Here is a 57,671-nt window from a genome sequence, read left to right on the forward strand (position 1 = left end):
CGGCAATTACCCGTCAACATGTCTGGAATTACCGGCACTCTATGGTCTGGAGCCGCCGAAAGCGTCACGCTGACGGTGTCACGAAAACCGCTGGCGCTACCAGCCATCCGCTGGCAGATTGAACCCGCCTCGCTCCTGAAGGGTGAGGTTCAGGTTTCGGTGGAGCTGGGCAATGCAGCATCCCCTGTTGAAGGCCAGGGAACGGTGGTGATTAACCGACAGACGCTGACACTGAATAATGTCGAACTGGATACCACCGCGCCGTGGTTACTCGCATCTTTACAAGACACGACAGGCGGCAACATTCCCGGTGAAGTACAAGGTAATGTCCTGCTGGAACTGGATGAGCTTATTTTAAACGACAAAGGGTGTGTGAATATTAATGGTAATGCAGCACTCACAAACAGTGGATTAACCTCACCCTTCGGCCAGTTTGATCTGGGGAATTCAACTGCACAATTAAGCTGTCAGAACCGAAGCCTGATTGCCAGGGTGACACAGACATCATCCATCATGAACAGCTATGGCGATTTTCAGCTGAGCACCAGTGGCCGTTATACCTTTACCGGAAAAATGACGCCCGATGCGTCGTTACCTGCACCGATGAAACAAGGGCTGGCTTTTCTGGGACAGCCGGACAGCAACGGTGCCTATTCCTTTAGCTTCAAAAGCTCGATCAAATAAGCTCAATACCAGTCAATCCCCCGGTGATACAACGACGTAATACCGGGGTCCAGAGCCCTGCAAAAAACCGGAGCTTTATTCAGGCTTCGGTCATTGTCTGACTCTTTGCATTTCTTCTTTTCCATGAAAATCTAGCTGTTACCCTGGCTGACCAGCCTGTCAGGCATCTATATGAAAAAAAATGGTTAACTACTTGTAAGGAATTTTCAGGTAATAGGGAAATCTCACACTCACAGGGAATAGCACCATGAAAATAACAAAATCCATGATAGATCATCCCCACCGTATCAAAGAGCCCACTCCAGAGAAACAAGGCAGTTGGCAGGGACGAAGCTTGAAAGAACTGGCTCTGGCTTGCAAGAAAAAGCTCCAGCGAGTGTATGCTTATATTCGGTACAAAGATTTCCGCCGGGTGTCTGAACGTCCTGTTTCGTTAACGAATCGACATGGCCAGCCTATGGAAGATCTGGGTGAGGGTACCTTTGGCCGTGCGAAACTATGCCGCCATGGACACCGTTTCATGGTGGCCAAAAAGCCCCATGCAGATGGGAGAACAGTCACTGAAGTTATGCGTAGCAACATAGTTGATGCATTATCCCAACGCTGTTTCAATAACATTATCACTATTGAGCAAATGGTTGAGGCACAAGATAAGGTGGACCCACTGCTCGAAGAAATCAATTCCCCCGAAAAAGAGTGTGAAGTGGCCTTGAGATGCGCCGGTGATTATGTAATACCCCATGAATTAATTGACGGCGTGATCCATACGCCACTTCATGGCACAAGTATGGGTTCCTTAATCGAAGCATTGCACAACACAGGCACCCAGCCCGGGAACGATCCTGCAACAGTTAATGCCATCTCCCACAAGGATGAAAAACTGCTTGCCCACTTATTCAAACAAGCTACTTTAGCGGTTGCTTCATTACACGAAAAAGGTTATGTCCATCGGGATATAAAGCCGCAAAATTTTGTGATTGATGGCGAAGCTCGCCTGAAGCTGATCGATTTTGGCTTAGCCAGAACTGCGGGCGACCCGGAGATTGATTTAACCCCCAAGGTTTACAACCCGACAGACTTTGTGCTGCATATCGCTCTTTGCCCCCCTGGCTACAGGTCACCCGATGATCTGATTTTCCAAAATGCCAACTTAAAGGCTGAAGATGCCTGGTCTTTGGGTGTATTGCTGACAGAGATGTTTACCGGGAAGCGTTACTTCTATCGATCAGACCTGTCAGACGCTGTGGAGACGATCGAATACAAACTCGATGGACGGGATAAGGCCATTGCCGAAATGGAACGTATGGGCGTTAACAAGGAAGCGATCCAACTGGCGAAAGCTCTTTTGCATCAAAACCCAAGTCAACGGATGACTGTGGCAGAAGCACTGAAAAGCCCGTTCCTGGAGGAAGTTGATCTGGCAGCATTTGGAGCTTAGGAACTGTTAATGCTGCACTTATTACGGGGCAATTCCTTCAAGGACACTACTCTCAGTTAACGACGATGGTAGAGACCTCCATGTCGGGAGCATTCATCACAGGCAGAGTCCTGTGGAAGCCATCGCTATGTGTCTGTTACTTCTGCAGGTGGTTCACAATGATGGCAAGAGTGTCTTCTATCTTGTCAAAGCGTTCACGGGTTTCATGGCGCAACCTCCCAACATCTTGCTGAAGTGAGCTGACATCTTGCTGAAGCGATTCAATAGCTTGTTCATGTTTAGCGCTGTGCAGGAACAGTCTTTGAATGCCGTCTTGTGTATTCCTGATACTGATTTCCATGCGTTCCATAGGATCATCACTATGTCTGTTATGAGCCATATGTCCACCTGTTGTTATTGGAATAAATAGCGTAGCAGATGGTTTTGAGCTTGCCACACAACACTCAGTTTTTACTACCAGCATATTCATCAAAAATGACAGGGATCATTAACATGGAAACTCTTTTGTGGGAGGATTAAGCAGCCAACCCTCTCGATAGCTCCATTGGGTCAAACTCACTCAAGCTGATATTTTTGCCGGAAACCATGCAAACTGCGCACATCATAGTAACTAATGAAAACGGCCTGCACACTCGCCCTGGCGCTGTATTTGTCAAAGCGTGCCAAGGGTTTGCCAGTACGGTCACCGTTGATAACAAGGGACATAAGGCCGATGCCAAAAGCCTGATGAAGCTCATGTCTGCCGGTATCACCAAAAACGACATGATCACTTTGACCATTGAAGGGAGCGATGAAGCAGCGGCAATGGAACAACTGAAAGTCATTATCGAAAGCCTGATTGGCGAAGGAAAGACCAGCGATTGTCGCTATCTATCCATGCCACCATGCCATGAAGCGCCCGGTTGATCATCTTAACCTGATCTGCTCTATCTGGTTTTGAAAATCCCTCAATATATCTTCAATCTGTTTGTAAAGGGCGATATGCGCCTTTTCCAAATCGTCAATTTGCCTGTCAATACCCTTTAACCCTTGATGATCTTTCCTGGTGACTTTTGCATAGGTCTCTTCATACATTTTTGCGGAGTGATAATATTCATCACTTTTCATATCCAATAATTCCTGAGCCAACTCACCCTCCTCGAGCTCAACAATAACTGCAGGAACCTCAGGCTGCTCTTCCAGGTGACTCAGCTTTTTTTCCATCAGCTTGTCAGCAAAAGAGCTGAAGCTTACTCTTAATTTTTTATCTGGAGATCCAGAAGAATCGTCGGGAACGTGCGATGAAACAAGATGCCCTTCCACCATAAGCCCAGAACCATGAGGCATACTCATATCCTGCGCTTTCCTGAGAAAAGAAAATTCATTGCCCGCCTGGGGCATTACAATCACAAAATGCCCTTGGTCACAGGCCCCAATGATATCAACACTATTTCTGGTGAACCTGGGTTCAGGCAGCGTTTTCCTGACGGCGGGAATCAGGTTTTTTACCTCATAGTACAGCCTTTTTGAGTGTTCAGGATCTGTCAGATTAAGGGTAAGAGTGAAGGCATAGTGCAAATCGTTGCCCTTCATTCCGAAATGTACAGAGTCTCTCTTAATACTGTTAGCTTCCAATGTTCCGAACCGAATGGGTGCACTGTACTCTTCACCAACAACAACGTTAAAGATCCTGTTTTTTAAAAAGCAATCATCTGATTTATTTTCATCGTTTGGCGCAGCAGCCAAACAATTAACATCCAACAGTACACAGCTCATTATGAATATGGGAAACAGAGTCTTCCAGATCATAAACTACAACCTATTGAGCATTGAGATCTGATCAGTATATGTTATATCCAGCATTTAGCCTGTGGATTATCTGCCTATTTTAATTTTTTAAACAACAGATAAACAAAAGGCTTAATAAAGGCCTCGTCAGTAAAATCTGTGGGTCATTTCCGGTTCCGGTAACTTGCCAAGCGTATGATATAACGCGATTTCCGCACATCTGTAGGTTCTGAAACCGTATGATTTTCTCGTAGTGAGTTTTATCCTGGTGTTCAGACCCTCAACGATACCGCTGGAATACGCCTTTTTCGCCTTGAACCAGTTCAGGATAAGTGGCTTGTGTCGTCGAACAGTTTTAGCAGCTTTCTTCATTGGTTCTATCTTTGATCGCATCACCCTTGTACACCACCGGTCCAGGTATTTTCCTGCCCAGTGTGGTGAGATGTAGTCCCAGAACACTTGGAACTCATCTCTGAGAAGATAGGCTCTGACACTTTTCAGGTTGTACTGAAGCACTGTGTTCAGCTTGATCTCTTCTTTCTCGGTCAGGTTCTCTTTTCGCTTGAGCCGACACCAACGTGTCTTTTTCAGCACCGGTTCATCCATCTGCCTGAAGCTGTTTGTGTTCCGTGGCCCTGACTTCATCAATGGCCATTCAGCATGGCAACGATATGAAAGCGATCCAGAATATGTTCCTTCTTGCCTTCAGCCCATGGAACCTGTTCAACCTTTACGCCGCATGTCTTGCATTCAACCCTACGCATTTTGTAGAGGAGAAAAACCCTGATTCCCCAGAGAGGGACAAACTCGAAGCGACGTTCAGTAAGACGGTCATAGCCCGGAGCTGGTTGCTGACATCCTGAGCAAATAGCATGGCCGTTCTTGCTTGGGACCACGATGACATTGAATACTTCAGAGCCTTGATAGAGACCGAGTTTTACATCCTGATAAACAAATGACTTGAGTTTATGAACTTTATTGAGGATAGTTTTTATCAGCATCAGCGGCGTTTCTTCTTGTTTTTGTCTGCAAATAAAGACATACCTGAAATCAGCCGCTGGTGCTTTTTTCTTCAAATTTTTTGATTTCTACCCACAGTTATCCCTGAAGAGCCTGTTTTTATGTTTGGTTGAAATAAACAAATGGTGAATGAGTAGTGAAAGGGAGGAACTTTTATAAGAAAGCGTGGTCTTAAGCTGCAATCCAATGATTCGATAATTCAATGGATAAACCAACTTCTTCTCAATTAAGTCCAGCCCCTAATGGCCCTTCTAATATTCAAGGCACGCCTTTAGCTGAATCTGGTGCAACAGGTCAGGCTTTTTCCCGGTTGGTTACTGAAGTTCGACAACCTGTAACTAACCATGACATGACTGACCAATCTACAAGTTCAGATAATCAAGTATATTTAAATCCTAAAAAAAAATGGTTGGAAGATTTCGCTGTACAAAATCAAACTAACTACAAAGAATCACCTGCAATTGCAGTAGCTATACCACTGGAAAATTATCAGGTTGCAGAATATGACCCTGAAAATAATACTTTTTTGATATACTCCTTCACAAAGGGTATTCAATCAACCTCACAAAACTCGACAGATGTTGATACCAAACTTAATCCACCTATTCAAATTCCTAATCAAGAGGACATTGGTAATTTTTCTAAATCTACATCGCCGATTGCGATTATTACCCCACAATTGAAAAGTGAATATCTTCAACAGTATACATCGCCTGCAACTCAAGCCGAAGAAGCTATTGATGAAAGTTCTTCACAAATTGAATGCCAAAGGGAGCTTCGCAAAGCTCCCACTTACGCCGAGCGCAGAAGGGAGCGCCAAAGGCAACGCCAAAGGGAGCGCTACCAGGCAGACCCCGCTTACGCTGAGCGTGAAAGGGAGCGAAAAAGGAAGTGCCAAAGGAAGCGCTACCGGACAGATCCCGTTTACGTCGAGCGCCAAAAGGAGCGCCAAAAGGAGCGCCAAAGGAAGCTTCGCAAAGATCCCGTTTACGTCGAGCGCCAAAGGGAGCTCCAAAGGGAGCGCAAAAGGGAGCGCTACCAGACAGATCCCGCTTATGCCGAGCGCCAAAGGGCGCTCCAAAGGGACCGCCAAAGGAAGCTTCGCAAAGATCCCGCTTACGTCGAGCGCCAAAGGGAGCGCCAAAGGGAACTTCGCAAAGATCCCGCTTACACCCAGCGCGAAAGGGAGCGCAAAAAGCAGTATCGTCAGTCAGCCAATTCAGCTAAAAACTCAGTTAATTTACCACCGACTTCTAAATCAGCTGAAACGACCCCGAGTTCCAGTAAAAATTTTTTAAACAACAAAAGGCTTAATAAAGAAAGGAACCACAAAGGCTCAAGATTTTTTCTGAGCTTGCCTGAGCAATGTCAGGCAACTCAATAGAGGCACCCTTTTGCCTTCGTGGTTCAGAGCTTATAAACCTATTGCAACACCATCGAAGCATGGGAACGAAGCAACAGGTCAGTGCTTCCTCGCTCCATCCACGGTACAAATGTAGTTGGCCCGTTCAAAGGCTTCCGGGTTGGCCACAGAGCGCTGGCTCATCAGCCCGCGCATGTCATTCAGCCCGACAAAATCCCGCTGTTTCAGCCACACTTCCAGGCCTTTTAACAGCACGGACACATAGTCCGCGCCATTGCGGATCAGTGCAGAAGCCAGCATCACCGTATCCGCACCACCGAGCAAATATTTGATAATGTCTTCATGGTCATAGGCCCCTGATGTGGCCGCCAGAGAGGCATGGATCTTGCCGTGCAGCACACTGATCCAGCGCAGTGGAATGCCGATCTCACCGGCTTTACTGATTGGCCAGTTGGTTTCAACTTGCATATTGTTGAGATTAAAGTCCGGCTGCAGCATCCGGTTGAACATCACCAGGGCATCAACGCCCATCTCATCAAACTGTCTGGCCATATTGCCGAAGGCACTGAAGAATGGATCAATTTTCAGGGCAATCGGAATGGTGACACTGTTTTTTACACTTCTTACGACGTCCAGATAGACGTCCTCAACCTGACGTCCGGTAATTTCCAGCGAGGGTGGATTGTAATAAATATGCAGCTCGATACCATCCGCTCCAGCCTGCTCAATCTGTCGGGCATAATCCATCCAACCACCCTCCGAGCAACCATTCAGGCTTGCAATCACCGGGATACCCACGGCTGCCTTAACTTTATGAATGGTGTCCAGATATGCCTGCGAACCACGTTCCAGGGTCAGGCCGGCAGGCAGAAAAGAGGTGGCCTCCGGAAACAGGTCATCTCTGGACAGGGCAATCCGTTCTTCCTCTTCCTGCTCCCGGCGAATCTGCTCTTCAAACAGGGAAGGCAGAACCACAGCTGCGATACCGGCCTTTTCCAGACGCTGGATACTTTTCAATGTAGACGTCAATGGACTGGCTGCCGCTATTAACGGATTTTTAAGGCTTAACCCCATATAGTTGGTGGTCAAATCCATCATCTTTACTCCTCAATCACCACAGAGACATCAGAGTGCTATTTCTGCACCCTGGGCCTCGTTCCCGGGGGAACGATGGATTAACTCTGTGTCTCTGTGGTCACTTTATTAATGAACAGCCGACGCCTTCTCAGGGACAAAGTCCATGGCATTGTGTGTTGCCATTTCCTCATAGACGCCCCACTTCCGGTTGATCACTTTCTGGGCCTCGTCAAGAATCGCCTCCGCTTCATCCGGACAGGCAATATTCAGGGCCCGGTAGCGAACTTCACCACGGATATACTCCGTCAGAGGCACACTGGGTCTGAGCGAGTCCAGTTCAAACGGGTTCTCATGGTGCTCTGTACGACCAGGGTTGTACCGGAACAGAGGCCAATGGCCGGAACGCACAGCCAGTCGCTGCTGCTCCATACCGTGGGTCATGTTAATGCCATGGGCAATACAGTGCGAATAGGCGATCACCAGTGAAGGTCCGGGCCAGGCTTCAGCCTCACGAATGGCCTGCAGTGTCTGCTGCGGGCTGGCCCCCATGGCAATCCGGGCCACATAAACATTGCCATAGGCAATGGCCTGCAGCACAACATCTTTTTTGGCGGACCGTTTACCTGCCACCGCAAATTTTGCCACCGCACCCATCGGCGTGGATTTTGACGCCTGGCCGCCGGTATTGGAATAGACTTCGGTGTCCATGACCAGCACATTGACGTTACGGCCACTGGCCAGCACATGATCAAGGCCGCCAGAGCCAATGTCGTAAGCCCAGCCGTCACCGCCAACAATCCAGACGACACGTTTCAACAAACGGTCCAGCACAACCTTGAGGCTTTGTGCTGCTGGTGTTTCTACCTGTGCAAGTTTTTCCTGCACCTGCTGCAGTCGCTCTCGCTGATTTTGTACATCAGCGTCATTCAACTGAGGTGCATGGATGATGGCATCCACAAGATCAGCACCCAGCAGTTCCCGGAAAGCCTCCAGCTCCAGCATCGCCTGCTCCGCCTGATGGTCACTGGACAGACGGAAGCCAAAGCCAAACTCGGCATTGTCTTCAAAAAGCGAGTTGGCCCAGGCAGGTCCACGCCCTTCAGCATTTTTTGACCATGGCGTGGTTGGCAGGTTACCACCATAAATGGAAGAGCAACCGGTGGCATTGGCCACCAGCAGACGATCACCAAACAGCTGGGTCAGCAGTTTCAGGTAGAGCGTTTCACCGCAGCCACCACAGGCACCGGAGAACTCAAATAAAGGTTCAAGGAACTGGATACCCCGCACGGTGGAGAAATCCACCTGACGGCGATCATTTACAGGCAACTGCTCAAAAAACGACAGATTCTGTTTTTCCTGCGCCAGTACCGGCTCCTTGTCCATCATATTGATGGCGCGATCACCACTCTTTTTGGGATTACGAACCGGGCACGCTGCCACACAGAGACCACAACCGGTGCAATCCTCCGGGTAGCACTGCAGGGTGTAGCGGGTTTCCGGGAACCCACGAGCGCTGATGGCTGCTGACTTAAACTCCTCCGGTGCATTCACCAGGCTGGCCTGATGGTAGAACTTCGCACGGATAGCCGCATGAGGGCAGACCATACTGCAGTTGCCGCACTGGATACAGGCCTCTTCATCCCAGACCGGAATCTGCAGGGCAATATTGCGTTTTTCCCAGCGGGTTGTGCCGCTTGGCCAGGTACCATCCACGGGTATCTGACTGACCGGGATCAGGTCACCCTGTCCACTAATCATACGACTGATGACTTCTTTAACAAAGTCAGGTGCCTGCTCAGAAACTACCGGCTTCTCTACAAACGTTTCACCGGGTAAATCGGCATGCGCCATATCTGAAGGGATTTCTACGGCGTAGAGATGTTCCAGAGTCTGATCACCGCCCGGAAGTTTCGCTCAACAACATCTGTACCTTTGCGTCGGTAGGTCTTGTCAATCGCCTGCTTGATACGGGCAATGGCCTCATCCCTGGGCAGAACACCGGACAGGGCAAAGAAGCAGGTCTGCATTATGGTATTGGTTCGGTTGCCCATACCAGAGCATTTCTGCACAGCAATGATCAAGGTCATGGGAAGCGCTGATTACCTCAATTTCAAAACACTAATTCAGCCTTCCGGCTTCTTAATGCGTCCAGTTTCGATAAGTTGGTCAAAAATCTCTCCTTCATCAAATAGCCCTGCTACTCTCGTGAGAGTCAGAAATTTCAACCTCAGTTTCTCGCAATCCCTACTACGGTGGCCATTTTTGGACCACCTCCCGGAATTGCAAACGCTGAAACATGTTATTTCCAGCAGGAGTAATCACCATGTTGACAAACTCGTTGCAAACCCCATCACAGCCCTGCCCACAAAGCCCTGGCACCGACGACGACACCAGGGATACATTCAACAGCCAGATAATTTCCTTTCATGGCAGGAACGCCGAAAGGCAGGCTTGCCCTGCCAACTCCGGGACATTTATTTGTGCTGGTAACGGAAACAGTCCTCTGCCCGGTAATCGGCTGTGCTCCTTTGTCCTCACAGCGATTCAGGCCAGTGGCAACCTGATGCACAATGCCGCAGAATTTGCCGCAGGACAGGTGATGGGTTCCGATGACATTGACTGGCTATGTCCAGAATTAAAACAGAGCCTGGTGGCTTTGGCGGCATTATCCACTCTAGTGCAGACGGCCGGGGCGGCCCAAGTGTTAAGGAAATGCAGACCAGATCACCATTTTGGTTGTGATCTTCGATTCTGTTTTCCGTGTGGGTATCGTTATAATTGTCGTCCCTTAGCGATCCGATGCAATGGCAGAAAAGAATGTCCACCATATAACATAGATGAAAGAGGATGCACTCAACGAACTTGCGAAGACTTGGGGCGCAGGTATCTGTGTGGCAACTCAACATGCAGTAACACCCCATGCTCAACCACTCCCCCTAAGACTAATGAGCCAACATTATCTTCCATGAATACCAGCTTTACCCCATCTTCCGTCCAGATTTTTGAACCCCCGACATCGTTCTTTAATCAGACAACCAACTCAACCAAAACATCCCCTTTACGGACAAACGACACCAGCTCGCCCACCTCTGGCAATACGCCCGAAACAGTCTCTGCGGTGGTTATTGGCGCGATCATTATTCTAGGTGCCTTGACCGCACTCTATTGTGTTAGCAGCTATCAAAGTTACCGGGTACTGAGGCGCAACGATGACGAGTCATCAACTTGCCAGCTGATTGGCAGGGCGCTTGCCAATCCAATGTACTTTCATACACATCAACAGCAAGCTACCGACAGACGGGCTGATGATGAACTGCTGGACCCCCCGAACCGGAGTAATCCGGAGAGTTTTCCAGTTTGATCGGGCAAGGGTTTTATTCGGGTTACTACTGAAGCTACACCATCCCATGCTCCTTACGTATCCGCTCAGAAGCATATTTGATAACTTTCGGATCAATATCCATCGCCATTTTAAAAAAAGCTGTGTCATCTTTCAGGGTTTCAGAGAGAGCTTGAGACATGTAATAAGATTCACCACATTTTACCAACCCAAGCATTATTGTCGGGTCATCACCGTAAGGCTGCCAATATAAAAACGAAAGGTAACGCATGTTTAAATCCAATACTTGTAACATGGCATTTCTGAGTATTTTTTTGCCACTCATGGCCTGAACCATGTTGAAAAATAGTTCTTGGCTGGCGTTAGCCGCGGCCCTGAGCACTTCAGGATCATCCCAGAACTTCTCATCGGCATGCTGTAATGCCTCCGGGGTGTGGGTAGCAGCATTCAAAACAACCTCTTTGTCCTGCTTTAGTTCACTGGGCAAATATTCAAGCAACAGTCCATTTAATTTGACCAGTGGTAACATCAGTTGCTTATCACTCAGCCAATCCGTTTTTGCTTTGACCAGGGGAATCATCACTTGCGGACGCAAAATAAGCAGAAGCTTGATGCATTCCTGATTATGGGTGAAATCATCATCAGAAAGTTCAGGCAACTCATGGCTAGACTCAGGCACGCGGGTGGCAGCAAACCTGATGAGTTTGCTTTGTGGCCCCTCACCCAAAAGAGTACACAATAGATTTTGCAGTTCCTTGCATGAATCGTTGGAACCGATGTCAAAAAGTACGGACTTTAAAATCCACTGACTATCGACTTTATCCAGACTATCTATATGAAACTTAATCCCGGCAAAGTTATCAAAAGATGGCATGCCAGGCGTTGGTCTGTAAAAACGTATATCTTCATTATTACTGTTATTTAACAGGTTTATTGCCATGAGCAATTGATCCCGCAGCCGGTTTATAGAGGGCACCCTGTTAATTTCACAGACGATTTCTCCAATTGATTCATTAATTGCAATATTGCAGCTTTGCCCGGGATGGGAGCTTGCCACTGCATTCATCAGTAACGCCAGCTTAAAAAAACGCTTGCATTTCCCATCCAACCCTTCAGGTTTCGTGCATCCTAGCCACCTGGAGTTGAAGTCATCAATCATCCTGACCTTCAGGGTTCTACCTTTGCCACCGGGTCCATCCTCCATTACCTCAATGACGCCTTTGTGATAATTAATTTGGGTATTGATAATGCACACACCGTCCATATTCAACACAGTATTGTCCAAGCCAAATCCCTCAAGAGCTGCTGCACATTCATCTGTGAATATGTCAACGCTGTTCGGTGACGGGAAATTAACCATGGTCAACTTTTTGGTTTTTTTAATTGTTTCTCCCTGCCCGGAAGCTACGGCAATATCACCGAGCATATCCACGAACCATTGGTGAATCAGAAAGACGATATCGTGAATGGAATCCACTTCATCCGCTTGCCTTGGCAAACTCAGCTGCAGCAACGAATCCCGTAATGCCACGCAGTCCATTCGCCACTGACGGAAACAGACCGGGTCAGGCAGCAGTTCCTGCGCGGTAGTCAGCCCAGCGGTTACTGCTACCAGTTGTGTTGCCACACGTTGCTGTATTTGGTTAACCCGACCTTTCAATACCTCCAGGCGGTCCAGGGCAGTAGTGATTTTATCGGTGGCATCTTCACCTTTTGCGCCGGTGAGCAGATATTGTTCATAACCGAGCAACAACGCGTCAGTATCTGCCAGTAAATGGGCAATCTCTTCTTCCAGCTTCAGCAATACCTCTGCCCGCTGGGGCGACATGCTTAACAGCAGATTATTATCCGGTGACAGACACTGGTTCAATAGACGATCACGGCTGAAATAGTGGAGTAACAGGCCATTTAACCGGTTCAACTCCCGGAATTGCTCATCAACCCTCATTGGACTGTGCTCTGCAGGCTGCCATTGGTCGGTATAGGCGATAGCGGTACTGAAATCACCGCTGACTGCCGGCAACATACTCTCTGCAAACTGTTCATACTGGCTGCCGGCCAGTAAAAAAGCACCGGGCTGTTGGTCAAACTGGCCACAAACCAGAGTCACTTGCTGTCCCTCAAGACCTTCACCCGCTGCCTCATCAGTACCGGTAATAACACAGGGTTTACCGGCCTGGAGCAGGGTAATGGCCACATGGTCGCCACTGCCTCCCTGCTGGAAAACAAAGCCACCTGCCTTAGCCAGAACCTCCGGTGCCAGCATCCACAGTTCACAGTGTGGTGCCATAATAATGGCCCCCTGGGGGATGTGACGGCTGAACTCACCGGGCTGTAATCGGATCAACGGCCCCTGGCACAGCCCTTCACTCACCAGCCTGCCAGAACAGATAAATTCCGTAGGCCTGGCGGCGGAAAATTGCCTGCCCCCGCAAAGGCGTGTCATTGGGCGAACCTGAAGGATGACCACTTCGCCCTGGTGGTTAATGGCAAACTCAACGTCCACCGGACAACCGAGCAGGTTTTCCAGCTGTTCAATATAGTTATAACCCACTTTCACCACCAAAATAGCGTAATCATTTGATTTTGAAGCATATATTCTATTCGAATATATGGTTGGCACGATATTTAATCGTTTAAAATCAAAATGTTACCAAGGGGTGGTGAAGGTCGGTTATAAAGCTGCCTAACTGAAGACTCTGGCAGTGTTTGCGACTGCCCGTCAGCAATGGGCACCAGTTTTTCTGCAGCACTGTTGTTGCCCTGCGGGTCAAGTACAAACGTACTGGTAACATTGCCTGCCGTGTAAACAGGGGTGATGTTATGGCCACGGGATATGGTGTATCGGTGCGGGGTAATACCAAATTGACCGGCAACCGCCCCTTTGGGTTGTCCGGGCACAAACTCAATTTGTACTCTGTTATCTTTAAAGCCGGTATAGCTCATTGCCACACCGCCAAACCGGCAGTCCACACAGTGTTGCATGACCAGGGCCATCGGGGCGGGCATGGTCGAGGCGCAAACCTCCGGGCGATAACCGGAAGCCAGCACCTTCAGGCAGGTGCGAACAATATCATCCTCACCGTGCACCAGTGATTCGTACTTGCCGGCCTGGGCGTCACCGTAGCCATCCTCTCTGGCACCGGAGCTGCGTACGATGATTTTCTGATCCGGCTGACCCTGGCACAGCTCTTCAAAGAGTTGGTTTATGGCCCTGGCAGTCGGGTGATCCTTAACCAGCTGATAAAAGGTTTCCCCGGCGATAAACGCCGATAATGCCGCCAGTTGTTGCTCGCGGAGTTGTTGATCAGCGGTGGCATTAACCCGCGTTTTCAGCTCATGCAAGCTGGTGGTACTGCCGGAACAGAGTGACTGAATACCCGGTATTGCCCGGGCCACAGTGGCAACACTGACAGGCAGGTTTTCCAAAGCCTGTGTCTGTGCAATCTCCAGACAACGGAAGTCAGGTACCGGAATACCGTGTTCCTGCATATGTTTCAGGAACATGCCTTTGCCACCGTACCTCGCCCGGTAACCAGGCTCAGGTAGGCTTTGCCTGCCCACGACACTTTCCGCCCGAGCGGCAGAAGCATTATCGGTAGTGTTGGTATCAGGCTGTGCAGAAACATTGTGTTGGCTCTCAGTACCTGCCGAGCTGCTTTCAGGACTGTTCTGAACAGCGGGCTGCACAAATGCATCCTCATTTCCCGGGTTATGGGAATTGGTTACCAAATGCTCTGGCTGTGATTTTACTGGAACAATATTCGGTGGTTGAATTCGATGGCTGAGTAAAAACCGGTCTTCTTTGGGTACAGGGGCAACCGGTTCAGGGGATGAAAACCGGTTTGTTTCCTGAGTAGTGGCCGGTGTCTTGGTGTCATCCGGGGCTGCAGGCCCGGGTGTTGCAGTCTGAACCTGCAAGTTGCCCGGTGGCCCATAAGTCACCGTCCTGCTGTCAATTTTTTTGAAAAGAGCCGTTGTCAGCCCGGAATCAGGATAAGTGTTGATGTAAATCCGGGCTGCGGCGACTGAGATGGTTCTGGATTTGCCGGAAAAGCAGAAGACAGCGAACAGGGCTTTACCCAATCCAGCAGTTTTGTAGTTGTACTGAATATTTTCCAGCCAGCTCAGCTGGACGGAGGTAGACGGGATCATATTAAAATCCTTTTAATTAATTAGTTTTTTTGTTTTGACCAGTCAGACCAGAATTAGTTCAATTTTACCGACCTCCCGGAATATCTACCCAAGAGTCTGAAGGAGGCTGTCGGACTTAAGACTGTCCGGGGGATCGAGTCCAAAAGCATTTCCACGCTCGGTCAGTCGGTAATGGTTATCTACAACATGTTTTCTAACTTCAAAAGCAACTGATACTGGGAAAAATTCACAAAAAAATCCTGTTGATGTTGAGTCGCGGTATTGTCTTGCTGGCTTAAAAAGTGGGGCAGGTAGTTGTCTAATACATTTTCAAATAACCCAACTTCTCGATCACTCAGTGATTTATAGGCATCTACAGCAGCAACTGCTGGAATATCCGCCTTGTTATACTTGAAATGCAAAATGGCATCGAGAATATCTTTTCCTGCATTTGAAACTTTAAACTTTGAAAGGATACCTTTCTGATTGACTGCTATCGCTGTTCCCCGATCAGCACAGTGACCAGAACCTGAAAAGCTACCCGTTTCTGATAAACGATTCATCAGATTTACACCCGCTGAGGCTTTTCGTCAGGATAGCTTTTCAGTTCACCCTTATCGATTTAATTCCCAACGAGAGCGAAAACACTCATTGCTTTATCGTTGCGCTTTTTGAAGGGTGTTTAAGTTGTTAACCAAATCAGGGAACTTAATTGTGTACGTTCAATCGAATCCCTGAGAAAGAACGGTAGATCGAATCGAAATTGCTTACTGGTACTATCTGTCTAAGTCGGAGCCTGTATGAATCCTGCGGAATTATTTACTTGTTCAAACCAAAATCCTGACCAGATTGTTGACGATTTCATCACATCCCAAGGCTCCTTTAATGGCAGCTCCATAAGCAATGCTGACATGGCCTCAAGACAATTAATCCCGCCAGATAATACAGCGGCTCAACAGACCTCCAGCCTCAATCAATACGACAGTATCTCAAGTACCTTCGGCATTCCTTACCTTTCCGGTCTGTTATTAAAAGCGGGAAAGACGGCCACATCAGAACATGCTGACCCGGTTGACCGCAGCCGTGCCAGATCTAAAATCGAGCAATTACTGCAAACTATCCAGGGCACAATCAACGGAACCCTGAAGCCGGGCTCAAGAGCGCCGATTGCTGATACCCCGGTTTGGTTAACACCCGTGGTAATGACCGGGGGTTTTATCACCGGGCAGCTGGCAGCCGGAGGGCCACTGAGTCACTATGAAATAGAGCTGGCCAGTCAGTTAGGACTATCAGTAACCAGCAATCTACCCGATGATCTTGCAAACATCAGGTCAGCACTTAACCAGATCTGGTTTACTGAACCGTATTCCTGCCACCTCGAGACCATGCTTCTAAACGGCAAATACCGTGTAAACACCCCCGAAGAAGGGGTTATGTTAATTCTGATGGCGCTTCACCGGTCAGGACACGATGACGAGGCTGAACAACTGATTGAAACCATTTCCCCATATCTGGGAAGGGTCAGGTTTTTCCCGGAGTCGGCCGAACAGCCCCTGCCATTAAACACGGACGAGGCCATGAGAAGCGTGGCAGATGTACTGACTCAACTGGACAACCGCTTTGGCCCTGCCCCTGAACACAAATCCAATAACCGGCTGCGGCTGGATCAAAATGCCCTGGTATTTGATCAGTGGCTGCCACTGAAGGATCGGCTTGTGGCACTGATTCAGGGCACAGTAAAAGGGGATTTACCTTATTACAACACTGAAGGGGAGCTGTGCGGCGGCATGCCTCTGGCCAGGGTCACAACAGAGTGGTTTGAAAAAGCCTCACAGTACCTGGCGGATAGAAAGCAGATAACAGAGCAACACCCCGAATTGATGTATCGTACTACCCGTAAACGTGGCAGTGAGCGGATTCTGCAACGTTCACTGGAAATATTACTGGCGTACCCGCCAGAACATCGGTGCCCCTCCGATATGGAAGGTTTTCAAAAAATCCAGTTCACACTGAGAAAAACCCTGGCAGATATCCATCGCAAGCAGGGATTACCTGACACTGAACGGTATCAGCAAGCACTGAACCAACGCCAGGGCTGGCTTGAACACTATCAAAAGAGATATCACACAGGTCATTCCCTGATCCATCAGCTACAGCCGTTAAAAGACTGTGTTCAGGTAAAACCACAGGACCTGAACATGGACACAGCAGGATTGCCCAAACCGATAAAGAAATTACTGGCAGCAATTCAGTCAAAACCAGTGATTGAGCTGCTTGAACGGGGCGATATCACCTCTGCTGAAGTACTGGCCAGCAAATACCTGAACATCGCCGCCATTGTCAAAAGTGACAGCATACTTGACCCCAGCCTGGCCGCCTTGTTCGCACAAGTGACACAGGCTTTCTTCAAACGACGATCTGTCCTTCTGCTGAATCTTCAACATCAGGTCCGGATGGATGAACTGCCCTGGGTAAAACATTTACAGGCAATCACCCCCTTTGAGCAGGACAAAAGAGTCAAGAACGCAGAAAAGCTTTTAACGGATATGGTGACTCAAGTCTTTACCTATTTTCCCCAGACCATTTTGCCCAATAGATTTATCAAATCCCTGGGTCAAATGATCGAAGAACTTCCAGAACTCTCTTTAGAGCCTCCGCTCACTGAAGAGCTTGCAGCCGATATATTCATGCATAGATTCTCTGATAAATTCCTCATGGCTGCCAAACAGGCAGCCAGCCTGATGCAGGGAACCCTTTATGAAACATATTACGGACTTGATTACAGGAGCATTGCCAACCTTAAAACGCCGGATGCCCTTTATTATCTGTGCAAGCAAAAAAGTGGTGTAACCAAAGAAAGCCGCGGGTGGAGGGATTACGCAACTTTTGAAAATGGCAAGATCATTGAATGGCAACAGATAATCACCACGCATAACCTGGCCACGTTGACTGCATTGACCAATGCTTTAGACTTGCCTGAACTGTTTAGCAGTGAGAGTGGTAAGACATTGAACCACAAGATTGCCCGCTGGATAGTGATCAAATGTGTACGCTATAACCCGGCCAATCCTGATAAGATAAGGTTGCAGGAACATAAAAATATTGCCTACGCTTTTCGTCAGATGATATTTTTTCTGTCTTTTCAACCCCACGATGCTCAATTATCCGTATTGGAAAAATTAAAAGTCATCCCTCAAAATCTGGCACGTAAAATTACTGATCTCTATATTGAAACACCAGAGCTTGTCAGCTTTGATGATATGAATGTTATTGAAATGATGGCAGCGGGTGAACATGATCGCGAACTTTTGAAAAAGAAACAGCGGCTAGACAGACTGAAGAAAAAGAAAGAACAGGTAGACACAATGATTCATTCTCTGGAAATGGTTTTAACTGACCATAAGACACAAGAGTCCTATAAACCATTTGTGGCCTGGTTGTAATAATTATTTAACTATGTCATTTCAGTTAACTTTTAACCAATAAACTTCATAACTCTAACCAACAGAATAAGGAAGTAAACATGGATTCCATTAATTCCCCGGCGACTAAACGTACCATTGATTCTTTTTCTGACGACGAGTCCGCCGGCTCACCTGCCAGCAGAAATGGCAGCAATATCCGCAGAATACCGCCAACCCATGAGCCGATGGATCAGTTGGAGCAAGGGCCGTCTGATCAGAGACTCTCCCTGAATGATTACTCTGTCAATAATTGTGAGGTTGTCAATACCCTGCAAAGAGAGCTAACCCCGACAGCAAAAGCCCCTTCTTATGATTACCCTGAAGCTTCGTTCAAGCGATTCAATCCAGGTGTGAATGGCGCAAGATTGCAACGGGAGATAGGCCTTGCCAGGGATCATATACAGTCCTTTATGGACCAGCACTATCCCGGAAAATTTGCCCTGACCATTCCCGATGACAATGCCATGAAAGTGAGCGCTGAATTTGTTGCCCCTTTTGGCTGGTGGGAAGGCGCTTGCTACAAGGTTGAATTCGATTTCAACAATACTGATAAGCACAATGAAGGGCCATCGGTCAAAGTCCTATTGGCTCCGCCGGTTGCTCATCTGTTTGATGGAGAATTGTGCCTTGCCCAGATCATTCCGCACTCTGCCTGTCCGGATTATTGGAAAGGAGAAGATGCTGCAAAATACAGCAGCTATAATTTTGACCGGGTGCAACAAATGATGAATGTGATGAATTTTCTTATTATGGACACCGACTTCTGGGATGAAGGAACAGGTTACGCACTGAACTATCCAGATCCCAAAACCCTTCATCTACCCATGATTTATTCCAATCAGTTTCATCGGGACAAGATAAAAATGTTTTCAGGGTCCGAAGGGCTTGAACGTCTGAAGCGTCATATTGCAAAGGAGATCGCGTCCGTCAACCAACGGGCCAAAGGTAGCAACAGTTCACTGTCATTCGATGTTGACCCGGAAATGATCTACCAGAAAAAGTTTGACCGTCTGCAATTTTCCCTCATCGAGCCCACAGCGTACGACTTTCCTGCAGCAGGCTCCTATGGCGAAATATTTGAACGGGTAATGATCTACTCCCCCGAGGATGTGTCAGGCTGCGTACCGGTGGAACCCATTGTTATCGAACCCAGTGGCCAATGGGAAGAGCAGTTGTCAGTAAAAAATCAGGTGATGATGAGGCTCGAACGCAATGGAAAAACGTTGATCACTCCACACAAAGCAGACTACTTTTACCCGATACAGCTTGATCCACAAGGAAGGGTCGCCGAATTTCATACTACCCCTAAAAACCGATTTTTCATCACCTATCGTGATGCTAAAGGCAAATTACTATCATATCCTCCCGGATATAATTATTCTGGTACTGAATTGAGAACTGGATCAAAAAAAGTAAAAGTTGAACCGTTCCAAGCCTTCACCTTAAGTGAGTTAAAAGAAGTATTGAGCATGAAGCTTCGTCATATAACAAGTGACTCACATGAGTTAACCGATGTGTATTATGGTCAAAAAAAGATTGAAAACGATGATGATTTGAACGAAGCAATTACCCGTTTAAAACAAGACATCAAAAATAAAAATCGTAACAGGAAACACACAAAAAGACTGGGGGTTATTTTTATTAAAGAACCATCTAAAGAATGGGAATGGTATAATCGCAGGGAGTGGAAAGCATCATTAAAACCGACGAAAACCATCGCTAAAGCCAGTAATCTGGCATTACAGTTCGATCTAACCATTTCTCCGGAGACGCCTGAAACCACCCAGCGTTATCGGGATGGCATGCAGTGGGGAATTAAAGCCAATGCCTGGCTACCGGTTATGGACAAGGAGATGCAAGTTTATGAAAAAATCACGGTTATTAAACAGCTGATTGATTTTGCCCACAAAACATTGAAACTGCCTTACAATAGGGCCGCTCTCACCGCCTGTGATGCCAATAACATCATCATGAAGTCCATGACCATGACCATGGTCGATGCACTGAAAAATGGCGAGGACTGGCTCCCATCTCAATGCTTCCTGGATTTAATGGTGAATGCTATCAATACGCACCACGAAATCGGTGAGTTATATGCCGATAGAAAGTATCGAAACCTGAGGTTAATGGTACATGCATTTTCAGGAACACTGGCTAAGAATAACCTGAAAGACTTTGCATTTTTAATCAACTATCTGGTGTCTGCCTGGAACCAGCTGGACGGTATCAGTAGCCAGGAACGCGATGCATTAAAGCCAAGGCTAATCATTAATGCTTTTATAGAATACCTGGTCAGGGTAATGGAGCGTGAATCCAAAGATCCTGAGAAATATGCAGCACAGGGTTTGGATAATGAAGCGGAACTCACGCTGGAAAAGATCATTAACGCCTCAAAGACTGGCTTCAGTGTGGTTGCCCATCAGCTGACCCTGCTTGTTTTTTTATTATGCCGCCAGGACTCTTTAAGCAAGCTGGCAGAGCCTGAGCGGGAACAGTTACAATCACGAATCAAAGAGGTCCAACGATTTATTTCCAGCAACCAGAAAGACCAGTATGCTCAGCTGATGCAACGACTGCTTCCTGATAAAAACAAATGGATAAAGCCTGTTGACTTTACCTCCAAAGAACATCAGCAAACCATCATCAATACAGTGCTGGAAAAATTTCATCAAAGAACCCGACAGCCAGAACCATCACAAGTCAGTGAGGATTCAGAACTGCCAATGGAAGTGGACAACAATAGAACGATACCGGGTAAGGCATTCGCTGTTCTGGATGAAAAAGAGTATGAACGTCTGGATACGAAATTGAGTGAGCAACTGGAGAGATTTAAATTGCGTAAAAATGTCGAGGTAGAAAAAGAAGGGTTCATAAAGTTTGAGCATAATTGCCATAACTGCGGTGGTCCTTATACGACCAATAAAGAGCTTTATCAAACGAAAAACGAGGTTAAAATGAAACGAGAAAAAGATGGTTTTGTCTACCGTTCTGGAATGCCTGTCCATAAAGAATGCAAAGAGGCAAGGCAGGAAGCCACACGAAATGCCTTTTCTCTAATCATGGCCATGGAAGCAAATTACCCTTATGTCCCCAATGAAAGTACAAAAGATTAACGATCTCCAGAAAAGTACAAAAGATTGTTCGTACCCAGTGATGCTGGACATAAGTAGTTAACCAAATCATTAAAACTGTCCAATAATTTATCAGAGATAAAACATATTACCCAAATAAAAAAAACGTATTTAGCGACTGATAAAACCGGTACTACCTTATAAATTTCAAGGCGGGCAGTTTTTTCCATACCAATGAACGTGAGCTATTGAATTATGCAAAATAAACCAGCAATCTTAACTGGGAGAAAGGTCAAAAGATGAACTCTTCAGATTTACCCGAAAAAGTAAATCGATTAAACCAGGTGTTTGCGAAACAGGCAAACCCTGAGGATGCTGAAACAAAGGAACTGCTTAGCAGTCTCTCGGATGTTATTACCAAAACGGTTGCACACATGAGTGACAATAAAAAGCAACCATTCTCTTTTACTCAGAGTGAAAAAGATATGCTTTGTAACTCAATATTGATTGCTATCCAGAAGACATCAGCAAGGGACCATGCAGAGGTATTTAAACATCTGGCTCCTGAAATAGTTAATAGCATTGAACAGATAATGACGATGCTACCTGCTCCGGAAACTTGAGTATCTTCTACACGCTTTAAAAATTTACTTACTTTATTGTCAAGATCACCCCTCTTCAATCATAAAGTGTGGCAATGCCTGACACCTGTGCATCTGCCACACACTGCTTACCTTCGTTGTTGTCAGATTAACCGCTTCCTGATTATTCAGATTTAATGGCGCATCATGTCCGATTTAATCCAAACCACCATTCCACTATAAACCCCTCTTTTTATTTCTCTCATCAATAAAACCGATGACTCTCTGAAGCTCTGCTATGCTGATCATGCAGTCAGTGCATAGCTTTAGAGCAGCCATCGCCTGAATCCCGGGTTGATAAATAGCACTTTTTTTTCCCATAATTTCTAATATGGGTGCTGCATGGCTGTCTAACTACAAAATGGTTTAACACAAGGCTTTGTAACAACAAAAGACAGGTAGCTGTATGTCGCTAGAAACAAGAGTTGAGATGCTGGAGAAGCAACACCAGTCCCTCTACAACACAATTCATGGACTGGTAAAAGCGATGGCGGATATCAAACACATCGCATTGAAAAACCAGCATGAGATCATTGGCGTCAAAGTCAATATGTCCGGTATTCAGGCAGAGGTTACCAGCGTTAAAGAGGATGTCTCCGAACTGGCCCAGGCCACGCTGTCCGGTTTTGAACGCACCAGTGAGTTAATGACGAATACCCACAAAATTCTGGATGATATCAGTGAGCATCTGGACACCATTAATGGTCGGCTGGATGAAACCAACAAACTGGTTGATGGAACCCATGAGCGTGTTGATGAAACCTATGAGCGATTAAACGAGACCAATGAACGCCTCGGTGAAAACAGCGAACGCCTTGATGAAGCCAATGAACGGCTGGATGAAAACAATGAGCGTCTCAGCAGTACCAATGAGTGGCTTGGTGGCATCAATCAGCGTCTTGAAGGTGTGGAGAGTCAGGTAAAAGAGGTTCGAAAAGATATTCTCACCCTTGGGCAGATGATCAAGCACCGTCTACCAGAGAAGTGATTCTCTTGTGAAACCCCTCCTTGTATAAACGTCTGGCAGGTTTGGTAACGCCTGCCTCGTTCAACATGAGTGCAGCCAATCACTGATATACCCGCAAGACCCCGATCTCCCTTGGGAACAAAGCGACAGGTTAGCCCGGAACTGATAAATACTTTTCCTGAAAATAATGATCGTAATACATGATCAATCTCACCTCCGTTAGCCGCTGCCAATAAGCATCAGATTATACCAGTAGCTCCCTGACTTCAGGTTGATTGACTGGCAAGGTCACTGCACGATCTCTTAATAACGCCTGATGCAACTTCAAAATATCCCGGTACTCAGCGTCTGACTGACCAGAGAGTGCACTGATAAACGGACTGGTGAACACTTTGGACAGCACACTCACGGGACTCCGATGCAAACAGTAATAAGCCACTTTACCCCAGAGCGTTTTCGGCGCAGCATCAATGGATCGACTGAAATTCAACCGGAACCGGTTTAATGGATGGACGGAAATTTGCTGATCATGGGCGTAAGTTTCCAGTCCAAGAAAACAGACTGATCCGGATTCAGGTACAGGTCTACTAATATCCTGCTCATAGGCCATCAACTGCTCTTCTGAACCATCAGTGGGTTTCGATCTTCCGGAAAGATAAGACATCCCACTCAAAATCGTGATCACCAGTTCATTAATGACACTGGCTATCACGATACTCTGAATTTTCCCCGGTTTAACGCCATCGGCAAACAGATGATCGGTCATCAGCTGTACTCCCAGGGTAGCGCCCCTGAAGATAGCTAATCGAAATAGAACAAAAAATAGCCATGCCTTTGTTGGAGACAAGCCTTTGTCAATCAGCCTGGACTGTACGGCAGCGCCCAAACCAAGAACAACGGTATGCGCTAAAAGCAAGTCAGTAAACAGTTTGCGTGGGTTACTTTGTTCAGTACTGCCGGTAGCAAAATACTCTCCCCCGGCAATGGAGGCGGCAACGGTAAGCATTGTTAAAACCTGGCTGCCAAAAAGTTCAATCACCCACATTTTCACACTTAAGCAGCGTTTCTCAGCGGGGTTTTCAATAAATTGACTACTGATTCCCAAGGCATTCTTAGTGCTCTGAAAACCGAAAAAACTGACCAGACTGAGAATGACACCGGCATATTTAAACCTTTCCAATACCGGGTTGTCCGACGGGATTCCGAGAAAACTGGTACTGGGGTAACCCAAGGCTGTCTGTACTGCCGCAGCCACTTCATCCCCTCCCAGAAACAGTCCGGAGCCAATACAGGTAGTGATATAGGCATGCAAAAATGTTCTGAGGTCTGGCTCCGGATTTTTCGAGGCATGGCTCAAGGCACCACCCAAACTTCTGAACAACATTCTGTAGGCTTCCGGCGGGCTGTTCCAATGTTCAAAGTCGTGTTCAAACAGTGCCGCCGGAATCGCGGCTCCATTGGCAAAAACAGCATTGTGTGTACCATAACGACCATCATCATGAATGGCAGGTTCCAGATGGGTCACTGCCGGAATAATAAAGTCGTTTACCTGCAGTGTTGAATCAACCACCTGATAGCTGTCAGGCCGGGAATCGCCTGATGCTGATTTCGCCAGTCGATAATCCATAACCCGCCGCTCCCCGAAATCAAGAAGACAGTGAATATTCTCCGCCTCACACTCCTGATCATCGCTCACCCAAAAACCACTCATCGCCGTTGCATCAGTAACACCTGAACTGTTTTTCACATGAACCATGATGGTTTTATCATCTTTACAGATAAAGCAACCCGGTTTTGGCACATTTAAGGAACAGGTAATCATTAATTCATTGGGGGTACTATTTTGGCCCTTTGATTGAATAATAAAGCTGACTGGACCTTCTTTTAATTTTTCGGCCATGCTTTCAACCTTACTTCCAGACCTCTCTATCATTTCCATCCCGGGCAGAGTATCTTTCTGTCTGAGCTCGACCGCAATTTGATGGGGCAGTTGGTCAGCAAACTGCTGAGGGATGGACTCTACTTCATCGGAAGTATTGATCGGTGTTAATGAAAAATCATTGTGCTGGAACTGAGTTCTCAGACTCAAAGAAGACCCTGATTCAATCATACCAATAACATCTCAATTTATTTTTAAAGATAAGAGTAGCGATCAAAGAAAGCAAAAATGAAATCATATGAGGGCTCTGCGTCTTGTCAGAACCTTGGTGTCCTGATTTTAGCCACCACCGACTCAAGATAGTTGACCATATCCGGGAACAGGGATTCACAAATGGCCTGATGCTCCTCTGTTTCTGTCTTTTTCAGAACCGTCTTCATCATACTGTGCAGCTCATCCTTCTCCTGATCACTGAACGAATAATGATGATCAGGTTCGTGGTGAAGGAAATCGACCATTTCTGTCAGCCCATAACTGAGCGCCTCAAGAACAATCTCCCGGTCAATCTCCCCCGACTCAAGCAATCCTGTTAACAGTCGCTTCACCTGACTTATCTCTTCATCAATATCGCAGGGATTCTTTTTGCCTGATATGGGTCCTGCTTCTGAGTTCAGGTAATTGTCTTTAATAAACTGCTTAAGCTCTCTTTCTTTAACGGTATCGGTTTCTGATACAGCAAGATCATCCTCGGTAAGACCAGGGCTTTCCCGGAACAGGGAAAAATACTTTTCCTGAAAATAATCATCGTAATCCATGATCAATCATCGCCTCTGTTAGCAGCTGCCAATAAGGATTATACCGGTAGCCCCCTGGCTTCAGGTTTATTGACTGGCAAGGACACTGAACGATCTTTTAATAACGCTTGATGCAACTTCAAAACATCGCGGTATTCAGCGTCTGACTGACCAGAGAGTGCACTGATAAATGGACTGGTGACCACTTGGGACAGCACACCCTGCGGATCCCGATGCAAACAGTAATGAGCCACTTTACCCCAGAGCGTTTTCGGCGCAGCATCAATGGATCGGCTTAAATATAACCGGAACCGGTTTAATGGATGGACAGAAATTTGATGTTCATCAGCGTAAGTGTCAAGACCACTGGCTGATTCGGACTCAGTTGCCGACTCCCGGATACCCTGTTCATAGGCCATCAGCTGCTCTTCTGAACCATCCGTGGCTTTTGATCTTCCGGAAAGATAAGACATTCCACTCAAAATCGTGATCATCAGCTCATTAATCACATTGGCTATCACAATGCTCTGAATTTTCCCCGGTTTAACGCCATCGGCAAACAGATGATCGGTCATCACCTGAACCCCCAGGGCCGCACTCCTGAATATGGCTAACCGAAAGAGGACAAAAAACAACCATGTCTTGGCCGGAGACACACCTTTGTCAATCATCCTGGATTGCACGCCAGCCCCCAGACCAAGAACAACCGTCTGTGCTAAAAGCAGGTCAGTAAACAGCTTTCGAGGATTACTTTGTTCGGCACTACCGGTAATAAAATACTCTCCCCCGGCAATGGCGGTAGCAATGATAAGCATCGACAGAATTTGACTGCCAAACACCTCCATCGCCCACATTTTCGCACTTAAGCAGCGTTTCTCAGTGGGATTTTCAATAAATTGGCTACTGACTCCCAAGGCATTCTTAGTGGTCTGAAAACCGAAGAAACTGGCCAGACTGAGGGTGATACCGGCATATTTGTACCTTTCCAATACCGGGTTATCCGACGGTGTTCCGATAACACTGGTACTGGGGAACCCCCTGGCTGTTTGTATTGCCGCCGCGGCTTCATCCCCGCCCAGAATCAGTCCGGAGCCAATACAGGTAGTGATAAAGACATGCAAAAAGGTTCGCAGGTCAAGCTCCGGATTTTTCGAGGCATGGCTCAGAGCCCCCCACAAACTTCTGAACAACATGCGGTAGGCTTCCGGCGGGCTGTTCCAATGGTCAAAGTCGTGTTCAAACAGTGCTGCCGGGATAGCGGCTCCGTTGGCAAAAACAGCATTGTGTGTACCATATCGACCACCATCATGACTGGCACGTTCCAGATGGGTCACTGCCGGAATAATAAAGTCGTTTACCTGCAGTGTTGAATCAACCACCTGATAGTTGCCAGCCGGTGAACCGGTGGATTCTGATGTTATCAGTTGATAATCCATAACCCGCCGCTGCCCGAAATCAAGAAGACAGTGAATGTTTCCCGTCCCATCTTCCCCCTCACCACTTATCCAGAAACCATTCGCCACACTTTGATAAATGTCACCTGACGTGTTTTTTACATTAACCATGATGTTTTCATCATTTCTGCAGATAAAGCAACCCGGTTTTGGCTTATTTAAAAAACAGGTGATCATTAATTTATCAGAGGTATTATTTTGGTCTTTTGATTGAATAACAAAGCTGACCGGACCTTCTTTTAATTTTTCTGCCATGCTTTCAATCTTGCTTCCTGGCCTGTCTTTCATTTCCATTCCGCGCAGGGTATCTTTCTGTCTGAGTTCAACCGCAATTTGATGGGGTAGTTTATCAACAAACTGCTGCAAGACACGCTCTACACCATTTAACTGTTCAATTGGTGTTAATGAAACAGCATTGTCTGGTAACTGAGTTTTAAGGCTCAAAGGAAACCCTGATTCTATCATACCGATAACATCTCAATTTATTTTTAAGACAGGAATAGCGACCAAAGATCCCAGAAGCCAAAATCCCACAGTGTGAAAATAGCTATAACAAACAAAAGCACAAGTTTTTATATATATAAAACGTGACTTCTGACTTATACCTGACAATGACAGTTTTGTGCCCTTCAGAATCAGGCGGTAGTACTATCGAATTCTATAAGTAGCTGGCCATATCCTGTAAATTCTGGTTATTCCACAAGTAGCCGATAACACGGTAGCCAAATACCTTTATCAGATTCAGGATGAACACATCATGGACAAGGACAGCCCCGGCAACGGCTCTACCCGACAAAACGATCAGGCCATGTCCGGGATAAAGAAGCGAAGCATCATCTCTCAGCAGGAGGTAAAGCGGACGTTACTGTCCAGTGCAGATTTCACCCGTCCGAAAGTAAAGCCTCTGGCAGAGAGGCTGGTCAGCCAGAAGCCAGCCAATCTGACAGAAGCATTGCAGCCACTGAAACAGGGTGTCGATTACGCCTCTGACCTTATTCACCGCCTGCAAAATACTCAACCTTCTGCGCAAGATGACAGGCGGCAACACGCAAACCGCATCACAGACACCATTCACTTGCTGGAAGGTATGCAAAAAGCCCTTGAGAAAGAGACAAAAGATCTGTTCAACGCACATAGCCAGACAGAGACAGGACAGCAGAACGGGACTTCTGACAGCCATGCCCTCTATCTGGAGTCATCAACGTTACTGAATACACTGCAATCGTATATTAGAACGTTAGAAAAGATGAAGTCGACGTCTGTTGAATAGGCTTCGGTGACAATGGCACCTTTGTCAGCAAAGCCCAGGTAAGACTGGACATCGGCAAAGCTCTCTTCCGTCATGGCCGGTACGATGCGATCAACCATGGTGCATGGGAAGGCCACGTGTTCACGAATCCAGGCGGCCAGCTCTTGATCCATCGCCTCTGCCATCTGAATGACCGCTGCCCGGGCACGTTTGCCATTGTCAGGTACGTTGTCACAGCTTAATACCGTAAAGGGCAGTCGTCCCTTAGCCTTACGCTGTCCCAGTGCCGCAACAATCACCCCCAGTGCCGTCTTCGGGTTATGGGTATTTTCCAGGTCATGGGCGATCAGCGGGTTGTCGATCATCAGTTCGCCGGTTGCCGGGTTCAGGCAGTAGCCCTTTTCGGTAATGGTGAGAGAGACAATGCGTGTGGTCTCTGCCGACATAATCTCCAGCAACGGCCTGCGGTCTTCCTCAACGGCCAGTGACCGGGCGATGGCCGTGGCAAGTTTTACTGTACGGGAGCCGTCCGGATTCATCTCGGTAACGGTGTAAGCGTTGTCCTGCTCCTGCAGTTCCTGAACCAGCTCCTGACCGCCAAAAATGTTGGCTGCACAGATTCCCCAGTGGAACGCCCCGGTAGCGGCAATGGTTTCATGGGTGTACAGCGCCTGGTGAGCACGGTGGAAAGCACCCAGGCCAATATGAACAATACCGGCGGTCAACTCGGTGCCGTCGTAGCCATTGGCTACGATTTTTTCGTGTTGCAGCTTTTTATTAATCATTGCAGCATCTCTGGTTGTTAATGCTATTACAGGCGATAAGCTTTTTTGGCCAGTCCACTGGTCAGCTCAAGGGCCAGGTCAAAGGCTTCTTCTTCGGTAATGCGGTGCTCACACACCAGAGATGCCAGGAAGTTACAATCCACACGACGGGACACATCGTGACGGGCCGGAATACTCAGAAATGCACGGGTATCGTCGTTAAAACCAACGGTGTTATAGAAACCAGCGGTTTCAGTCACCATCCGGCGGTAACGCATCATGCCTTCCGGGCTGTCGTGGAACCACCAGGCGGGTCCCAGCTTCAGTGCCGGGTAATGACCTGCCAGTGGTGCCAGTTCCCGGGCATACGCATCTTCATCAAGTGTGAAGAGGATGATGGTCAGATTCGGGTCATTGCCCACTGAATATCCTCGCTGGTCCGTTCCGCCAGCAGCGTCATGTGCGCGGCAAAATCCGGATGCTCAGGGTCCGTTACCGAGTCGGGACGGAACGTCGTGATCACCCGGCCTTTCCAACCACTGTCGTTAATACGCAGGTGACTCTCCAGCGTGTCCACTGCAGTTTCGGTGGTGGCCAGAACGTCAATATTGAATCGTTCATAGAGACTGCGTGGCAGGAAGGCGTCGGTTTTCAGCTGTGCATCGATGTGTTCGTAAATTGACCGGGCGTTTTTACTGTTCAGTGGCTGATCAACACCCAGCACTGTTTGGCTTCTGATTACCGTTATGTACAACAGAATCTCCTTCGGGGGATTCTGCCATTGATTAACAGAGAAACCGTGATGTTTATTGCCCAGCTTGTTGGTGGCTTTGCCTTCCTGATCGGCATCATGGCCTTTTGGCAAAAAGATGATGTGAAATTCCGCTATCAAATGACTGCCTTCAGCCTGGTGATGGCACTGCACTTTGTTCTGATGGGGGCAACCGTTGCGGCAATAGGTGCGGTTATTAATAGCCTGCGCAGTTATGCATCGGTAAAAAGTCAGTCAAAAATTCTGATGGCCATGTTCATTGTTTTGCTGATCGGCCTGACACTGCCCAATGTCGAGCAGTGATATGAAGTTCCGACCATTATCGGTTCGGTTGTTGCCACCTGGGCCCTGTTTTCCACCCGTGGCATTCCATTACGATCACTGATCCTTTTGAACTCCTGCTGCTGGCTGGTGCACAACCTGTTGACCGGGTCTGTTGGTGGCAGTCTGATTGAGGCAACGTTTGTGGTTACTAATAGCATTACCATTTATAAGCTTTATAAGGCAGCTGTTGTATCAGTACCGGTAATTCAGGAAGTTAAGCTATAGGGAACTCGGCTTTCCTCGTTCCCACACTCCGTGGCTAATGCATACCTGCACCAAGCGGTTTTTCACTTCCCATGAAAATGCAAAAGTTTGGGTATACTCCCACGAGGGACCGTGGGAGTGAGGTCAGAATGCTTAAATATCCCACTTCACGCTGACAGAGAAGTTACGGCCTGGCTGAGTGTAGCGGTTAAGTTCAGGATCGCCAAAACTACGACCACGGACATCTTCCAGTAACCAGTACTTTTTATCAGTGATGTTAAACAACCCGGCTCTTAACGTAACATCCTCCACAGGACTGTAATAAGCCGTTAGATCTACAAGCCCATAACCTGCCGGATTAAACTGGGTTTTACCTGTTGGCACTTCGGAGTCACTGACATCAGAGTCACTTTTACCTTTAACCAACGTCCAGGCAAGCTCACCACCGTAGTTTCCGGAAAGGTCATCATAGCCAAGACCGATCACAGCAGTTATGGGTGCAACACTGTTCATCTTTTCATCATTTTCTTTATCTTCACCATCAGCATACGCAAGAGACCCTTGTAGTGTTGTTCCCATAGGGGCACCGATTGTTTCGTCAAGCCATAATTGACCCCTGAGCTCTACACCTTGAATCTCAGCTTTACCAATATTCTGTGCTTGAGTGATTCCTCCGGTGTATGTTTGGTCACTCATATCAGTGAATGTATCTATGAAGTTTGAGTAGCGATTATAAAAAGCTACAACTTCAAAACTACCTCTATGATTATTACCTCTTAAACCAAACTCAACAGACTGACTCTCTTCTGCTTTTAAGTCCGGGTTTGATATAGTTTTATAGGGTTTACCATCGAAGCCTACACCCTCATGGGTATAGTACATATCGTATAAGTCCGGTGCTTTAAACCCTTGGCTATACTGACCGAAAACGGAAAGCTCATCACTCAAGTTATAAACAGCACCAAGTCGGTTAGTCAGCTTATTCCCTGTACTTTTTTCCAGCTTATCCCCTCCTGGAGAATACTTATAGCTGTCAAATCGTACCCCGGGGGTTAACAGCAATCGGTCAGTTAAAGTAATTTCATCCTGAACAAAAAGGCCATATGCCAGCTTATCAACACTTGGAATGTACGTTTTGTCAGCAGGATCTTTCCCGGTCTCGTAACTGATATTTCTGTTTTCTGTTTTTACATCATTGACATCAAAACCATAAACAAAGCTATGCTCGGTATTGCCTAACTGAACCTGTTTATCAAACTGAGTCGCCAGCTGAATGCTTTTTTCTCCATAGAAGTAAACTTTCTTACGGTCATTGTATCTACTTGTGGCCGGGATCCAGGTCGTCTGGTCCATCTTTGAATCTTGCCAGTCCAGCTGGGTTCTCAGACTATCAAAAGCAGTGAGACCTGCCTCCCATTCATGAAAGGCACCAATGCGCTTACGGCTGGCAATATCTTCGCCTGTTGTACCGCCTGGCAGCAGTTTTTCTCCTGACTTCAGCTTAACCTTAGTCTTAGCGTCCAGGTATTCACCAGTCAGACCAACTCGATGATCATCGTTCACCTGATACTGTAATTTACCCAGAAAGTTATTGCTGCCAGTATCCAGAGGATCAGCAGCGCCTCTTGCATTACCTTCAATATCTGCACCACTATGAGTTTCCAGTTCTTCAACATCTCTTCGGGTATAGATCAGCATACTTTCAAGATCACCTGTACGATTTGCCAGGGTGAAAGTTTCTGCAAAGCCATGATCTGCACTGGTATAACTACCCTTTACCGAAGCAGTAGTATCATCACCATCAGACTTCAGGTAATCAGAGGGATCTTTTGTCTGATAAGCAACAATACCCCCAATAGCATCACTTCCATAAAGGCTTGATGCAGGCCCTTTAACAACTTCCACAGCTTTAATGGCATCAATATCAATAAAGTTTCTTTGTGAACGCTGGTAAGTAAAACCAGAGTCAAACTGCTGCGGCTGGTCTATGCCATCCACCATAATTTTAACCCGGTTGCCTTCCATACCCCGGATATTAAAACCTTCAGACCCGGTACGACCATCGGAACCAACACTGATGCCCGGCTCGTAACGAACCAAGTCTCTGATATCGGTAGCCAGCTGTTTTTCCAGCTGTTCTTCGTCCATAACTACGATCGTTCCAGCAATATCTTTCAACTGCTTCTCAGAACGTGCAGCGGTTACCGTAACCTGATTCATCAGCGTCGGCTGATATTTTTTATCGGTGCTTTCTGTGGCAGTTTCAGCCAAAACAGGCGAGGTGTGCGCAAGAGAAACGGTGGCCGCCATCACAGCCAGCGCCAGCGTATTTTTTGAAAACCTCATGAATTTCAATCTGTACCAGTGTGGGCTGTGACAGCCACCAATTGCCTTCTGACAGTCGCCAATGACCGCCTGCTTCTTCTGATTCTCATGCTGAAAAAAATACGCAATGAGAATAAACAACGGCGGGATAATAATTATAAAAAATATCAAATGCAAATCATTATCATTAAGTTTGATATGATCACAGACGACTACGGTTGTATTTCACGCAGAGCGAGGCTATATGGGTATTAGCGCTTTCCTGAACTAGGAGGCTGTCCGAGAATAGCGCCCGTAGCGAGGATGGCAGAAAATTGAGGATAAAAATTCCGTTTTGTGAGGTGAATAGCGGGGCTATTTGCCGAACAAAACGGAATTTTTAGACCAATTTGCTGCCACCGCAGTAGGGCAGTCTATTATCGGACAGCCTCCTAGTCTTTGGGAACATCATGACACCGTTGATTCTGATAGGGTGATGTTTTGAATTTTTTGAAATCATCAACAACCATCTGACGGGTAACCTCGCCCAGGCTCTTTCCCTCATCTTTCAGGCGCTGCTTGACTCGCTCCCAGCGATCAGGGGTCAGTGAGCCAATGATGTCACCGGTTATGTTATTTACTAACTGATACCGGTCTTCATAAATATGGAGGCGGACCCTTTCAGTGCCCCGGTTAACCACCAGATTGTTACGGTCAGTTTGTTGCCACTCATTTCTTTGCAGGGTTTGCCGCTGGGCTTTGGTCAATGTTTGTTTCCCTTGCAGTGCCAGCACCAGCTGGAAATCCTCCTCTGCCATGTCCAGAATCGCATCTTCATCAATGGTGACTTCAGGGTGATCCTGTTTCAGTTTTGCCACCAGTGCCCGGCGCTCCTGATCCTGGGGTGAGGGGGTTGTGGTGCTCAGGCGCTTGCCTTTTCTGATGGTCTGTTGCATTTCAGCAAGCTGCGCGGGATACAAATGGCTTGAGTCACTCAGGCGGTCGTAACGGGAAATTGCTTCGAAACTTTCAGTGATTCTTTCCACTTTTCCCGTGATGATCATGATGTTTTGTCGTGTCTTTTGCTGATCCGCAGCACTGATATCGGGCATTTTCAAAATGAATTGCAGGCTTACCAGTTGTTCTCTCAGTGCGTCAAAGTAACCGTACAGATGGTCGTCGTCGCCCCCCTGTAACTGATTGGGCATCACCGGCTTGTTGGCATTGATCAAACCCCGCAAAAAGTTGGCGCGATCATTGACGTCCTTTGCGGTTCTTGCCTTGTGCAATTGTTGCAAGAGGTGATTGCACTCGTCGTGATAGCCCTTGATCAAAAAGTGTTTTATCTCTTCGAGATGGACACTTATCTGATTTTGCAGCTGATCAAACGTCTGTGGGCTTGTTGAAGCTTCGTTGCACAGAGCACTGCGCACTGCTGCTTGCCACAGCGCAAACTGCTTTATCAATGCCGGTCCGTAACGTTTCTGATAGGCGCTTGTAATGGCGTTTATTTGGGCATTGATGCGCTCCTGCCTTGCTTCCAGCTGAGCACCTGTACTGGAGCCCTTATCGACTTTAGTCAGCTGGTCAGCCACTTGCTCTGACTTTATAGCCCACTTTTTAACCTCGTCGAGCAGGAAGATTTTCCCTGATGGCAGTTCTGCTGCTCTGCTGCCACCTACTGCACCCGCCACGGGCAAGGAATGTTCATCTCTGGCAGATGGAGGACTCAGTTCAGAGCCTAGCGCAGACGCATCCCCAAGCCTTAGAACGGGAGGCCGGAGTATGAGGGTCCGGTTCCTCGGTGGCTCTATCGTGACGGTTTTACTGCCAGAAGCTCCCCCGCGCTGGTGGAAGTGGAAGAGGGTGGCATTCACTGGTGGGGGGACGAAGTGATCCCAATGGGTGAATGAGGACAGGTCACATTGATGGTGGTGGGTTTTGGTCTGGCAATAGCCGGAGCCGGGCACGTCAGCCAGGCAGCATTGCCTGAAGAAGGCGGTCACTTCCTTTCGAATCTCCGCCAGGCGGGCCGAAGGGGCAGTAGAATCTGAAACGCCAACGCTGAATTTGGAAACCAAAGGCAGGTTCATATCTAGCATACAGATACTTCCATAATTAACTGTTGAGATACAAGCCCATACGCTGGTTCAGTTCCTGTTTATGGCTTGAGATGTAACTTTTAGATACCCGGTTGGAAAAATAGTTCCCGAGTACTAGGGTTTATTACACTCATTTTTACCCAGTATTGGCCCCAGGCGGCGGGATAAGCCATGACGGTTCTTCGCAAACAGTTCGTAGCCAAAATCAGCAATACAGGCAACACCCGGCCAGCGTAAAGGGGCAACCAGGCATCCCATACCTACAGCTTCCCAGGCCGCCAGGGTTGCATCCACCCCCTTGACTACACGGCCATCAGCCAGCTTCGCGTGAATAACCCGATCCAGTTCTGCCAGGTCAAATTCCGGGTATTTTTCCTGAAAACCATCCTGTCTGATATCAACCAGCTTCAGTAAACCTTTGCGGTTCTTTTTCGCCAGATGATCGACTTCACGCATGCACAGCGGGCATTCTCCATCGTAGAAAAGCGTAACAGGCAGGGATATTTCTTTTCTTTTTAGCACCATAACTGCAATCACCGAAGGTAAATGATTTTTCGAGAATGTAAGCAACCTTTAATAAACGTTTTTTTGCCAATTTTACGGCCCGGGCAGTGCTCCAGATCAAACAATTGGCGGATATTACTTATTAGCACAAACAATGCGAATTATTATCATTCATGTTATTGAACACCTTTTATGCTTCGAGTAACCTACGCTGCTGTTAGGTCATTCAACACTATTATCGCTCCTGGTCATGCCTAAAAAAGCTTTCTTCACATTGCTGATATCCGTTGCGGCCCATGTGGCGGTGGTGGTTGCGCTGGACCACCAGGAATCTGAGCCCAGAACCATTTATATGGGTTCTATCCAGGCACCGGTTTCCGTGAGCTTTGCCACGGTCAGCCAGCCGGAACCGCCGGTCAAAGAGCCGGTTGTTCAGGAAGAACCTGAGCCTGAACCAAAGGTAGTCCAGAAACCGATAGAGAACGCCAGGCCCGTTCTTGAAAAGAAAGCACCCAAGCCAGAGCCGGTAAAGAAAAAACCGGAAAAAATCACCGAAAAGTCCAAACCCGTTGAGAAGACCAGGCCTGAAGTGACTGAGCCGGTGATGGCAAAAACCGTGACTGAGAGAAGCCCGTCCCCCGGACTGAGCAACGAGCCCGTGATGGTGAGTGAACCGGAAATCCGTGACTGGGTTCAACCCCGCTACCCGAAACTGGCGCAACGGAGAAATCAGCAGGGCGTGGTGATGCTCGATGTAATTGTTGATGAACGGGGTCACCCGATCACCATCGATATTCTTGAGTCATCCGGCTACCCCGTGCTGGACAGGGCAGCCATTGATGCCGTTAAGCGCTGGTCATTCAAGCCCGAGCAACGTAATAGCCAATTTGTGAAATCCCGGGTGCATATTCCCGTCGCATTTGAAATCAGTTGATTCAGCAAACCATTTACTACTGAGCAGGTAACGCCATGTTGACAGAACACCTTGCATCACTGGGGATCATGGCCTGGCCATTACTGATCACCTCTTGCCTTGGACTGGCCATGATTCTTGAGCGGCTGGTGACCTATGCCCTGCTGCCCTCCATGAACCGCAAGGGGATGACCGCACTGTTTAATGAAGTGCGTCAATGCTGTGGCAGCGATAAGCAGGCACAAAGCAAGGACAATCTTTGCCAGGATCTTAGCCAGGGCAAAGGCATTCGTCAGGGGGTTGCAGTGCTTCTGAGCCACAGCACCTGGGAAAAGTCGATGCGTGAGGAAGTGGCTGGCCTGTGGCTGCTGAAGCAGAAGCGTAGCCTGAATGCCTGGCTGAAGCCATTGATGCTGATTGGTGTGCTGGCCCCTATGCTGGGTCTGCTGGGTACCGTATTGGGTATGATCGATATGTTCCGTGATATTGCCGCCGTGGCCGGTCCGGTCACTCCGGATATTCTGGCTGCGGGTCTGTGGCAGGCGATGTTCACCACCGCATTCGGTTTGATCATCGCAATTCCAGCCCTGGCGGCGGCTCACGGTTTTGGTGTCTGGGCTAACCATTATCTCTCCAAGCTGGAGTTTGCCCTGAATCACACTAACCTGCTGCTGGAAGGCCTGACGATGGACGACGACGGTTTAGCCACTTCGCCTTCAGCACCTGCTGTTAAGAGTTTGACGGAAAAGGGTAGTGCCAGCTCAGAGACTGGCCAGCCAGACGTCCTCCGTGCCGGAGCGGTAGCGGCATGATTCGCATCAACGATATTGATGAAACCAGTGCATCACTCTCCATGGCGGATCTGACGCCGCTGCTGGATGTGGTGTTTATCGTCATGGTGTTTCTACTGTTCACCGCCAATGTACAGACCCTGAGCCTGCCGGTGGAACTGCCTCAGGCAACCCGGCAGGAGGCGTCGGTCACCACGGCCCCAAAAACGCTGACCGTCAGTATTCTGGAACAGGGTGAGCCCTGGGCTATTGGTGAACAGAAGTTTGAGCAGTGGGAAGTGTTCGCTACCACTTTGTTGAAACAGGTGAAAGAAGCTCCCGGTACCACTGTACTGATTGCCGGTGATAAAGATGCCCCCCTGGGCAATCTGGTCAAGCTGATGATGTTTTTCAGCCAGCACAAGATTGACGCTGCGCAGGTGCTGATGGAACAGGAAGATGGTAAAGGCGAACCATGAAGAAAACGTTTAAACCACTGTTGGCCGCCCTGGTGGCTGTTTCTGCTGCCATGGGTGGCAACGCTGCACTGGCGCACGGATCACACGACAATCAACGTATTGTCTCTGCTGGCAACGGGGTAACCGAGATTATCTATGCCCTGGGTGCCGGTGATCAGGTGATTGCCGTTGACCAGACCAGCACCTGGCCCCTGGAAGTCAACCAGTTGCCCAGGCTCGGCTATCATAAACAGCTGTCTGCTGAGGGGATTCTGGCGCTTGGGCCTACCCTGCTGATCGGCACTGAAGACATGGGCCCAACGGCAACCCTGACCCAGTTGAAAAGTGCCGGTGTTGCGGTGGCAGCCCTGCCCCTGGAGCATACCGCTGACAGCATTGAACATCAGATCAAGTCACTGGCCGGTATTCTTGGTAAAGAGGAACAGGGCGAAGCGCTGTGGGACGACATCGAAGACTCCCTGGATGAGGCGCAAGCCATGGCCAGTGCTTATCAACAACAGCATGAAAAGAACGTACCGGTCCTGTTTGTCCTGACCATGGGCGGGCGCTCCCCAACCATCGCCGGTACCGGCACTGCGGCTAATGCGATCATTGGTCTGGCAGGGGGATACAACCCCGCAGCAGAGCAGTTTAAAGGGTACAAGGCACTGTCCAATGAAGCCATGCTGCTGCTGGCACCCGAGGTCATCATTTTTCCGGGCTCAACCAGTAACCCGGATATGACACCGGCAAAACTGCTGGAACAGATGCCCATCCTGAAGCAGACGCCTGCTGGCCAAAACGGCCGGGTGGTCGCCATTGATGGCAATATGCTGCTAGGCGGCCTCGGCCCAAGAACGGGGGATGTTGCACTGTCCCTGGCGAAATCTTTTTACTTAGACCAAGGTAATCCATCCTCCAATGAGTCGTAACCATCAGGGGGCACTGCTGTTAACCGCGCTGGCAATCCTGCTGCCAGTCGTGGTGATTGTGTCCATTGGCGTGGGCGCTGTGCCCATTCCCGCAGGTGATATTCTGACCATACTGTTTGACCGGCTGGGTTTGTCCGACAGCACCATCAGCAACCAGTCTGCGCTGATTATTGAGTCCATTCGTTTACCCAGAACACTGCTGGGGCTGATTGTCGGTGGCTCGCTGGCGGTCGCCGGTGCCTCCATGCAGGGCCTGTTCCGAAACCCGCTGGCGGACCCCAGTATTGTCGGTGTCTCCAGCGGTGCGGCCCTGGGTGCGGGTATTGCCATTGTCCTGGGTGGTCTGCTGTTTGCCGGTGCTCCATCCCTGGTGCAAAGCTACAGCGTTTCCATTCTGGCTTTTGTTGGCGGGGTACTGTCCACCTGGCTGGTGTATAAAGTCGGTACCACCAGCAACGGCACGTCGGTGGCAACAATGCTGCTGGCCGGTGTGGCGATCAATGCCCTGGCCGGTGCCGGGATGGGGATGTTGAACTACGTTGCGGACGATACCATGCTGCGCAACCTGACCTTCTGGCAGATGGGCAGCCTGGGGGGCGCTACGTGGGATCTGGTGATTATCTGTGCCACGCTATTAATCCCGGTGGTCCTGATTCTTGGCCGTTATGGCCTGGTGCTGAACGCGCTGCTGCTGGGTGAGTCGGAAGCTCGCCACCTGGGCATTGATGTCCAGAAGGTCAAGCTGACCCTGATTTTCCTGACAGCCCTGGCCGTGGGGGTTTCCGTTTCCGTCAGTGGTTTTATCGGTTTTGTGGGACTTGTGGTTCCTCATCTGATTCGCCTGGCGGTTGGCCCGGACCATCGTATTCTGTTGCCAGCCTCGGCCATGCTGGGCGGTATTCTGTTACTGGTAGCGGATATGCTGTCCCGCACCATTGTCGCCCCGGCAGAACTTCCCATCGGTATTGTCACTGCCCTGATGGGTGCCCCTTTCTTCCTGTCACTGTTGTGGCAGCAACGTAAAAGGATTGTCTGATATGGCCTCTGGTAAGGAAAGCGCAGCGGTAAACACGCTGGAAGTTCGGGGCGTATCGGTGCAGATCGGAGACAGGCACCTGCTTCAGGACATTAATCTGACCCTGAAGCCCCGGGAAGTGGTCTCGGTGCTTGGCCCAAACGGTGCCGGTAAAAGCACCTTGATGAAAGTGATCAGTGGCGAGAGAAAACCTTCCAGCGGCGAAGTGCTGCTTAATGGTCGCAGTGACTGGCCATTGAACCATCAGGCATTGATGCTCGGTGTGTTGCCGCAGTCATCCTCGTTGAGCTTTCCCTTTACGGCGGAAGAAGTCGTTCTGCTGGGCCGCATTCCCTGTGCCAGTCACCATGATGAAAACCTGATGATTACCCGGGAAGCGCTTAACAAGGTTGATGGCTTACATTTGCAGGATCGTCATTACACCACCCTCTCCGGTGGTGAACGCCAGCGTGTGCATATGGCGCGGGTATTGGCTCAGATCTGGGATGAAAGCCCTTATGGTCAGCGCTACCTGTTGCTTGATGAGCCTACATCGGCACTGGACCCGGCCCATCAACAGCTGACCCTGAAAATGGCCAGGCAGGAAGCAGACCAGGGCATCGGCGTGATGGTTATCATGCACGACCTGAATCTGGCCGCGCGCTATTCTGACCGGATTGTGATCCTCAGAAATGGCAGGATAGCTGCAGAAGGCACACCCCATCAGGTTCTGACCCCGGAAACGATTGGACAAGTGTTCGATATTGAGGTCAGTGTATCTGAGCACCCGGCCTATCACTGCCCGCTGGTTGTGAACCATTAATTGGCCGTTTAAGTGATGGCCTGACGATGCAGCGTCAGGCCCCAAACAACCAGCGCTACCCTCCTGCCAGCACCGGCTCTCCGTTCCATTGTTCGACCTTATTCCCGGAAGAAATCCGGCTCTTTGCCGCAAGGCCATGGGCAAACGTCTCAAATACCTGGGATATATATTTTTCCAGGGAGCGCAGTCCCGGGTCTTGATCCGTTTCAATAAAGTCATGAATCATGTCATGACCGCTCTGTGGTAAGGTGAAATCGGCAAAAAGCTTACCCGCCGACTGATAACGCCTTTCCTTATTGGGAATCATGGTTTCAAAGGCAATTCTCTGTTTCGCGCTGGTATCGAAACCGTCAAATACGACTTTATCCAGTCTGGAGGCAATGGCCTCAAGCTCAGGATCGTGGGTGCTTAATTCATGAATATCACGGTTACCGGCAAGAATGATGGTCTCAGGCAAACGTACTTCTGTTTTCAAATAAGGACTGTAGTAAGAACGATTGGACGGATCGAGCAGCTTCAACATAAACGACAGTACATCTTTGCTTTTCTCGTTTCCGGAGATGAAGAGCCGATCAAACTCATCAATCAGCAGAACCTGATTATGGTGATTAATATCCTGGCTTGAATCGGTACGGGCAACAATCGCATCCAGAATTCTGCCAGCCCTGGCATTGGCACTTTCAAACGGGGTTCCGACAATATCATCAATGGAGGCACCATCGAGATTGACAATGGCAAGGTTAGTCCCCATCGCTTCCGCCAGCTGTTTGGCTGCATGGGTCTTGCCGGTTCCGGGTGCGCCCAGGAAATAAATCGGGTAATGGCTATCATGGATTGAGGAATCGGTCTGCTGGTAAATCAGCTCGGAATGGACAAACCGTTTTAACCGTTCGCCTACGTGGGTTGGGTAGTCCTGCAAGGCTTCCTCAATTTTCTCTTCATCGTACACCAGTGCTTTGGAGTAAAACGGAAGCCTTAATGCTTTATCCAGAATTTTCTGCAACCGGTTGAGTGCTTCGCCGCCAGGGCTTCGCCAGAAACTGTAAAACAGCTCATCCTCGATGTAATGTTGTGTGCGTTTGTCCAGCAATGCTTTCTTGGCACCATAGGCCAGAATCAAATTCTCCTCGGCCAGCTTGGGCGCAAATATTCCGTAATAAACATTCATGGTAAATGGAACAGATGTCGCCACTATTAATGTGCCGACCATCGTAAAAGACACGTAAGCTAACAGGTTAGTAAAATCCGAGCTGGTCCTCACAAATTGGTAAATGGCTCCTTTGTACGAAAATGCTGTTCCAGCAATAGCAAAAGCAGGAACATAAAACGCCAGATAGGGTAACGACTCATAGAGAGAGTACTCCTTCAGTACCCAGTTGTACTGCCGTTTTGCTTCAGCCCAGCCTGCCCTTACCTGAGCTTCAATGGGTTGTCCCCCATATCCGGGGGCATTCAGACGATCAAAGAAACGGTTGTTTGCCATATATTGCCTGACATAGCTGATGTGTAATTTATCCGGTGTTACCGCAGTCTCATCTGCCAGGGCAATGGGACACAAAATAAAGGAGACTAAAAAGGAAATACAAAACTGCCTGAACTGCTTCATCAATTTAACCTTATTAACTTTGTTCGATTTGCGCAGTTAGACAATATTTTCCTGATCAAGGTTCACAGGCATGAACTAATCCAATGATTGCGGTAATTCCGGTGACCATTCACATCCCGGAAATGGCCTGCATGGTCGTCACGTAACCACAACAGTCCCACAGTGGTAAACCGAAGTTTTTCACCTGAAATCTGTTGATCTGTATCAATTGCACACCACCTTACAAATCAAAATAATAATAATTCTCATTTTGCTAGTTAGAACGATCCGATTATGGTTGCCAGACACACCCTGGGTCCCGAGCTGACCGGGATATCATCCCCTGATCCACTGAAGTTTGCCTTTACCGGCAAGAAGTCAGCCCACACCCACAGCGGCTCCATTCCGGTTCCTGCCGGGCAGACTCAGGCTATGTACCGGCAACTTATGGATAGCCCTGCTAACCCACAGCTGCTCACGGACAGTAAGCGACTGGCCTATATTCATATTCCTTTTTGCAGAACCCATTGCTCTTACTGTGGCTTCTTTCAAAACACCACCAAAAAAGATGAAATTGCCCGCTATGTCGACTATCTGGAGCGGGAAATTCGCCTGTCGGCACAGGATGCCTGGACTCAGGGAGGCCTGTTCCATGGCGTCTATTTTGGCGGCGGGACACCCACCGACCTGACCCCGGAGCAGATTATTCGCCTTGGCAATGCAGTATGTGAGTCCCTGCCACTGGCCAACGATGTTGAGATGACCTTTGAAGGCCGTTTTCATGGCTTTGATAACGACAAAATCGCAGCCTGCCTGGAATCCGGGTTTAACCGCTTCTCCCTGGGGGCACAGAGTTTTAATACCACCATCCGCCGCCGCATGAGCCGGATCGACTCCGGTGAATTCCTGCTGGAAAGGCTGGACTATGTCAGCAGTCTGAACAATGCAGCCGTCGTCGTAGACCTGATGTTCGGTCTGCCGGGCCAAACCCTGGATGACTGGGAGCAGGATCTGCACACCTTCCTGCAATCCAAAGCCCATGGTGTCGATCTTTATCAGCTCATTCTGCTGGGTTCCAGCCGGATGAAGCAGTCGATTGACAATGGCTCCATGCCCGAGCCGGCCAGCTCACCGGAGCGTGCGGAAATGTTTCGCCGGGGCGTTGATATCCTCAGTTCCCGCAACGTCGGTCGCCTGACTGTCAGCCACTGGGGACGGGATACCCGGGAGCGGAATATCTACAACCACGGGGTAAAATCCGGTGCCGAAATCATGCCGTTTGGTTCCGGTGCCGGTGGCAACTTTGCCGGGCACAACGCCATGAGCCTGAGAACACTGCCCGCCTATTACGAGGCCCTGGATGCTGGCCAAAAGCCCCTGATGATGATGAGCAAAGCCACGGGTAATAAACCGCTGCTGGGCACCATCGGCTCCGGTTTTGACCGTGGCTGGCTGGAAATCGGCAAGCTTGACCATGTTGCTGGTGCAGGCATGAGCGAGCACTGCATGCCGCTGTTTGACGCCTGGCAGGACAATGGCCTGGCCACCATTCACCATGGCATTCTCGATTTGACGCTGCCCGGGCAATTCTGGAACGTCACCATGCACCAGGCCCTGATTAATTTTCTTGAACAACATCCTTTTGCTGGAAAAAACACGGAGAAAGCTGCATGACTCTGGCTCAACAGGTACAGGATATTCTGACCGGAAACCCGGCCATTTTACCGGCAGATATAGCTAACCAGCTCAATGCCAGCGAACTGGACGTGATTCAGGCCATGCCCGCTGACATGGTGACATTGATTGATGCCAGCCATTACCTGGATGTCCTGCGGGATATCAAAACCTGGGGCGAACTGACGCTGGTGATTGATGTGGATGGTTCAATTTTTGAAATGGTTGGCCATTTCCCGAAAGGGGGTGAAAAGTTCGGCTATTACAATCTGAGCGACCGCCGGACACCGCTGAAAGGACACCTGAAGCTGGATAATGTTGCGGTGATCGCCCTGGTCAGCAAGCCCTTCCATGGTGTAGCAACCCGCTCGGTGCAATTCCTGAGCAAACAGGGCCGTATGTTGTTCAAAGTTTACCTGCGTCGGGATAAAGAGCAGAACTTTTTGCCGGAACAGCTGGAAAAATTTGAGGCGTTGAAGAGACTCTCTGCCGCCTGATGATCTCCCTGGTAACACGGGTACTGCTGGTTACCGGGATTTAAAACTTGCGTCTGTGATCTTCCTCCTGAGGCCTCCGTCACCACCCGGAGGCTGGCCGGGAATAGCCTGCGAATTTGCAGCAAAACCTGGGAACCCAATGTCTGGTTGACTCAAATATTGCAAGAATGGTGTCCGGGAGGAACTTTTAACAGAAAGAACAGTCTCAAGGCAGAATTCAATAATTCCATAATCTAATGGATATACCTGCCTGCTCTGATTCACACGCTATTGCTTGTTGCTTTCAGGATACCGCTTCGTCTGGACCTGGTACATCGGGTCAACTCTTCTTCCGTGAAATAGCAGAAGCAGCAAGTATTCTATGTGCCATGGGTACTCATAAAACTAATGAACGCCACCTTCAGCAGCCAACGAAATCTTTTCACAATGCATTGAATGATTCCCGGTTTGAAAACAGATCGATCGTCATCGCTTATAACGATAATGAAGAAGATCAACCACGTCACTTACCGGCAACAACAGGATCGCAGAATAATGATCCTGCCCCCGTGTATATTCCTGAAAATGAACGGTTTTCAATCTATTCTCTGTTAGGGTTAGGGGGTGAAATTCATTCATCAGACGATTTAGCCTTGGCAAGAGTTGATGAGTCTGATGAACGTTGCTCCTTACCCATTGAGCACGAAAAGGAGCCTCGTAAAGCGCTCACCGATACACAGCACCGAAGGGAGCGCTATAAAAATGACCCTTCCTACGCCGAGCAACTCAGGAAGAAAAGCAGGGAACGTTACCGAAATGATCCCGCTTACGCAGAGCGCCAAAGGAAGCGCCAAAGGGATCGCAAAAGAGAGCGCTACCACAATGATCCCGTTTACGCAGAACACAAAAGGGAGCTCAAAAGAAAGCTTCGCAGAAATCCCGTTTATGTAGAATTCGAAAGGAAGAAAAACAGGGAACGCTACCAGAATAATCCCGCTTACCGAGAGCGCCTAAGGGAGCGCCAAAGGGAGAGCAGAAGGCTGCGCTACCACAATGATCCTGATTTCGCAGAGCGCAGAAGAGAAGCGTCACGAAGATACCGCTTACGCAAAGCACAAAAAAATGCGTCACCAGAATGATCCCTGTTTTGCCAATAGATAAGTAGTTAACCAAATGAAATCATATTAAAAAGCAATTCTAAATGAACTTTTGCAAAATAATTCAGTCAAATAGACGTATCCCCTGTTTGCCGCAGCATTACTGCCATAAAAATTGTGGGATATAAATAACTAATATTCTGAGGATATAAGACATATGAATGTCTCTCATCGTACTCCACCGGTGATCAAACAGCCACAACAAGTGGAACATCGGTCGGCCGGTTATGGCTGTGATTTTCACGCTGTTAAAGAAACTGCTAAAATTTCGAGTGGCTATGGTGCTATCGGTGCCTTCGGCGGTTACATGGGGGGTGCATTAATATCCAAGTGCCAAATCGCTTATGCCTTCCTCGGCATACCTATTGGTTTTGCCAGTCTTGCCTGTCCTGTAGCCACCTTTATTGGCATCTCTAGTCACTGCGCTTGCGTCAAGAAACTTCCGGAACGACAGATCGCCATCTGTACTGAACCAGTCTCCCACACTGGTGACAAGCAACAGAGCTCGGAGCAACCATCGGTATCATCTCCACCATACTGGGATCCCAACAGCATGGCTCCTCCACCGTATCCGGGAGAGGGAGATGCATTCATCTTCATAGATCCCTCATCGTATTCGTTCGTTTGTAGCAAATGCACAGCTCCCATTCAGTCTCAGCCAGGATTGCAGAGTTCTTTTGATGACTCATTCCAAGTTTTCAAACAGCCTCTGGTATCGTGGGAGGGGGATCAGCAGGGGGCAATTTCTTAGGGTCTGCTTTGACTTGACGAAAAGGCTCTCTTGCCATAACTGAGATGCTTAAATAATTAATGCATCACTTTAATCAATGTGCTGGCAACGGTCTTGGTCTGGCTTCTGGTCATACCAGGATATATTGGCAGTGAAAGACAGTGTTCGGATAACTGCTCACATACGGGTAGTTCATGTTCACCGTCTTTACCTGCCAATGCCCTTTGCTTATTTAGAGGCAACGGGTAATAAATAGCACTGGCAATACCTTCACCGGCAAGGCGCTTCCTGACCATATCCCGGCCAGTGGGCAAAACAACCGTAAACTGATGATAAATATGTTCCTGCTGCCCATGAGGAAAGAGTACCTCACTATCGTTCAGGAATTCTCGATACCATTGTGCCACCTGTTGTCGCTGAGCATTAAACACCTCTATATGCTCCAGCTTGACTCTTAACAGGGCCGCCTGAATTTCATCCAGACGACTGTTGTAGCCCGGGCACTCATGGTGGTACTGGTATGCACTGCCGTGATTTCGTAGCATCCGTACCGTTTCGGCGACTTTTAATTCGCTGGTAATGACCAGACCACCATCACCAAATCCACCAAGGTTTTTACTGGGGAAAAAACTGAAAGTACCGAGCAAACCGAAATTGCCGGTTTTTCGGGATTGATAACCAGCACCAAAGGATTGTGCACAGTCTTCCAGCAGGATTAAACCATGACGATCACAGACGGCCTGAATCTCCCGAAGCGCTGCAGGTAAACCAAAAAGATGGACAACCAGCACAGCCCTGCAACGGGAAGTGATACTTCGCTCCAGCTCAAGGGGGTCAATATTGAATGTCTCTGAGTCTATATCAACCAGAACGGGCGTTGCCCCCACCTGGATAATGGCCTCCGCTGTGGAAAAAAAGGTAAAACCCGTGGTTAATACCTCATCTCCCGGCCCTATACCGGCAGCATGGAGAGCAAGAACAAGTGCATCGGTACCATTTGCACAACTGATGGCGTACCTGGCTCCGAGGTAATGAGCGACCTCCTGTTCAAAAAGCTCCACTTCTTTCCCCATGATAAAACGACCACTGCGCAATACTTCCAGCGCTTTTTTTTCTAACTGCGCCTGAATTGGCCGATGCCATGCCTGCACATCCACCATTGGGATAGTATTCATTTTTTTTTGATTCATGGTGCCCCTTTTACACTCAATAAAACGGTACCGATTATTCGCTATATGGTTATTTTATCCTTTGCCAGCCGTTCAACGTTTGCTGTCAGAGGCTTACACCCGTCTTATGAATAATCTCCGAAATTCTATTCGCGGCATGCAACGCATCTCGACCATCTTCACCGCTGACCTTTGGGGGGCTTGCAGCAATAACACTCAGAAGAAAGTCTTCAATCTCCAGCCTGAGCGCATCACTGCCCTCATAACTCTGCTCCTGACATTCGATGGCCGGAACCCCCGGATGCAACTCCCCTTCACCTTTGAAGAAATGGCTGACTTTCAACGCTTGAAAATCAACGCAGATACAGGAGCATTTCTGGAAAATCCGCATTTTCCTTTTGCTTTTCTGACTGATTCGACTGGCGGTCACATTGGCAACACAGCCATTGGCAAACGACAAACGGGCCTGGGCAATATCAATGGTGTCTGACAAAACCGCACTGCCATTGGCCGCAATATCCAGTATCGGGGAATCCACCATATTCAGAATAATATCCAGGTCATGAATCATCAGATCCATAATCACATTGATGTCCATGGATCGTGGCTTGAAGCTGGACAGGCGGTGAGACTCAATAAACCGGGGCTGGTTAACCTTGTCGGCAACGCACCGCAGTGCTGCGTTGTAGCGCTCCAGAAAGCCAACCTGGAGGATCAGTTGTTGCTTCCTGGCCAGCTTAATCATCTCTTCAGCCTGGGGTACATTGCTGGCAATGGGCTTTTCCACCAACACATGCACGCCCGCTTTCAGAAAGTCACTGGCTATGGCGTGATGCAGGGCGGTAGGAACAACAACACTGACGGCATCAACCTGCCCGATCAGGTCCCGGTAATTACTGAAATAATGGGTGTTGCAGCTGCTGGCAACCTGCTGGCCACAGGTCTCGTTGATATCGGCAACGCCCACAAGGTGGCTGGATGCCAGCCGGGCATACTTCTGAGCATGAAATTTACCGAGATAACCCGCTCCAATCACTGCCGTTCGTAGCATTTGCTGGCATCACTCTCTGGCTTATGGGAACGCCGCCACTCTGAACAGTATTGACCCGGTTATGGAATTGGTATTAAAACGATATTCCCTGATCAAGGTTGTCGATGAATAGAAGCAGTAAAGAAAAGATAGACAGAAATTGCAGTTCTGCTAGAAGAAGAGGAAGAAATGGGGCAGAAAGTGAAAGGCAGCGAGGCACGCTGCCTTAGCCCGGATATTTCATAAACTGCCCCGAATCTCGCGCCGGACTTTGTCGCTCTAAGGGATTTTGTGAGGGAGCGCCGTACCGGGGAGTACGGTCGACTGAGCAAAACTCCCTTAGAGCGACAAAGGACAAGCGAGAGTGAGAGCACGTTTATGAAATATCCGGGTGAGGATGCTGACCAAGAATAGACTGCCGCAATCAGCTGCGCTTGCCTTATACGCTCACCTCGGCATGTTTATGACCACCGATAGCAGTTCTGTAGTCCAGCTCAATCTTGTTGATGACGCGGTCACCATCGAGCAGACACCCAGAAATACGGCGGTTTATTGCTATGAAAAGAGATTACAACACGTAACCACCCGACCATTTGCAGCCATATTCACTGACTGCCCATGGCCGGGTATGACTCAATCAAATCCCGAAAAAAATAAATTTCAGAACAAATAATGTGGCCAGAATCCACATACTGATACTGACTTCACTGGTCCTTCCCGCCAGCAGTTTTACCAGTGGGTAAGCGATAAACCCGAGAGCAATGCCGTTAGCGATGGAAAAGCTCAGCGGCATCATAATGGCGGTAATCAGTACCGGACCCGCTTCCGTCAGATCATTCCAGTCAATGTTTGCCAGACTGCCTGCCATCAGCACGGCAACATAAATCAGGGCACCGGCTGTCGCATAGGCGGGAACCATGGCCGCCAGTGGCGAAAGGAACATGCAGAGCAGGAACAAAACACCCACAGTGACGGCTACCAGGCCTGTTCGTCCACCGGCTGCGACACCTGAAGCACTTTCTACATAGGATGTCACCGTCGGTGTTCCCATCAGGGCACCTGCCCAGGAAGCGGTGCCATCGGTAACCATCGCCCGGTTCATGTTGTGCATCTTGCCATTCTCGTCAGCCAGACCAGCTTTATCGCCAACGGCAATCAACGTTCCGGTGGTATCAAACAAATTCACAAACATGAAAGCAACGATAACGCCCAGCATCTCGGGTTTCAGGGCACCCATGATATCCAGTTTACCAACCACAGGTTCAAGGCTCGGTGGGGCGGAGTATATTCCCTGAAAGGCGATATCCCCAGCCAGAAGGCCTATGCCCGAAACAACGACAATGGCGGTCAGCACCGCTCCCTTGAAGCCACGGTAAGCCAGCCCCAGAATCAACAGCAGGCTCAAACAGGCCATCACCGGGCTGAACTGGGTAATATCACCCAGCGTGATAATAGTACCCGGGCTGGCCACCACAATACCGGCATTTTTCAGACCAATCAGTGCGAGGAAAAGGCCAATACCGGCGGTAATACCCACTCGCAGACCTTTCGGAATGCTGTTGATAATCCACTCACGGATTTTGAACAGGCTCAGCAGCATAAAACCGATACCCCCCCAGAAAACGGCACCCATCGCCTGTTCCCATGAGTAGCCCATACCCAGCACAACGGCATAGGCAAAGAACGCATTCAGGCCCATACCGGGTGCCAGGCCTACGGGCCAGTTGGCATACAGGCCAATAGCGATGGAGCTCAAACCGGCGACAATACAGGTAGCCGCAAACAAAGCACCTTTATCCATACCGGCATCGGCAAGCATACCCGGTATCACAAACACCACGTAACACATGGTGACAAAGGTGGTGAAACCGGCCACCAGCTCGGTTTTTACCGTTGTGTTATGTTCCTTAAGCTTGAATAACCGCTCGAGAAACGTGGGCTTCTCATCGGCCAAAGGCAGTGGTCTTGTATCCGCTCTATTCATAGAGGCTCTAATCCTGTTGTAGAAAATTTTGAGATCCCGGTCATACGGAAGCAGAGCCTCCCGGATTCAGGTACCTGTATTCTGTCGTGAAAATCGTTACCCAGCCTGGCAAGACTAACAACCTGGACTGGAACAATGCAAATTTCTGACTATATAGTCAATAAAATTCACAGTTGGTGGCTTGCTATTTTACTGACCAGATAGTCAAATTAATGCAAATTAACAGGCTGGAAATGCCATACAGCCCGCCCAACGGGAGCTTCAGAGTCTGTTGCAAAAGGCCTGTCATGGCATAGAAAGACAAAATAAAAAGAAAAGGACATGCCATCGTGATTCGCTTTCTTCTTAACGATCGGCTCGTCGAAGTTGAGGACACCGCTTCAGATACCACGGTTCTTGATTATCTTCGAGGCAACGCTGAAACCAGCTCTGCAAAGCCTGCCACTGAACAGCGTACCGGCACCAAAGAGGGCTGCTGCTCCGGTGACTGTGGCGCATGCACTGTTGTGGTGGGTGAGCCAGAGGGCGATCGGCTGAAATATAATACCATGAACGCCTGTATTGCGCTGCTGCCTTCGCTGCATGGTAAGCAGCTACTGACCGTAGAAGACCTGGAAGGTTCGGCCCACCCGCAAGATAACCCAAATAACAAGAGTGAGTTACACCCGGTACAGCAGGCACTGGTTGACCACCATGGATCACAATGTGGCTTCTGTACCCCGGGCATTGTGATGTCGTTATTTGCGCTTCACCATGAACCTGCGGAAAACCAACCGGATGTTCTTGAGGCCCTGGGCGGCAACCTGTGCCGGTGCACTGGCTACCGCCCCCTGGTTGATGCCGCTGAGAGCCTGGCCAATGGGCAACCGGATGACAAATTCTTCAGGCACCGGGCAGAAACCTTATCCAGACTGCAAACCATAGAACAACAGGGCAGTGTCAGCGGTAACGGTGCATTTATTCCTGCCAGTGAAGATGAGTTCGCCCGGTACCTGGTGGAAAACCCTGACGCCAGAATTCTGGCCGGTGGCACCGATCTTGGGCTCGACGTGACTCAACAGCTGAAGAAAATAAACAAACTGGTATTGGTAAAGCGTATTCCTTCTCTGCAGACCATACACGAAGAAAACAATGAGCTGGTGATTGGTTCGGCTGTTACTTATCGGAGCCTGAAACCCATACTGTCGAAGTACTTTCCTGAGTTTGCACAGATGCTGGACCGGCTGGGCTCCCAGCAAATACGCAATCAGGGAACTCTGGGCGGTAACATCGGCAACGCCTCGCCCATAGGCGACACTCCCCCTGTGTTACTGGCGCTGGATGCCTCTCTGGATCTTCGTCACGGAGATACCCTTCGAAATATCCCCCTGAACCGGTTTTTCCTGGATTACAAAAAGACTGAGCTTAAATCCGGCGAGTACATTGCCCGAATCCGTATTCCCACAACCCCTCATCAGTTGAAAGTCTATAAGCTCAGCAAACGCTACGGTGATGACATCTCCACCGTCCTGGCCGCGATCAATCTGGAAACCAGCGACGATGGACACATAACCAGGGCAAGAGTGGCATTGGGTGGCATGGCGGCCATTCCCAGGCGTGCAGACTTGTGTGAGCAGATTTTAACGGGATCACCACTGAACCAGGAAACACTCAGTCAGGCCAAGGCCGCTCTGTGTCAGGAGTTCAGCCCGATGTCCGATGTCCGGGCCAGCAGCGAGTATCGTCTTGTAGCCGCCTGCAATTTGCTGGAGCGTTATTTTATGGAACTGTCTGGCCAGAATGTAAGGATTATCTGTCATGCGTAAACTACCGGATCTGGCCAGTGAACAGCAGCAAAGTCCTATAAGCGGAAACCGCTCGGCTAAACACGACAGTGCTCATCTGCATGTGACGGGTAAAGCCCTCTATATTGATGACCGCCCGGAAATGGCCAACCAACTGCATGCCGGGTTTGGTCTTTCCACAGAAGCCCATGCAGATATCGTCAGCATCAATGTTGAGGAAGTCTGGAATACGCCCGGTGTTATTGCGGTCATCACCGCAGACGATATTCCGGGTCACAAAGATATTGGCCCTGTCTTTCCGGGCGATATGCTATTGGCCGATGGCCGGGTGGATTATATCGGCCAACCGGTGTTTGCTGTGGCAGCCACCTCCCATAAAGCGGCGAAAATCGCAGCCCGCAAAGCTGTGATTGAATATCGTCCGCTGGAGGCCATTCTGGGTATTGATCAGGCCATGGCGCAAAACTCCTTTGTACGGCCTGACCACACCATGAAAAAAGGCGACGCCGGACAGGCCATCCATAATGCCGATCACCGGCTATCGGGACAGATGTCGAACGGTGGACAGGAGCACTTCTATCTTGAGGGACAGATTGCCAGCGTGATTCCCCTGGAAGACGGTCAGCTCCATGTCTATACCTCAAGCCAGCACCCTTCGGAAGTGCAAAAGCTGGTCGCTGAAGTCATTGGCATACCACTGAATAAAGTGGTGGCCGATGTACGCCGTATGGGCGGCGGTTTTGGTGGCAAGGAGACCCAGGCCGCCGCCCCGGCCTGTATTGCGGCGCTTCTGGCGGTAAAAACCGGCAGACCGGTGAAGTTTCGCATTGATCGACAGCAGGATATGCTCTCTACCGGTAAACGACACCCTTTTCGCCATCGCTATACCGTGGGTTTTGATCAGCAGGGCCTGCTGGCCGGTGTTGATATCGAGCTGGCCGGTGATGCCGGGCACTCTCCGGACCTGACCGACGCCATTGTCGACCGGGCCATGTTCCACTCTGATAACGCCTATTATCTCAATAACGCCCATGTGATCGGCCATCGCTGCCGAACCAATACCGCATCCAATACCGCTTTCCGAGGCTTTGGCGGACCTCAGGGCATGCTGGTTATTGAACGGATTATGGACGACATTGCACGTTCAACCGGTCTGGACCCCCTGGAGGTTCGCAAGAGAAACCTCTATGGCATCACTGACCGAAATACCACGCATTACCACCAGCGTGTGGAACATAACGTACTGCATGAGGTGATCGGCCAGCTGGAAGAAAGCTCAGACTACTGGCAACGACGGGAAGCCATCCGCGCATTCAACCAGCAAAGCCCGGTACTGAAAAAAGGGTTGGCGTTGACACCAGTGAAATTTGGTATCTCTTTTACCGCAAAACATCTGAACCAGGCCGGTGCGCTTGTCCATGTCTATACCGATGGCAGTATCCAGATCAACCATGGCGGTACCGAAATGGGTCAGGGTCTTTATATCAAAGTCGCCCAGATCGTGGCCAACGAGTTCGGTGTTGCTCTGGAACGGGTGCAGGTGACGTCTACCCGCACCGACAAAGTACCCAACACGTCACCCACTGCGGCATCCAGTGGTACCGACCTGAATGGCAAGGCCGCTCAGGATGCCTGCCAGAAAATCCGGGATCGTCTGGTTGATTTTGCGGTTGAGCACTATGGCGTCTCAGGGCAGGAAGTGTCATTCCAGGATGACAAAGTGCGTCTTGGTGAACGTCAAATGCCGTTTGCTGACTTTATTCAGGCGGCCTATCTGCACCGGGTTTCCCTATCCAGCAGTGGTTTCTACAGCACGCCGGAAATTCACTACGACCGGGAAACCGCCAGTGGCAGACCGTTTTACTACTTTGCCTGTGGTGCTTCCGTGTCAGAAGTCACCGTGGATACGCTGACCGGTGAATACAAGGTGGATCGGGTGGACATTCTTCACGATGTGGGCCATTCACTGAACCCGGCGATTGATCGGGGTCAGATTGAAGGCGGTTTTATCCAGGGCATGGGCTGGATGACCACCGAAGAGCTGGTATGGGACGACAGTGGACGTTTGCTGAGTAATAACCCGGCTACCTATAAAATCCCCACCATTGAAGATATGCCACCGGTATTCAATGTTGAGCTGTTCCAGCAGCCAAACCCGAAACACACCATCTATCACTCCAAGGCGGTAGGCGAGCCCCCCTTTATGCTGGGTATGTCGGTGTGGTGTGCCATACGGGATGCCGTATCCAGCCTTTCGGATTATCAGGTTAATCCACAAATTGATGTGCCTGCCACCCCGGAAAGGGTATTGACGGCCGTCACATCCATAAAAGAGAACGCGCTATAAACCGTGTGATGGGAGAGGATATGTGGATTGATGCCCTGGCCAGGCTTCAGCAAACCGGCGAGTCCGGTGTACTGGTGACCATTCTGGGGTCGGCAGGTTCTGCCCCCAGAAAATCTGGCAGTAAAATGGTGGTCACGGCTGACCAGTGCTTTGACACCATCGGTGGCGGGCAGCTGGAATTTCTGCTGATCCAGAAAGCCCGGGAACTTCTGCTTAACCACCACTCAGAGCCGCTTCTGGAGCACTTTCCCCTTGGCCCGAAGCTTGGGCAGTGCTGTGGCGGCAGTGTCAGTGCGCTGCTGGAACCGATCACCACCTGTGGTTTTCGTATCGCCCTGTTTGGTGCCGGTCACGTGGGTCATGCGCTGGTGAATGTTCTGGCTCCTCTGGATTGCCAGATTACCTGGATCGATAGCCGGGAAGCACTGTTTCCTGAACAGCTGCCGGGAAATGTTCGGGTCTGCATCAGCGATCAGCCGGAGCTGGAGGTAGAAAACCTGCCTGATAATACCTTTGTTCTGGTGGTCACCCACAACCACCAGCTGGATTTCGCCATTGCCGAAGCAACACTGAAACACGAACAAAGTCGTTGGTTGGGTGTTATTGGCTCAGAAACCAAGGCCAAGCGTTTCCGTCAGCGACTGGAACACAAAGGCAGTTTCTCGCCAGCCCAAATTGAGCATCTACGCTGTCCGGTTGGACTGGAAAATGTTGGGGGCCGAAAGCCTGCTGAAATAGCCATTGCGATTGCTGCTGAAATTGTGTCCATACAAAATGGCAACCGGGGTGAGAACCATAAAAAGCGCGAAGGTATCCCTTGGCAAGGCTTGAAAAAACTCTTACATTCTCATCAGCATGAAGTTGCCCAATGATAATAACTAACGTGTGTAGATACTATGCTGTCATCTATCCCGGCTTTTCTCAGGGGTTGCCTATCCGCGAGTGTACTCGCAATAAACACCCTGATTATGAGCATACCTTTACTGGCATTCAGTGTTAGTCGTTTTCTGATACCGATCAAACCGTGGCAAAAACTGTGTACCCGCCTGTGCATCGCTATTGCTGAGTGCTGGATCAGCATCAACAGTGGCTGGATGAAACTGACCCGGAGGATGCAGTGGCAAATTGCAGGACTGGACAGCCTGCAGAAAGATGAATGGTATCTGGTCACCTGTAACCACCAGTCCTGGGCGGATATTTTTATTGTCCAGCACCTGCTGAACCGCAGAATTCCCATGCTGAAGTTCTTTCTGAAACAGGAGCTGATCTGGGTACCGGTTATCGGCCTATGCTGGTGGGCGCTGGACTTCCCGTTTATGAAACGCTATTCACGGGCCTATCTGGAAAAGCATCCGGAGAAACGCGGTGAAGATCTTAAAGCCACCCGAAAAGCCTGTGAAAAGTTCCGGGATGTTCCGGTATCGGTTTTTAACTTTATTGAAGGAACCCGCTTTACCGATGCCAAACACAAGCAACAGAAGTCGTCTTTTCAACATCTGCTGAAACCACGGGCCGGCGGCGTCGGTTTTGTGCTTGGTGCCATGGATCAACAGCTGCGCACTTTGATTAATATCACCATTGTTTACCAGGACGGAGTGCCATCGTTCTGGGACTTCCTCTGCGGCCGGGGCGATGCTATCAACGTCAGGATTGAAAAACAGACAATTTCTGACGCTTATCTTGGTCGGGATTACAGTAATGATGAGGTATTTCGGGAACAGTGTCAGAACTGGGTGAATGAATTGTGGACTGAAAAGGACCAGCTGATCCTGTCAGTCAGGGAAAGCCACGCCAGAGCAGTGGCGGTTGAGCATGAGTAAGGAATGGTCCTGAATTAACTTCCCGGTTTATAACTTGCAAAAGTTAGTAATAGTTCATCATTCTGGTGATATAATCCCGCGCCAAATGCCCATTGATCGGTCTTCTGCATTCGAGTGCCATCAGTTCATTACCGCACGGTAACCCCGTAAGCCCCTCTTACGGGACATTACTTTTCTGAATACTCATCGGCAGCAAGCATCATTACCGTTGGTCGAGTTCTGCGAACCTGATGTGCCAGTTGATCAACAGGGCAAACTGATCATGCTCCATTTAATGAGGAACAACTATGCTTCCGGTTGAACGTCGCGAACATATTCTTGCTTTTGTTGAAGAAAAAGGCTGTGCCAACATCGAAGAAATGGCCGAACGTTTCGATGTCTCCCAAATGACCATCCGTCGTGATATTCGCACCCTGGAGCAAGAAGACAAGCTGCGCGTGACCTATGGCGGTGCTGTGTCCAAAAGCTTCCTGATGGAAGATATCCCTTACGAAAAGAAAAACGCGGTGAATATCGAAGAGAAAAAATCCATCGCCCATGAAGCCCTGAAGCAGATTCGTGAAGGGCAGATCGTTCTGCTGGACTCTGGTACCAGTACAATGGCGCTGGCCAAGCTGATGATGCGCATGAAGGTTACCGTGATCACCACTGACCTGAAAATTGCCCTGCAGCTGTCAGACTCGTCAACGGTTAAGGTGTTCACCACCGGGGGTAATGTCAGTGCCATCACCAAGGCGCACACGGATGTTGCGGCCCTGTCATTCCTGGACAGCATTAATGCGGATATCGCCTTCCTGGCCACCAACAGCTGGAGCCTGAACAATGGCGTGACCACGGCATCCAACGATCACTACTATATCCGTCGCAAAATGATGGAACGGGCCAATAAAACCGTTCTGCTGGCGGATTCCAGTAAATTTGGTGCCTCCAGCATGAAAACCATTGCCCGTCTGGAAGAGCTGGATTGCATTATCACCGACAGCAAGTTTGATGAAGAGAACCTGGCCGCGATCCGTGAAGCCGGTGGCAATATCATTCTGCCGTCCTGATCAAAGATCATCTTCCGGGAGCCCTGTGGCTCCCTTTTTTTGCCGTGAAAATCCCTGATTTCAGTTGTGATGAATGTGTCGTCAACTCATTGATAGTATTTAACGACTATGTTTCTTTATTGCCGATTGAGTTTCCAGTCTTCTTACTGCATCACACCCGTTATTTTCTAAAAAAATTCAGTTAAAAAAGAGGCCTTTGCTGGGAACCATCGGCCATAACCCCGGTCCGACAAACCAGAAAAACCGGAGTTATCGAACCATGCATATTTTAAGCAATTATCAACCCCGTCCCCAGGCCATGAGCCGAAACAGTGATCAGCGCTGTCAGTCCTGTAAGGAACAACGGAGCAATTTACAGCAGGCAATCTGGGTGCCATGCAGCGCAGCAACCTTTACTGTAGGCTTTTTTTCGGGACAAATTTGCAATTGCTCCGTCGCGTGTTCTTCGTTAACTGGCGCGTCATGTATCGGCTGCTTCACATTGTGTTGTTGGAACAACATCGGAAGGAGTATTGACAGGTGCCTGACAGAACGGAAATGTTGTCATTTTGATAATCTGCCGTATCAGCCTGATTCTGGCGAGATCAATAGTTCCGGGGCCAGTGAAACTGATGCCAGAAAAAAGCTTTCAGGTGACCG

The 57,671-nt window shown here is 49.0% G+C and carries 46 protein-coding genes and 2 pseudogenes (1 of these 48 only partly in view); 26 read left to right on the top strand and 22 right to left on the bottom strand.

The window, feature by feature from the left end:
* A protein-coding gene (locus tag ACO6UX_RS00215) for a type II secretion system protein N (protein WP_422443762.1) crosses the window boundary here: on the top strand, positions 1-684 show its 3' portion. 102 nt of this gene lie to the left of the window's left edge; only the last 684 of its 786 coding nucleotides appear in the window; the start codon falls outside the window, past its left edge; its stop codon occupies positions 682-684.
* Between the two features lie 247 nt (positions 685-931).
* The gene (locus ACO6UX_RS00220; protein ID WP_422443764.1) at positions 932-2,122 is read left to right on the top strand and encodes a protein kinase domain-containing protein; all 1,191 of its coding nucleotides are present in this window, start codon (positions 932-934) and stop codon (positions 2,120-2,122) included.
* A gap of 136 nt (positions 2,123-2,258) precedes the next feature.
* Here ACO6UX_RS00220 and ACO6UX_RS00225 read toward each other — a convergent pair whose 3' ends face one another.
* On the bottom strand, positions 2,259-2,501 hold the full coding sequence (locus tag ACO6UX_RS00225; protein ID WP_422443766.1) for a hypothetical protein: 243 nt from the start codon (positions 2,499-2,501) through the stop codon (positions 2,259-2,261).
* A 206-nt stretch (positions 2,502-2,707) separates the two neighbouring features.
* Here ACO6UX_RS00225 and ACO6UX_RS00230 point away from each other — a divergent pair, with 206 nt between their 5' ends.
* Positions 2,708-3,028 carry an HPr family phosphocarrier protein gene (locus ACO6UX_RS00230; RefSeq protein ID WP_422443768.1) on the top strand — a complete coding sequence of 107 codons (321 nt, stop codon included), beginning with the start codon at positions 2,708-2,710 and terminating at the stop codon, positions 3,026-3,028.
* On the opposite strand, the gene ACO6UX_RS00235 is transcribed toward ACO6UX_RS00230, so the two are convergent.
* The gene (locus tag ACO6UX_RS00235; protein WP_422443770.1) at positions 3,029-3,910 is read right to left on the bottom strand and encodes a hypothetical protein; all 882 of its coding nucleotides are present in this window, start codon (positions 3,908-3,910) and stop codon (positions 3,029-3,031) included.
* Positions 3,911-4,036: 126 nt separating this feature from the next.
* A pseudogene (locus tag ACO6UX_RS00240) lies at positions 4,037-4,890 on the bottom strand (transposase).
* A 221-nt stretch (positions 4,891-5,111) separates the two neighbouring features.
* Here ACO6UX_RS00240 and ACO6UX_RS00245 point away from each other — a divergent pair.
* The gene (locus ACO6UX_RS00245; protein ID WP_422443772.1) at positions 5,112-6,293 is read left to right on the top strand and encodes a hypothetical protein; all 1,182 of its coding nucleotides are present in this window, start codon (positions 5,112-5,114) and stop codon (positions 6,291-6,293) included.
* A gap of 78 nt (positions 6,294-6,371) precedes the next feature.
* Here ACO6UX_RS00245 and ACO6UX_RS00250 read toward each other — a convergent pair whose 3' ends face one another.
* The 3 genes from ACO6UX_RS00250 to ACO6UX_RS00260 all read right to left on the bottom strand — a co-directional run bounded on the left by ACO6UX_RS00250 (position 6,372) and on the right by ACO6UX_RS00260 (position 9,436).
* On the bottom strand, positions 6,372-7,370 hold the full coding sequence (locus tag ACO6UX_RS00250; RefSeq protein WP_422443774.1) for a dihydroorotate dehydrogenase-like protein: 999 nt from the start codon (positions 7,368-7,370) through the stop codon (positions 6,372-6,374).
* 105 nt (positions 7,371-7,475) lie between these two features.
* Complete coding sequence (locus tag ACO6UX_RS00255; protein WP_422443776.1) at positions 7,476-9,200, bottom strand: thiamine pyrophosphate-dependent enzyme; 1,725 nt, start codon at positions 9,198-9,200, stop codon at positions 7,476-7,478.
* A gap of 14 nt (positions 9,201-9,214) precedes the next feature.
* Positions 9,215-9,436, bottom strand: coding sequence for a 2-oxoacid:acceptor oxidoreductase family protein (locus ACO6UX_RS00260; RefSeq protein WP_422443778.1), 222 nt, complete (start codon positions 9,434-9,436; stop codon positions 9,215-9,217).
* Positions 9,437-10,314: 878 nt separating this feature from the next.
* On the opposite strand from ACO6UX_RS00260, the gene ACO6UX_RS00265 reads away from it, so the two are divergent.
* Positions 10,315-10,710: a hypothetical protein gene (locus tag ACO6UX_RS00265; protein ID WP_422443780.1), complete on the top strand. Its 396-nt coding sequence runs from the start codon at positions 10,315-10,317 to the stop codon at positions 10,708-10,710.
* 34 nt (positions 10,711-10,744) lie between these two features.
* Here the strand turns inward: ACO6UX_RS00265 and ACO6UX_RS00270 are convergent, their stop codons facing one another.
* The 3 genes from ACO6UX_RS00270 to ACO6UX_RS00280 form a co-directional block, all read right to left on the bottom strand.
* Entirely contained in the window at positions 10,745-13,243 is a 2,499-nt protein-coding gene (locus ACO6UX_RS00270; RefSeq protein WP_422443782.1) for a DUF4116 domain-containing protein, read from the bottom strand.
* Between the two features lie 74 nt (positions 13,244-13,317).
* Positions 13,318-14,844 (bottom strand): PEP/pyruvate-binding domain-containing protein, encoded by a 1,527-nt coding sequence (locus ACO6UX_RS00275; RefSeq protein ID WP_422443784.1) that lies wholly within the window; start codon positions 14,842-14,844, stop codon positions 13,318-13,320.
* A gap of 179 nt (positions 14,845-15,023) precedes the next feature.
* Positions 15,024-15,386 carry a hypothetical protein gene (locus ACO6UX_RS00280; RefSeq protein WP_422443786.1) on the bottom strand — a complete coding sequence of 121 codons (363 nt, stop codon included), beginning with the start codon at positions 15,384-15,386 and terminating at the stop codon, positions 15,024-15,026.
* Between the two features lie 348 nt (positions 15,387-15,734).
* Between ACO6UX_RS00280 and ACO6UX_RS00285 the strand changes: the two genes are divergently transcribed.
* The 4 genes from ACO6UX_RS00285 (at position 15,735) to ACO6UX_RS00300 (ending at position 22,987) form a co-directional block, all read left to right on the top strand.
* On the top strand, positions 15,735-18,266 hold the full coding sequence (locus tag ACO6UX_RS00285) for a hypothetical protein (protein ID WP_422443788.1): 2,532 nt from the start codon (positions 15,735-15,737) through the stop codon (positions 18,264-18,266).
* 80 nt (positions 18,267-18,346) lie between these two features.
* A complete protein-coding gene (locus ACO6UX_RS00290; RefSeq protein ID WP_422443790.1) occupies positions 18,347-21,400 on the top strand; it encodes a hypothetical protein in 3,054 nt (1,017 codons plus the stop codon).
* Between the two features lie 257 nt (positions 21,401-21,657).
* Positions 21,658-21,981 carry a hypothetical protein gene (locus ACO6UX_RS00295; RefSeq protein ID WP_422443792.1) on the top strand — a complete coding sequence of 108 codons (324 nt, stop codon included), beginning with the start codon at positions 21,658-21,660 and terminating at the stop codon, positions 21,979-21,981.
* Between the two features lie 424 nt (positions 21,982-22,405).
* On the top strand, positions 22,406-22,987 hold the full coding sequence (locus ACO6UX_RS00300) for a coiled-coil domain-containing protein (protein ID WP_146000082.1): 582 nt from the start codon (positions 22,406-22,408) through the stop codon (positions 22,985-22,987).
* A gap of 223 nt (positions 22,988-23,210) precedes the next feature.
* Here the strand turns inward: ACO6UX_RS00300 and ACO6UX_RS00305 are convergent, their stop codons facing one another.
* The 3 genes from ACO6UX_RS00305 to ACO6UX_RS00315 form a co-directional block, all read right to left on the bottom strand.
* On the bottom strand, positions 23,211-25,076 hold the full coding sequence (locus ACO6UX_RS00305) for a hypothetical protein (protein ID WP_422443794.1): 1,866 nt from the start codon (positions 25,074-25,076) through the stop codon (positions 23,211-23,213).
* Positions 25,077-25,162: 86 nt separating this feature from the next.
* Positions 25,163-25,660, bottom strand: a complete 498-nt coding sequence (locus tag ACO6UX_RS00310) for a hypothetical protein (protein WP_422443796.1) — start codon at positions 25,658-25,660, stop codon at positions 25,163-25,165.
* A gap of 38 nt (positions 25,661-25,698) precedes the next feature.
* Positions 25,699-27,537, bottom strand: a complete 1,839-nt coding sequence (locus ACO6UX_RS00315; protein WP_422443798.1) for a hypothetical protein — start codon at positions 27,535-27,537, stop codon at positions 25,699-25,701.
* Positions 27,538-27,850: 313 nt separating this feature from the next.
* Between ACO6UX_RS00315 and ACO6UX_RS00320 the strand changes: the two genes are divergently transcribed.
* Entirely contained in the window at positions 27,851-28,363 is a 513-nt protein-coding gene (locus tag ACO6UX_RS00320; RefSeq protein ID WP_422443800.1) for a hypothetical protein, read from the top strand.
* Here the strand turns inward: ACO6UX_RS00320 and ACO6UX_RS00325 are convergent.
* The 3 genes from ACO6UX_RS00325 to ACO6UX_RS00335 are packed head-to-tail and all read right to left on the bottom strand — an operon-like array spanning position 28,279 to position 29,860.
* Positions 28,279-29,127, bottom strand: a complete 849-nt coding sequence (locus ACO6UX_RS00325) for a hypothetical protein (protein WP_422443802.1) — start codon at positions 29,125-29,127, stop codon at positions 28,279-28,281. The two genes, ACO6UX_RS00320 and ACO6UX_RS00325, sit on opposite strands and share 85 nt — an antisense overlap.
* 26 nt (positions 29,128-29,153) lie before the next feature.
* Positions 29,154-29,528: a glucuronate isomerase gene (locus ACO6UX_RS00330; protein ID WP_422443804.1), complete on the bottom strand. Its 375-nt coding sequence runs from the start codon at positions 29,526-29,528 to the stop codon at positions 29,154-29,156.
* Entirely contained in the window at positions 29,507-29,860 is a 354-nt protein-coding gene (locus tag ACO6UX_RS00335) for a glucuronate isomerase (RefSeq protein WP_422443806.1), read from the bottom strand. Before ACO6UX_RS00335 ends, ACO6UX_RS00330 begins: the two co-directional genes overlap by 22 nt.
* A gap of 48 nt (positions 29,861-29,908) precedes the next feature.
* Here ACO6UX_RS00335 and ACO6UX_RS00340 point away from each other — a divergent pair.
* A pseudogene (locus ACO6UX_RS00340) lies at positions 29,909-30,427 on the top strand (YgjV family protein).
* A gap of 132 nt (positions 30,428-30,559) precedes the next feature.
* On the opposite strand, the gene ACO6UX_RS00345 reads toward ACO6UX_RS00340, so the two are convergent.
* The 3 genes from ACO6UX_RS00345 to ACO6UX_RS00355 all read right to left on the bottom strand — a co-directional run bounded on the left by ACO6UX_RS00345 (position 30,560) and on the right by ACO6UX_RS00355 (position 35,337).
* Positions 30,560-32,908: a TonB-dependent hemoglobin/transferrin/lactoferrin family receptor gene (locus ACO6UX_RS00345; protein WP_422443808.1), complete on the bottom strand. Its 2,349-nt coding sequence runs from the start codon at positions 32,906-32,908 to the stop codon at positions 30,560-30,562.
* A gap of 254 nt (positions 32,909-33,162) precedes the next feature.
* A complete protein-coding gene (locus tag ACO6UX_RS00350) occupies positions 33,163-34,812 on the bottom strand; it encodes a hypothetical protein (RefSeq protein WP_422443810.1) in 1,650 nt (549 codons plus the stop codon).
* A gap of 114 nt (positions 34,813-34,926) precedes the next feature.
* Positions 34,927-35,337, bottom strand: coding sequence for a thiol-disulfide oxidoreductase DCC family protein (locus ACO6UX_RS00355; protein ID WP_146000143.1), 411 nt, complete (start codon positions 35,335-35,337; stop codon positions 34,927-34,929).
* Between the two features lie 229 nt (positions 35,338-35,566).
* On the opposite strand from ACO6UX_RS00355, the gene ACO6UX_RS00360 reads away from it, so the two are divergent.
* The 6 genes from ACO6UX_RS00360 to ACO6UX_RS00385 are packed head-to-tail and all read left to right on the top strand — an operon-like array spanning position 35,567 to position 40,227.
* Entirely contained in the window at positions 35,567-36,250 is a 684-nt protein-coding gene (locus ACO6UX_RS00360) for a TonB family protein (RefSeq protein WP_422443813.1), read from the top strand.
* 35 nt (positions 36,251-36,285) lie between these two features.
* A complete protein-coding gene (locus ACO6UX_RS00365) occupies positions 36,286-37,041 on the top strand; it encodes a MotA/TolQ/ExbB proton channel family protein (RefSeq protein WP_422443815.1) in 756 nt (251 codons plus the stop codon).
* Positions 37,038-37,478, top strand: coding sequence for an ExbD/TolR family protein (locus ACO6UX_RS00370; RefSeq protein ID WP_422443817.1), 441 nt, complete (start codon positions 37,038-37,040; stop codon positions 37,476-37,478). Before ACO6UX_RS00365 ends, ACO6UX_RS00370 begins: the two co-directional genes overlap by 4 nt.
* Entirely contained in the window at positions 37,475-38,389 is a 915-nt protein-coding gene (locus ACO6UX_RS00375) for a heme/hemin ABC transporter substrate-binding protein (RefSeq protein ID WP_422443819.1), read from the top strand. Before ACO6UX_RS00370 ends, ACO6UX_RS00375 begins: the two co-directional genes overlap by 4 nt.
* Positions 38,379-39,425, top strand: coding sequence for a FecCD family ABC transporter permease (locus tag ACO6UX_RS00380; RefSeq protein WP_209276391.1), 1,047 nt, complete (start codon positions 38,379-38,381; stop codon positions 39,423-39,425). The genes ACO6UX_RS00375 and ACO6UX_RS00380 overlap by 11 nt, the downstream gene beginning before the upstream one ends.
* Before the next feature lies 1 nt (position 39,426).
* A complete protein-coding gene (locus tag ACO6UX_RS00385) occupies positions 39,427-40,227 on the top strand; it encodes a heme ABC transporter ATP-binding protein (RefSeq protein WP_422443822.1) in 801 nt (266 codons plus the stop codon).
* A gap of 55 nt (positions 40,228-40,282) precedes the next feature.
* On the opposite strand, the gene ACO6UX_RS00390 is transcribed toward ACO6UX_RS00385, so the two are convergent.
* On the bottom strand, positions 40,283-41,833 hold the full coding sequence (locus tag ACO6UX_RS00390; protein WP_422443824.1) for an AAA family ATPase: 1,551 nt from the start codon (positions 41,831-41,833) through the stop codon (positions 40,283-40,285).
* A gap of 273 nt (positions 41,834-42,106) precedes the next feature.
* On the opposite strand from ACO6UX_RS00390, the gene hutW reads away from it, so the two are divergent.
* The 4 genes from hutW (at position 42,107) to ACO6UX_RS00410 (ending at position 45,870) form a co-directional block, all read left to right on the top strand.
* The gene (gene hutW, locus ACO6UX_RS00395; RefSeq protein ID WP_422443826.1) at positions 42,107-43,486 is read left to right on the top strand and encodes a heme anaerobic degradation radical SAM methyltransferase ChuW/HutW; all 1,380 of its coding nucleotides are present in this window, start codon (positions 42,107-42,109) and stop codon (positions 43,484-43,486) included.
* Positions 43,483-43,983: a heme utilization cystosolic carrier protein HutX gene (gene hutX / locus ACO6UX_RS00400; protein ID WP_422443828.1), complete on the top strand. Its 501-nt coding sequence runs from the start codon at positions 43,483-43,485 to the stop codon at positions 43,981-43,983. Before hutW ends, hutX begins: the two co-directional genes overlap by 4 nt.
* A gap of 368 nt (positions 43,984-44,351) precedes the next feature.
* Positions 44,352-45,101, top strand: a complete 750-nt coding sequence (locus tag ACO6UX_RS00405; RefSeq protein ID WP_422443830.1) for a hypothetical protein — start codon at positions 44,352-44,354, stop codon at positions 45,099-45,101.
* 175 nt (positions 45,102-45,276) lie between these two features.
* Positions 45,277-45,870: a hypothetical protein gene (locus ACO6UX_RS00410; RefSeq protein ID WP_422443832.1), complete on the top strand. Its 594-nt coding sequence runs from the start codon at positions 45,277-45,279 to the stop codon at positions 45,868-45,870.
* 56 nt (positions 45,871-45,926) lie between these two features.
* On the opposite strand, the gene ACO6UX_RS00415 is transcribed toward ACO6UX_RS00410, so the two are convergent.
* The 3 genes from ACO6UX_RS00415 to ACO6UX_RS00425 all read right to left on the bottom strand — a co-directional run bounded on the left by ACO6UX_RS00415 (position 45,927) and on the right by ACO6UX_RS00425 (position 50,032).
* The gene (locus ACO6UX_RS00415; protein WP_422443834.1) at positions 45,927-47,024 is read right to left on the bottom strand and encodes a DegT/DnrJ/EryC1/StrS family aminotransferase; all 1,098 of its coding nucleotides are present in this window, start codon (positions 47,022-47,024) and stop codon (positions 45,927-45,929) included.
* 100 nt (positions 47,025-47,124) lie between these two features.
* On the bottom strand, positions 47,125-48,069 hold the full coding sequence (locus ACO6UX_RS00420) for a Gfo/Idh/MocA family protein (RefSeq protein ID WP_422443836.1): 945 nt from the start codon (positions 48,067-48,069) through the stop codon (positions 47,125-47,127).
* A 616-nt stretch (positions 48,070-48,685) separates the two neighbouring features.
* A complete protein-coding gene (locus ACO6UX_RS00425) occupies positions 48,686-50,032 on the bottom strand; it encodes an NCS2 family permease (RefSeq protein WP_422443838.1) in 1,347 nt (448 codons plus the stop codon).
* Positions 50,033-50,361: 329 nt separating this feature from the next.
* Between ACO6UX_RS00425 and xdhA the strand changes: the two genes are divergently transcribed.
* The 5 genes from xdhA (at position 50,362) to ACO6UX_RS00450 (ending at position 57,032) form a co-directional block, all read left to right on the top strand.
* On the top strand, positions 50,362-51,837 hold the full coding sequence (gene xdhA, locus ACO6UX_RS00430) for a xanthine dehydrogenase small subunit (protein ID WP_422443840.1): 1,476 nt from the start codon (positions 50,362-50,364) through the stop codon (positions 51,835-51,837).
* A complete protein-coding gene (gene xdhB, locus ACO6UX_RS00435; RefSeq protein ID WP_422443842.1) occupies positions 51,830-54,163 on the top strand; it encodes a xanthine dehydrogenase molybdopterin binding subunit in 2,334 nt (777 codons plus the stop codon). Before xdhA ends, xdhB begins: the two co-directional genes overlap by 8 nt.
* Positions 54,164-54,183: 20 nt before the next feature.
* Complete coding sequence (gene xdhC, locus ACO6UX_RS00440; RefSeq protein ID WP_422443844.1) at positions 54,184-55,035, top strand: xanthine dehydrogenase accessory protein XdhC; 852 nt, start codon at positions 54,184-54,186, stop codon at positions 55,033-55,035.
* Positions 55,036-55,059: 24 nt separating this feature from the next.
* Entirely contained in the window at positions 55,060-55,983 is a 924-nt protein-coding gene (locus ACO6UX_RS00445) for an acyltransferase (protein ID WP_422443846.1), read from the top strand.
* A 287-nt stretch (positions 55,984-56,270) separates the two neighbouring features.
* Entirely contained in the window at positions 56,271-57,032 is a 762-nt protein-coding gene (locus tag ACO6UX_RS00450) for a DeoR/GlpR family DNA-binding transcription regulator (RefSeq protein WP_101748183.1), read from the top strand.
* Positions 57,033-57,671 lie beyond the last annotated feature (639 nt).

The sequence above is a fragment of the Endozoicomonas sp. ALB091 genome (assembly GCF_049310265.1).
GTDB lineage: Bacteria > Pseudomonadota > Gammaproteobacteria > Pseudomonadales > Endozoicomonadaceae > Endozoicomonas.

What these genes read in the sequence shown, in the direction of transcription:
- ACO6UX_RS00295 (WP_422443792.1), top strand. Translation starts at nt 21,658, where the DNA reads ATGAACTCTTCAGATTTACCCGAAAAAGTAAATCGATTAAACCAGGTG.
- ACO6UX_RS00410 (WP_422443832.1), top strand. Translation starts at nt 45,277, where the DNA reads ATGAATGTCTCTCATCGTACTCCACCGGTGATCAAACAGCCACAACAA.
- ACO6UX_RS00225 (WP_422443766.1), bottom strand. Translation starts at nt 2,501, where the DNA reads ATGGCTCATAACAGACATAGTGATGATCCTATGGAACGCATGGAAATC.
- ACO6UX_RS00260 (WP_422443778.1), bottom strand. Translation starts at nt 9,436, where the DNA reads ATGACCTTGATCATTGCTGTGCAGAAATGCTCTGGTATGGGCAACCGA.
- ACO6UX_RS00360 (WP_422443813.1), top strand. Translation starts at nt 35,567, where the DNA reads ATGCCTAAAAAAGCTTTCTTCACATTGCTGATATCCGTTGCGGCCCAT.
- xdhB (WP_422443842.1), top strand. Translation starts at nt 51,830, where the DNA reads ATGCGTAAACTACCGGATCTGGCCAGTGAACAGCAGCAAAGTCCTATA.
- ACO6UX_RS00420 (WP_422443836.1), bottom strand. Translation starts at nt 48,069, where the DNA reads ATGCTACGAACGGCAGTGATTGGAGCGGGTTATCTCGGTAAATTTCAT.
- ACO6UX_RS00355 (WP_146000143.1), bottom strand. Translation starts at nt 35,337, where the DNA reads ATGGTGCTAAAAAGAAAAGAAATATCCCTGCCTGTTACGCTTTTCTAC.
- xdhC (WP_422443844.1), top strand. Translation starts at nt 54,184, where the DNA reads ATGTGGATTGATGCCCTGGCCAGGCTTCAGCAAACCGGCGAGTCCGGT.
- ACO6UX_RS00445 (WP_422443846.1), top strand. Translation starts at nt 55,060, where the DNA reads ATGCTGTCATCTATCCCGGCTTTTCTCAGGGGTTGCCTATCCGCGAGT.
- ACO6UX_RS00325 (WP_422443802.1), bottom strand. Translation starts at nt 29,127, where the DNA reads ATGATTAATAAAAAGCTGCAACACGAAAAAATCGTAGCCAATGGCTAC.
- ACO6UX_RS00300 (WP_146000082.1), top strand. Translation starts at nt 22,406, where the DNA reads ATGTCGCTAGAAACAAGAGTTGAGATGCTGGAGAAGCAACACCAGTCC.
- ACO6UX_RS00230 (WP_422443768.1), top strand. Translation starts at nt 2,708, where the DNA reads ATGCAAACTGCGCACATCATAGTAACTAATGAAAACGGCCTGCACACT.
- ACO6UX_RS00245 (WP_422443772.1), top strand. Translation starts at nt 5,112, where the DNA reads ATGGATAAACCAACTTCTTCTCAATTAAGTCCAGCCCCTAATGGCCCT.
- ACO6UX_RS00280 (WP_422443786.1), bottom strand. Translation starts at nt 15,386, where the DNA reads ATGAATCGTTTATCAGAAACGGGTAGCTTTTCAGGTTCTGGTCACTGT.
- ACO6UX_RS00250 (WP_422443774.1), bottom strand. Translation starts at nt 7,370, where the DNA reads ATGATGGATTTGACCACCAACTATATGGGGTTAAGCCTTAAAAATCCG.
- ACO6UX_RS00265 (WP_422443780.1), top strand. Translation starts at nt 10,315, where the DNA reads ATGAATACCAGCTTTACCCCATCTTCCGTCCAGATTTTTGAACCCCCG.
- ACO6UX_RS00375 (WP_422443819.1), top strand. Translation starts at nt 37,475, where the DNA reads ATGAAGAAAACGTTTAAACCACTGTTGGCCGCCCTGGTGGCTGTTTCT.
- ACO6UX_RS00235 (WP_422443770.1), bottom strand. Translation starts at nt 3,910, where the DNA reads ATGATCTGGAAGACTCTGTTTCCCATATTCATAATGAGCTGTGTACTG.
- ACO6UX_RS00415 (WP_422443834.1), bottom strand. Translation starts at nt 47,024, where the DNA reads ATGAATACTATCCCAATGGTGGATGTGCAGGCATGGCATCGGCCAATT.
- ACO6UX_RS00305 (WP_422443794.1), bottom strand. Translation starts at nt 25,076, where the DNA reads ATGATTGAATCAGGGTCTTCTTTGAGTCTGAGAACTCAGTTCCAGCAC.
- ACO6UX_RS00255 (WP_422443776.1), bottom strand. Translation starts at nt 9,200, where the DNA reads ATGGCGCATGCCGATTTACCCGGTGAAACGTTTGTAGAGAAGCCGGTA.
- ACO6UX_RS00350 (WP_422443810.1), bottom strand. Translation starts at nt 34,812, where the DNA reads ATGCTAGATATGAACCTGCCTTTGGTTTCCAAATTCAGCGTTGGCGTT.
- ACO6UX_RS00320 (WP_422443800.1), top strand. Translation starts at nt 27,851, where the DNA reads ATGGACAAGGACAGCCCCGGCAACGGCTCTACCCGACAAAACGATCAG.
- ACO6UX_RS00220 (WP_422443764.1), top strand. Translation starts at nt 932, where the DNA reads ATGAAAATAACAAAATCCATGATAGATCATCCCCACCGTATCAAAGAG.
- ACO6UX_RS00390 (WP_422443824.1), bottom strand. Translation starts at nt 41,833, where the DNA reads ATGAAGCAGTTCAGGCAGTTTTGTATTTCCTTTTTAGTCTCCTTTATT.
- ACO6UX_RS00285 (WP_422443788.1), top strand. Translation starts at nt 15,735, where the DNA reads ATGGCCTCAAGACAATTAATCCCGCCAGATAATACAGCGGCTCAACAG.
- ACO6UX_RS00310 (WP_422443796.1), bottom strand. Translation starts at nt 25,660, where the DNA reads ATGGATTACGATGATTATTTTCAGGAAAAGTATTTTTCCCTGTTCCGG.
- ACO6UX_RS00365 (WP_422443815.1), top strand. Translation starts at nt 36,286, where the DNA reads ATGTTGACAGAACACCTTGCATCACTGGGGATCATGGCCTGGCCATTA.
- ACO6UX_RS00450 (WP_101748183.1), top strand. Translation starts at nt 56,271, where the DNA reads ATGCTTCCGGTTGAACGTCGCGAACATATTCTTGCTTTTGTTGAAGAA.
- ACO6UX_RS00380 (WP_209276391.1), top strand. Translation starts at nt 38,379, where the DNA reads ATGAGTCGTAACCATCAGGGGGCACTGCTGTTAACCGCGCTGGCAATC.
- ACO6UX_RS00370 (WP_422443817.1), top strand. Translation starts at nt 37,038, where the DNA reads ATGATTCGCATCAACGATATTGATGAAACCAGTGCATCACTCTCCATG.
- ACO6UX_RS00405 (WP_422443830.1), top strand. Translation starts at nt 44,352, where the DNA reads ATGGGTACTCATAAAACTAATGAACGCCACCTTCAGCAGCCAACGAAA.
- ACO6UX_RS00275 (WP_422443784.1), bottom strand. Translation starts at nt 14,844, where the DNA reads ATGATCCCGTCTACCTCCGTCCAGCTGAGCTGGCTGGAAAATATTCAG.
- hutX (WP_422443828.1), top strand. Translation starts at nt 43,483, where the DNA reads ATGACTCTGGCTCAACAGGTACAGGATATTCTGACCGGAAACCCGGCC.
- ACO6UX_RS00290 (WP_422443790.1), top strand. Translation starts at nt 18,347, where the DNA reads ATGGATTCCATTAATTCCCCGGCGACTAAACGTACCATTGATTCTTTT.
- hutW (WP_422443826.1), top strand. Translation starts at nt 42,107, where the DNA reads ATGGTTGCCAGACACACCCTGGGTCCCGAGCTGACCGGGATATCATCC.
- ACO6UX_RS00425 (WP_422443838.1), bottom strand. Translation starts at nt 50,032, where the DNA reads ATGAATAGAGCGGATACAAGACCACTGCCTTTGGCCGATGAGAAGCCC.
- ACO6UX_RS00385 (WP_422443822.1), top strand. Translation starts at nt 39,427, where the DNA reads ATGGCCTCTGGTAAGGAAAGCGCAGCGGTAAACACGCTGGAAGTTCGG.